56 protein-coding genes and 1 pseudogene (1 of these 57 only partly in view) are annotated in these 48,530 nt (G+C 63.1%); 46 read left to right on the top strand and 11 right to left on the bottom strand.

Annotation, left to right across the window (positions count from 1 at the left end; genetic code table 11):
• From AC3LB0_RS04060 to msrB, 7 genes and pseudogenes are all read left to right on the top strand, one after another.
• A partial coding sequence (locus AC3LB0_RS04060; RefSeq protein ID WP_488649886.1) for a hypothetical protein occupies positions 1–236 on the top strand: 236 nt, incomplete at its 5' end.
• 115 nt (positions 237–351) lie between these two features.
• Positions 352–1,845, top strand: coding sequence for a hypothetical protein (locus AC3LB0_RS04055; protein WP_488649885.1), 1,494 nt, complete (start codon positions 352–354; stop codon positions 1,843–1,845).
• Positions 1,846–1,956: 111 nt separating this feature from the next.
• A complete protein-coding gene (locus AC3LB0_RS04050) occupies positions 1,957–3,237 on the top strand; it encodes an RCC1 domain-containing protein (RefSeq protein ID WP_488649884.1) in 1,281 nt (426 codons plus the stop codon).
• A 74-nt stretch (positions 3,238–3,311) separates the two neighbouring features.
• On the top strand, positions 3,312–4,988 hold the full coding sequence (locus tag AC3LB0_RS04045; protein WP_488649883.1) for a M14 family zinc carboxypeptidase: 1,677 nt from the start codon (positions 3,312–3,314) through the stop codon (positions 4,986–4,988).
• Complete coding sequence (locus AC3LB0_RS04040; protein WP_488649882.1) at positions 4,906–6,405, top strand: aryl-sulfate sulfotransferase; 1,500 nt, start codon at positions 4,906–4,908, stop codon at positions 6,403–6,405. Before AC3LB0_RS04045 ends, AC3LB0_RS04040 begins: the two co-directional genes overlap by 83 nt.
• 24 nt (positions 6,406–6,429) lie before the next feature.
• Positions 6,430–6,939: pseudogene (gene msrA, locus AC3LB0_RS04035) on the top strand (peptide-methionine (S)-S-oxide reductase MsrA); the annotation flags it as partial.
• The gene (gene msrB / locus AC3LB0_RS04030) at positions 6,925–7,371 is read left to right on the top strand and encodes a peptide-methionine (R)-S-oxide reductase MsrB (protein ID WP_488649889.1); all 447 of its coding nucleotides are present in this window, start codon (positions 6,925–6,927) and stop codon (positions 7,369–7,371) included. The pseudogene msrA and the gene msrB, both read left to right, overlap by 15 nt.
• Here msrB and AC3LB0_RS04025 read toward each other — a convergent pair whose 3' ends face one another.
• Positions 7,372–8,178, bottom strand: a complete 807-nt coding sequence (locus AC3LB0_RS04025; RefSeq protein ID WP_488649881.1) for a PPK2 family polyphosphate kinase — start codon at positions 8,176–8,178, stop codon at positions 7,372–7,374.
• A 45-nt stretch (positions 8,179–8,223) separates the two neighbouring features.
• Between AC3LB0_RS04025 and ychF the strand changes: the two genes are divergently transcribed.
• Positions 8,224–9,297: a redox-regulated ATPase YchF gene (gene ychF / locus AC3LB0_RS04020; RefSeq protein ID WP_488649880.1), complete on the top strand. Its 1,074-nt coding sequence runs from the start codon at positions 8,224–8,226 to the stop codon at positions 9,295–9,297.
• Between the two features lie 3 nt (positions 9,298–9,300).
• A complete protein-coding gene (locus AC3LB0_RS04015; protein ID WP_488649879.1) occupies positions 9,301–9,666 on the top strand; it encodes a VOC family protein in 366 nt (121 codons plus the stop codon).
• A 4-nt stretch (positions 9,667–9,670) separates the two neighbouring features.
• Here AC3LB0_RS04015 and AC3LB0_RS04010 read toward each other — a convergent pair whose 3' ends face one another.
• On the bottom strand, positions 9,671–10,522 hold the full coding sequence (locus tag AC3LB0_RS04010) for a polysaccharide deacetylase family protein (protein WP_488649878.1): 852 nt from the start codon (positions 10,520–10,522) through the stop codon (positions 9,671–9,673).
• A 36-nt stretch (positions 10,523–10,558) separates the two neighbouring features.
• On the opposite strand from AC3LB0_RS04010, the gene AC3LB0_RS04005 reads away from it, so the two are divergent.
• The 11 genes from AC3LB0_RS04005 to AC3LB0_RS03955 all read left to right on the top strand — a co-directional run bounded on the left by AC3LB0_RS04005 (position 10,559) and on the right by AC3LB0_RS03955 (position 19,092).
• A complete protein-coding gene (locus AC3LB0_RS04005) occupies positions 10,559–11,518 on the top strand; it encodes a hypothetical protein (RefSeq protein WP_488649877.1) in 960 nt (319 codons plus the stop codon).
• Positions 11,515–12,639: a proline racemase family protein gene (locus AC3LB0_RS04000; RefSeq protein WP_488649876.1), complete on the top strand. Its 1,125-nt coding sequence runs from the start codon at positions 11,515–11,517 to the stop codon at positions 12,637–12,639. The genes AC3LB0_RS04005 and AC3LB0_RS04000 overlap by 4 nt, the downstream gene beginning before the upstream one ends.
• A 3-nt stretch (positions 12,640–12,642) precedes the next feature.
• The gene (locus AC3LB0_RS03995; RefSeq protein WP_488649875.1) at positions 12,643–13,581 is read left to right on the top strand and encodes a diacylglycerol/lipid kinase family protein; all 939 of its coding nucleotides are present in this window, start codon (positions 12,643–12,645) and stop codon (positions 13,579–13,581) included.
• A gap of 85 nt (positions 13,582–13,666) precedes the next feature.
• On the top strand, positions 13,667–15,193 hold the full coding sequence (gene kamA, locus AC3LB0_RS03990; protein WP_488649874.1) for a lysine 2,3-aminomutase: 1,527 nt from the start codon (positions 13,667–13,669) through the stop codon (positions 15,191–15,193).
• 102 nt (positions 15,194–15,295) lie between these two features.
• Entirely contained in the window at positions 15,296–16,342 is a 1,047-nt protein-coding gene (locus AC3LB0_RS03985; RefSeq protein ID WP_488649873.1) for a hypothetical protein, read from the top strand.
• A gap of 87 nt (positions 16,343–16,429) precedes the next feature.
• A complete protein-coding gene (locus AC3LB0_RS03980) occupies positions 16,430–16,843 on the top strand; it encodes a hypothetical protein (protein ID WP_488649872.1) in 414 nt (137 codons plus the stop codon).
• A gap of 6 nt (positions 16,844–16,849) precedes the next feature.
• A complete protein-coding gene (locus tag AC3LB0_RS03975) occupies positions 16,850–17,362 on the top strand; it encodes a hypothetical protein (protein ID WP_488649871.1) in 513 nt (170 codons plus the stop codon).
• A gap of 38 nt (positions 17,363–17,400) precedes the next feature.
• Complete coding sequence (locus AC3LB0_RS03970) at positions 17,401–17,883, top strand: hypothetical protein (protein WP_488649870.1); 483 nt, start codon at positions 17,401–17,403, stop codon at positions 17,881–17,883.
• A 2-nt stretch (positions 17,884–17,885) separates the two neighbouring features.
• Positions 17,886–18,161 carry a DUF433 domain-containing protein gene (locus tag AC3LB0_RS03965; RefSeq protein WP_488649869.1) on the top strand — a complete coding sequence of 92 codons (276 nt, stop codon included), beginning with the start codon at positions 17,886–17,888 and terminating at the stop codon, positions 18,159–18,161.
• Positions 18,158–18,478: a metal-sulfur cluster assembly factor gene (locus AC3LB0_RS03960; protein WP_488649868.1), complete on the top strand. Its 321-nt coding sequence runs from the start codon at positions 18,158–18,160 to the stop codon at positions 18,476–18,478. The genes AC3LB0_RS03965 and AC3LB0_RS03960 overlap by 4 nt, the downstream gene beginning before the upstream one ends.
• On the top strand, positions 18,475–19,092 hold the full coding sequence (locus AC3LB0_RS03955) for a cob(I)yrinic acid a,c-diamide adenosyltransferase (protein ID WP_488649867.1): 618 nt from the start codon (positions 18,475–18,477) through the stop codon (positions 19,090–19,092). Before AC3LB0_RS03960 ends, AC3LB0_RS03955 begins: the two co-directional genes overlap by 4 nt.
• 7 nt (positions 19,093–19,099) lie before the next feature.
• Here the strand turns inward: AC3LB0_RS03955 and AC3LB0_RS03950 are convergent, their stop codons facing one another.
• On the bottom strand, positions 19,100–20,122 hold the full coding sequence (locus AC3LB0_RS03950; RefSeq protein ID WP_488649866.1) for a GNAT family N-acetyltransferase: 1,023 nt from the start codon (positions 20,120–20,122) through the stop codon (positions 19,100–19,102).
• A gap of 60 nt (positions 20,123–20,182) precedes the next feature.
• Between AC3LB0_RS03950 and AC3LB0_RS03945 the strand changes: the two genes are divergently transcribed.
• The 8 genes from AC3LB0_RS03945 to AC3LB0_RS03910 all read left to right on the top strand — a co-directional run bounded on the left by AC3LB0_RS03945 (position 20,183) and on the right by AC3LB0_RS03910 (position 26,812).
• Positions 20,183–20,674, top strand: coding sequence for an RrF2 family transcriptional regulator (locus tag AC3LB0_RS03945; protein WP_488649865.1), 492 nt, complete (start codon positions 20,183–20,185; stop codon positions 20,672–20,674).
• Between the two features lie 18 nt (positions 20,675–20,692).
• Positions 20,693–21,556, top strand: a complete 864-nt coding sequence (gene sufC, locus AC3LB0_RS03940) for a Fe-S cluster assembly ATPase SufC (protein WP_488649864.1) — start codon at positions 20,693–20,695, stop codon at positions 21,554–21,556.
• Between the two features lie 23 nt (positions 21,557–21,579).
• Positions 21,580–22,836: an aminotransferase class V-fold PLP-dependent enzyme gene (locus AC3LB0_RS03935; RefSeq protein ID WP_488649863.1), complete on the top strand. Its 1,257-nt coding sequence runs from the start codon at positions 21,580–21,582 to the stop codon at positions 22,834–22,836.
• A gap of 3 nt (positions 22,837–22,839) precedes the next feature.
• Positions 22,840–23,226 (top strand): iron-sulfur cluster assembly scaffold protein, encoded by a 387-nt coding sequence (locus tag AC3LB0_RS03930; RefSeq protein WP_488649862.1) that lies wholly within the window; start codon positions 22,840–22,842, stop codon positions 23,224–23,226.
• Positions 23,227–23,423: 197 nt separating this feature from the next.
• Positions 23,424–23,927 carry a DUF4395 family protein gene (locus AC3LB0_RS03925; RefSeq protein WP_488649861.1) on the top strand — a complete coding sequence of 168 codons (504 nt, stop codon included), beginning with the start codon at positions 23,424–23,426 and terminating at the stop codon, positions 23,925–23,927.
• Between the two features lie 139 nt (positions 23,928–24,066).
• Complete coding sequence (locus tag AC3LB0_RS03920) at positions 24,067–25,002, top strand: ribokinase (protein ID WP_488649860.1); 936 nt, start codon at positions 24,067–24,069, stop codon at positions 25,000–25,002.
• Positions 25,002–25,790 carry a nucleoside phosphorylase gene (locus tag AC3LB0_RS03915; protein WP_488649859.1) on the top strand — a complete coding sequence of 263 codons (789 nt, stop codon included), beginning with the start codon at positions 25,002–25,004 and terminating at the stop codon, positions 25,788–25,790. Before AC3LB0_RS03920 ends, AC3LB0_RS03915 begins: the two co-directional genes overlap by 1 nt.
• An 11-nt stretch (positions 25,791–25,801) precedes the next feature.
• Positions 25,802–26,812 carry a nucleoside hydrolase gene (locus tag AC3LB0_RS03910; RefSeq protein WP_488649858.1) on the top strand — a complete coding sequence of 337 codons (1,011 nt, stop codon included), beginning with the start codon at positions 25,802–25,804 and terminating at the stop codon, positions 26,810–26,812.
• Here the strand turns inward: AC3LB0_RS03910 and AC3LB0_RS03905 are convergent.
• Positions 26,770–27,948 (bottom strand): MFS transporter, encoded by a 1,179-nt coding sequence (locus tag AC3LB0_RS03905; RefSeq protein WP_488649857.1) that lies wholly within the window; start codon positions 27,946–27,948, stop codon positions 26,770–26,772. The genes AC3LB0_RS03910 and AC3LB0_RS03905 overlap by 43 nt on opposite strands.
• A 53-nt stretch (positions 27,949–28,001) precedes the next feature.
• Positions 28,002–29,009 carry a queuosine salvage family protein gene (locus AC3LB0_RS03900; RefSeq protein ID WP_488649856.1) on the bottom strand — a complete coding sequence of 336 codons (1,008 nt, stop codon included), beginning with the start codon at positions 29,007–29,009 and terminating at the stop codon, positions 28,002–28,004.
• A 247-nt stretch (positions 29,010–29,256) separates the two neighbouring features.
• Here AC3LB0_RS03900 and AC3LB0_RS03895 point away from each other — a divergent pair, with 247 nt between their 5' ends.
• The 10 genes from AC3LB0_RS03895 to AC3LB0_RS03850 all read left to right on the top strand — a co-directional run bounded on the left by AC3LB0_RS03895 (position 29,257) and on the right by AC3LB0_RS03850 (position 37,427).
• On the top strand, positions 29,257–29,949 hold the full coding sequence (locus AC3LB0_RS03895) for a hypothetical protein (RefSeq protein WP_488649855.1): 693 nt from the start codon (positions 29,257–29,259) through the stop codon (positions 29,947–29,949).
• 11 nt (positions 29,950–29,960) lie between these two features.
• Positions 29,961–30,179, top strand: coding sequence for a hypothetical protein (locus AC3LB0_RS03890; protein ID WP_488649854.1), 219 nt, complete (start codon positions 29,961–29,963; stop codon positions 30,177–30,179).
• 119 nt (positions 30,180–30,298) lie between these two features.
• On the top strand, positions 30,299–31,144 hold the full coding sequence (locus AC3LB0_RS03885) for an ATP-binding cassette domain-containing protein (protein WP_488649853.1): 846 nt from the start codon (positions 30,299–30,301) through the stop codon (positions 31,142–31,144).
• Entirely contained in the window at positions 31,141–31,971 is an 831-nt protein-coding gene (locus AC3LB0_RS03880; RefSeq protein WP_488649852.1) for an energy-coupling factor ABC transporter ATP-binding protein, read from the top strand. The genes AC3LB0_RS03885 and AC3LB0_RS03880 overlap by 4 nt, the downstream gene beginning before the upstream one ends.
• Entirely contained in the window at positions 31,971–32,864 is an 894-nt protein-coding gene (locus AC3LB0_RS03875) for an energy-coupling factor transporter transmembrane component T family protein (RefSeq protein ID WP_488649851.1), read from the top strand. The genes AC3LB0_RS03880 and AC3LB0_RS03875 overlap by 1 nt, the downstream gene beginning before the upstream one ends.
• Positions 32,865–32,870: 6 nt before the next feature.
• Positions 32,871–33,656 (top strand): nucleoside phosphorylase, encoded by a 786-nt coding sequence (locus AC3LB0_RS03870; RefSeq protein WP_488649850.1) that lies wholly within the window; start codon positions 32,871–32,873, stop codon positions 33,654–33,656.
• Between the two features lie 4 nt (positions 33,657–33,660).
• Entirely contained in the window at positions 33,661–34,911 is a 1,251-nt protein-coding gene (locus tag AC3LB0_RS03865; protein WP_488649849.1) for a cytochrome P450, read from the top strand.
• A gap of 18 nt (positions 34,912–34,929) precedes the next feature.
• On the top strand, positions 34,930–36,423 hold the full coding sequence (locus AC3LB0_RS03860) for an NADP-dependent isocitrate dehydrogenase (RefSeq protein WP_488649848.1): 1,494 nt from the start codon (positions 34,930–34,932) through the stop codon (positions 36,421–36,423).
• 45 nt (positions 36,424–36,468) lie between these two features.
• The gene (locus AC3LB0_RS03855) at positions 36,469–36,903 is read left to right on the top strand and encodes a DMT family transporter (RefSeq protein WP_488649847.1); all 435 of its coding nucleotides are present in this window, start codon (positions 36,469–36,471) and stop codon (positions 36,901–36,903) included.
• The gene (locus tag AC3LB0_RS03850) at positions 36,900–37,427 is read left to right on the top strand and encodes a hypothetical protein (protein ID WP_488649846.1); all 528 of its coding nucleotides are present in this window, start codon (positions 36,900–36,902) and stop codon (positions 37,425–37,427) included. The genes AC3LB0_RS03855 and AC3LB0_RS03850 overlap by 4 nt, the downstream gene beginning before the upstream one ends.
• Positions 37,428–37,443: 16 nt before the next feature.
• Here the strand turns inward: AC3LB0_RS03850 and AC3LB0_RS03845 are convergent, their stop codons facing one another.
• Positions 37,444–37,887, bottom strand: coding sequence for an SRPBCC domain-containing protein (locus tag AC3LB0_RS03845; protein WP_488649845.1), 444 nt, complete (start codon positions 37,885–37,887; stop codon positions 37,444–37,446).
• A 7-nt stretch (positions 37,888–37,894) separates the two neighbouring features.
• Positions 37,895–38,635, bottom strand: a complete 741-nt coding sequence (locus AC3LB0_RS03840; protein WP_488649844.1) for a hypothetical protein — start codon at positions 38,633–38,635, stop codon at positions 37,895–37,897.
• A gap of 39 nt (positions 38,636–38,674) precedes the next feature.
• On the opposite strand from AC3LB0_RS03840, the gene AC3LB0_RS03835 reads away from it, so the two are divergent.
• The 4 genes from AC3LB0_RS03835 to AC3LB0_RS03820 are packed head-to-tail and all read left to right on the top strand — an operon-like array spanning position 38,675 to position 42,269.
• Positions 38,675–39,928 carry an acetyl-CoA C-acyltransferase gene (locus AC3LB0_RS03835; RefSeq protein ID WP_488649843.1) on the top strand — a complete coding sequence of 418 codons (1,254 nt, stop codon included), beginning with the start codon at positions 38,675–38,677 and terminating at the stop codon, positions 39,926–39,928.
• Positions 39,929–39,977: 49 nt separating this feature from the next.
• Positions 39,978–40,388, top strand: coding sequence for a HesB/IscA family protein (locus AC3LB0_RS03830; RefSeq protein ID WP_488649842.1), 411 nt, complete (start codon positions 39,978–39,980; stop codon positions 40,386–40,388).
• The gene (locus AC3LB0_RS03825) at positions 40,315–41,304 is read left to right on the top strand and encodes an LON peptidase substrate-binding domain-containing protein (protein ID WP_488649841.1); all 990 of its coding nucleotides are present in this window, start codon (positions 40,315–40,317) and stop codon (positions 41,302–41,304) included. The genes AC3LB0_RS03830 and AC3LB0_RS03825 overlap by 74 nt, the downstream gene beginning before the upstream one ends.
• A 29-nt stretch (positions 41,305–41,333) precedes the next feature.
• Positions 41,334–42,269, top strand: coding sequence for a nucleoside hydrolase (locus tag AC3LB0_RS03820; RefSeq protein WP_488649840.1), 936 nt, complete (start codon positions 41,334–41,336; stop codon positions 42,267–42,269).
• Between the two features lie 9 nt (positions 42,270–42,278).
• Here AC3LB0_RS03820 and AC3LB0_RS03815 read toward each other — a convergent pair whose 3' ends face one another.
• Positions 42,279–42,854, bottom strand: a complete 576-nt coding sequence (locus AC3LB0_RS03815) for a GNAT family N-acetyltransferase (protein WP_488649839.1) — start codon at positions 42,852–42,854, stop codon at positions 42,279–42,281.
• Between the two features lie 25 nt (positions 42,855–42,879).
• Between AC3LB0_RS03815 and AC3LB0_RS03810 the strand changes: the two genes are divergently transcribed.
• Genes AC3LB0_RS03810 through AC3LB0_RS03800 form a run of 3 tightly spaced genes read left to right on the top strand, consistent with a single transcriptional unit; the run spans position 42,880 to position 46,296 of the window.
• The gene (locus AC3LB0_RS03810; protein WP_488649838.1) at positions 42,880–44,619 is read left to right on the top strand and encodes an ATP-dependent DNA ligase; all 1,740 of its coding nucleotides are present in this window, start codon (positions 42,880–42,882) and stop codon (positions 44,617–44,619) included.
• Positions 44,616–45,884: an aminotransferase class V-fold PLP-dependent enzyme gene (locus AC3LB0_RS03805; protein WP_488649837.1), complete on the top strand. Its 1,269-nt coding sequence runs from the start codon at positions 44,616–44,618 to the stop codon at positions 45,882–45,884. The genes AC3LB0_RS03810 and AC3LB0_RS03805 overlap by 4 nt, the downstream gene beginning before the upstream one ends.
• Positions 45,877–46,296: a hypothetical protein gene (locus tag AC3LB0_RS03800; RefSeq protein WP_488649836.1), complete on the top strand. Its 420-nt coding sequence runs from the start codon at positions 45,877–45,879 to the stop codon at positions 46,294–46,296. Before AC3LB0_RS03805 ends, AC3LB0_RS03800 begins: the two co-directional genes overlap by 8 nt.
• 7 nt (positions 46,297–46,303) lie before the next feature.
• On the opposite strand, the gene AC3LB0_RS03795 is transcribed toward AC3LB0_RS03800, so the two are convergent.
• The 3 genes from AC3LB0_RS03795 to AC3LB0_RS03785 are packed head-to-tail and all read right to left on the bottom strand — an operon-like array spanning position 46,304 to position 48,029.
• Positions 46,304–46,627: a winged helix-turn-helix domain-containing protein gene (locus AC3LB0_RS03795; protein WP_488649835.1), complete on the bottom strand. Its 324-nt coding sequence runs from the start codon at positions 46,625–46,627 to the stop codon at positions 46,304–46,306.
• 35 nt (positions 46,628–46,662) lie between these two features.
• Positions 46,663–47,604, bottom strand: coding sequence for an EamA family transporter (locus AC3LB0_RS03790; RefSeq protein ID WP_488649834.1), 942 nt, complete (start codon positions 47,602–47,604; stop codon positions 46,663–46,665).
• On the bottom strand, positions 47,601–48,029 hold the full coding sequence (locus AC3LB0_RS03785) for a GNAT family N-acetyltransferase (protein WP_488649833.1): 429 nt from the start codon (positions 48,027–48,029) through the stop codon (positions 47,601–47,603). The genes AC3LB0_RS03790 and AC3LB0_RS03785 overlap by 4 nt, the downstream gene beginning before the upstream one ends.
• 46 nt (positions 48,030–48,075) lie before the next feature.
• Here AC3LB0_RS03785 and AC3LB0_RS03780 point away from each other — a divergent pair, with 46 nt between their 5' ends.
• Positions 48,076–48,530, top strand: partial view of a threonine ammonia-lyase gene (locus tag AC3LB0_RS03780; protein WP_488649832.1) — the beginning only. Its footprint extends 643 nt past the window's final position; only the first 455 of its 1,098 coding nucleotides appear in the window; its start codon is at positions 48,076–48,078; its stop codon lies off the right edge, out of view.

Raw genomic sequence — 48,530 nt, 5'->3', positions numbered from 1 at the left:
AGTACATCAACTGCGACTGCTACGACACGAACATCGTCGCGGTTGGCGGTCGCCTCTACACCACGGTGTACAGCAGCGACACCGGCTATGAGTTCGCCTATCTCGATGAGCCGAGCTACGTGCTGCCAGAGACGAGCCGTGATGGTTCGGTCTGGACCACGACGCTGGTGATCTTGGCCGGCCTGACCGCTGCGGCCAGCATCGGTCTCCGGGTGCGAGGTGCCAGGCGCGCCTAGCGAACTCGGGCGGCGAGAGCCCGGGTTGTTGGGTGGAAGCGGGGGTTGAGGGCTTAGGACTCGTGTAGTATCTCAGGAATTGTTGCCGAGGTGCGACGCAATGAAGGAGCCCGCCATGCCCGCCAAGCGCTCGCTGACCCTTGCCCTCGCCCTGCTGCTCGTTGCGGCGATCCCCGCCCGCGCAACGGGCTTCCCGGCGATTTCGATCGTCGACACGATCCGTTCGGGCTCCGCTTCGTCAGACGCGCTGGTCTACGGGGGGAGTGCAGAGCTCGATGGCTGGCTCTATTTCAGCGCGAACGACGGCACAATTGGCTACGAACTCTGGCGCACCAACGGCACCACCACTGAACTCGTCAGCGACATTAGGGTTGGCGCGGCAAGTTCTTACCCGGACCAGTTGGTGACCTTCAATGGCTATGTTTACTTCAGCGCCGATGTTTCTGGTAATCACGACCAACTCTGGCGTTCCGACGGCACGGCAGCAAACACCCTACTGGTAAAAGATATTGCTCCCGAGTCAGATACATACATTGACGTCATAGTTGTCTCAGGTGACACGCTCTACTTCAGGGCGTACGACGAGGTGTACGGCTCCGAAGTCTGGCGCTCCGACGGCACGTCAGAGAACACCAGGCTCATCAAAGACATCATTTTAACCAACGTGGGTGACACGCCACGCGACCTCACGGCGTTCAATGACGCCCTGTACTTCACCGTAGACGACGGCGTGCATGGCAGGGAACTCTGGCGTACCGATGGCATTGACGGCACAGAGGCGCACACCAAGATCGTCAAAGACATTAAGAGCAACGGCAGCGACTCCTCGAATCCAGGCTACTTGACCCCTGCAGGCAGCTATCTCTACTTCACCGCCGACGATGGCACGCACGGTGCTGAGCTCTGGCGTACGAATGGCACCGAAGCGGGCACGGCGATCGTCATCGACCTCACCCCTGGGGTGGCATCCAACATTTACGGCATTAAAGCGTTCAATGGCTCTATCTACATGAGCGCCGATGACGGCGTTTCCGGCTTTGCACTCTGGCGCAGCGATGGCACGGCTGCGACCACGAGGTTGATCAAGGGAACCGACCCAGTCAATACCAACGGCTATGGGCCTGAATATATGACTGCCGTCGGCAACTGGCTGTATTACAACAATTGGGACAGCGCGCACGGCGCTGAACTCTGGCGCACCGATGGCACCACCGCGAACACAACCCTCGTAAGCGACATCCGCCCAGGAACTGATGAATCGTACCCGGGCTACTTCGTTGCGATTGGCGACACGCTCTATTTCCGAGCCGATTCGGGAGCGGGGAGGAAGCTTTTCCGCGCGACGGCAGACGGCTCGCTCACATTGAGCACCATCCCGGGGAGCAACGTCCAGTACGGCTATACCTACGCCAGTATCGGCGGCCGACTCTTCATTCCGTTCTCGAGCGACGAGACGGGCAGCGAGTTTGCCTACGTTGATGAGCCAACGTTTGGGCTCCCCGAAACGAACCGCGACGGTTCGGGCTGGGGCACGACCCTGGTGATACTTGCGGCGGTTACGGCGGCTGCAGGCGTGGGTTTGAGCCTGCGTAAGGCGACGCGCGCGTAGTTCCTTCGGGAACCGAATGCGGTTCAGGGACTGCTGACAATCGGTAACAAATTCGGTAGGATACGCCTACTGCCGCCACAGTGCGGCGCTATGACTTTGGAGGCCCGCCACATGTCGATCAAGAAGCTCTTTGCCGCAGTTACCGCGCTGGTGATTGCCGGCACGTTGTCGATCAGCCCGGCTAAGGCGGCGACTCCACCCCCTTCAAACATTGGCGGCATGCTCCACAGCGTTTGCGCAATCATGGCGAACGGCACCATCGAGTGCTGGGGGTCTAACAGCAAGGGTCAGCTTGGTAGCGGCATCAACGGAGGTGAAGCAGTACCCGTTAACCACATCGCCGGCACATGGACATACATGTTTCCAGGTGACGGCCTTAACAAGCACATGTGCGCGATCAAGACGAACGGCACCCTCTGGTGCTGGGGGTACGGCGAAGACGGGCAGGTCGGCAACGGCTCCGAAACCAACGTACTAACCCCTGTGCAGGTAGGTACCGACAACACCTGGATTGGCGGAGCCGTTGGCGCAATCTCGACGTGCGCAATCAAGGAAGGCGGCGCGCTCTGGTGCTGGGGCTTCAATGACTACGGTCAGTTCGGCAATAACACGTACACCTACTCAAACGTACCAGTCGCCTCCTCGCTCACGAGCGTTGCGAGCGTCAGCGTGTCGGAGCGGCACACGTGTGCAATCAAGACCGATAACACCCTCTGGTGCTTTGGCGGCGGCCAATATGGGGCGCTCGGCACCGGCGGAACATCCGACGAGCCGCTGCCAGTACAGGTATCTGGCAGCTGGAAGGCGGTGAGCGTTGGACGCAATCCGCAGACCTGCGCAATCAAGGGCGACGACACCCTCTGGTGCTGGGGCACATCCCACACCAACGGCCCCCTCCTTGGCATTGGCACCACGCTCGACACGCTGGTTCCAGTTCAAGTAAGTGGCGGGGGATCCTGGTCAAGCGTGACCACTGGCCCATGGGCTACCTGCGCCGTAAAGTCTCCCGATGCATCGCTCTGGTGCTGGGGAGACGGTTATCAGGGTCACCTAGGCAACAACGACCTCACCTTCACTGACTTTGGTACGCCGCAGCTTGTCGCCGGCTCATACGCATGGCGCAACTCCATCCAAACCCATGACTCGGCGTGTGGAGTGCAGACCAACCTGAGCCTCTGGTGCTGGGGAAGCCAAAGCGACGGGGTAATCGGCGTCGCCGGTGCTCCACAAGAAAACCCAATCCCCCTCGCTCTGAGCCGAACACTGGGCGGCGGACTTCCTGAAACGAATCGTGACGGTCGCAGTTTCAATGGCGTGCTCCTGCTTCTCGCTAGCGCACTAGCAGCTGCTGGCGTTGGCCTCCGCCCACGCAAGGGCTCACTCGCGAAGTAGTTCTGTTCGTTCGTAGATACGCGCCGCCTCCACCTACGGGTGGGGGCGGTGCTGTTTCTAGGTGCATACTGAACGTGACGACCCGCCATATTCGCCTCCTGGTTTCCTTGGTGATTGGTGCGTTGATGGGTGGCACCGCGCCAACGGCACAGGCGAGTGATCTGTGGCCAGGCGACTTCAAGAACTACGCGCAGATCGAGAGCGAGATCCTCGCGGTTGAGTTGGCGCACCCCGAGATCGTTGATGTCTTCTCGATTGGCCAGAGCTACGAGGGGCGCGAGCTCTACGCCGCCAAGATCAGCGACAACGTTGCGCTCGAAGAGGGCGAACCCGAAGTGCTCATCGATGCGCTGCATCACTCCAATGAGCATGTCACCGTGGCGCAAGCGCTCGACCTTCTACACACACTGGCGGACGGCTACGGCGTTGATACGGCGATCACTACACTTGTTGACGAGCGCGTGGTGTGGATCGTGTTTGCGGTGAATCCCGACGGTCTCGAATATGAGTTCACAAGCAACGGACCCTGGAACTGGCGCAAGAGCCGCCAGCCAACACCAGGTTCGCGCTCCATTGGTACTGACTTGAATCGCAACTACAGCGCCTACTGGCACTGCTGCAGCGCGAGTGTGCGCAACTCCGCGTGGCGTGTCTACGCCGGCCCCGCCAAGTTCTCGGCGCCAGAGACCGCCGCCATGCGCGACTTTGTCGCCTCACGCGTCATTGACGGCGTACAGCGCATCACCATCTACCTCAGCCTGCACGCCGCTGGGCGCTATATCGCCTGGCCACGGTTCCCGCCATCGGCCGGCGTGCGCGCCACCACGCTCGACGATCGGATGACGATGAACGCGCTCGTGATCGGCATCTCGCAGATCAATGGCTACGGGTACTTCCAGTACGACCCCACAGGCGGATCTTCGACCGATTGGATGTACGTCACCTACAAGATCCCAAGCCTGCTCATGGAGCTCGGCGAGTACACGGGTGAGGTCTCACGCTTCTACCCAACCGCAACGGCGATGGCGCGTGAGGTGGTCGGAAATCGCCCAGCGCTCTTGTGGCTGATTCAGCAGGCGCAGTGCCCCTCTGATCCTGCAGGGCTCGGTGTGCGGAAGTGCGGTCCGCGCTTCGACGATTTTGAGCGCGCAGCCGGTTGGGTTGTGAATCCCGACGGCACCGACACCGCCACGAGTGGCGCCTTTGAGCGCGGCAACCCCGCTCGCGTGCCCATCGGCACGCGCAGCATGCAGCTCGACGACACGGTCTCCGGATTCCGCGCCATGGTCACCGGCGCCGTAGCTGGCCGAAATGCGAACAGCTATGACCTCGATGGCGTCACCACCGCACGCTCGCCGCAGATCACCCTCGGCGCTGACCCTGGCAATCTCGTCTCCAACGCCTCGTTCTCGTACGGCGCTACGGCGACCTCGGCCGACTGGTTCCGAGTCTGGGTCGAGGCCGAAGATGGCACCCGCACGCTCGTGCACCAGCGCCTCGCCGCCTCACGCTACCGCTATGCCGCATACACCCAAGTTCACGTCTCACTCACCGCCTGGGCGAATCAGGTTGTTCGGGTAGTGATTGGCGCGGGCGATGTTGGCCGCGCAAGCCTCGTTGAGGTGGCGGTTGATGACGTGAGGATCGAACGCCGCTACACTTCTCTCCATGCCCGCCAGGACCACACTCGTTGCCCTCATCGCTTCGCTGGCCCTCGCCTTTTCGGCGCTTGCCGCGCCAGCAACGGCTGAGGCCGCCGCAGGGCTCACCGTGCGCAGCGCAACGGTTTCGAGCGAATTCGTCGGGCAGGTCGTTCTGCGCGGAGTTCCCTCATCGCTCTTGCAGTACATCACCTTCACCATCGTGCCGAAGGTGGGGAGCACCGCCAAGGCGATCAGCGTCACCTACTCCAAGGCATACCTCGTGGCACAGCGCAAGCTCGGGTCGCGCGTAAAAGAGGCCACGATCCCGATCTTTGGCCTCTACGCCGGCTACAACAACACCGTGCGCATTACCGTTAAGCAGATCTATCGCAAGGCGATCACCACCACCGTGCGGCTGCTGACTGCTCCCTATACGGAATACTTCAGCGCAGCAACGCGGGTAGATGTGACGCCTCGCAACAAGTCCGTTTCGCTCGACTACAGCTACATGCTGGTAAAGCATCTCGCCAACGGGCTCGGGCCAATGATCCTCGATATTGATGGCAACGTGCGCTGGACTGGTCGGCCAGGCATGAACCCGCAAGGCGCGTATTTCTGGGGTGGATCAATCTATCTCGACAACAGCGAGGGCTATAGCGGCGGCTCGAAGCTCTTCCGCATGGATATGACCGGTGCGCTGACCGAAGTCGCCGATTATGCGAGCGAAGGGGTGTGGGGTTTCCATCACAATTACGACCTCGGCAAGGTTGGCTTGCTCATTGAGCCGAACATTACTGTTGGCGGCGCGGTGCACGTCGAGTCCACCATCTTCGAGATCAACAAGTCTGGTGCGATTCTTGATCGCTGGAACATTACGCAGATCGTTCGTGATGCGATGATTGCTGGCAACGACGACCCATCGGCATTCGTTCGCGATGGCGACGATTGGCTGCACATCAACGCCTCAACGTATTGGGCAGCGCAGAACACGCTGGTCGTCTCTGGCCGTGAAGACTTTGTGATTGGCATCGGGTACGACGATAAGCAGATCAAGTGGATCCTTGGTGATCTGAGCAAGGCCTGGGCGACCTACTCATCACTGATGGCGTATGCGCTCACCATGGCGCCTGGGAGCATTGCGCCGATCGGTCACCACGCCGTCTCAATCACCCCAGATGGGAATCTCATGCTGTTCGATAATGGTTTGCAGAGCTTCGCTCACACACCAGCAGGAGATAGCCGCACCTACAGCGCGCCGCGGAAGTACTCGATTAACCTCGTGACGAAGACTGCGACGGAGGTGTGGAACTTCAAGCACAACGAATCCATCTACTCTGCGATCTGTTCGAGTGCGTACCAGAAGGGCTCGAGCTACCTGATTGATTACGCTCACGGCAACGATGGATACCTTCACCTTGTTGGCGTGGGAACCCAAGACCGAACCGCGTTTGAATACGCCTGGCCGGGCCAGTGCTGGGATGGATGGAACACCAGCATCATCAGCCTCGAGGGGCTGCGCTACTAGTTTCGGTCGTGGCACACTATGCCCATGATTGAAACTGCCTACTTCGCCACGGGATGCTTCTGGGGTGCTGACCGCCGCTTCTGGCAGATGCCGGGCGTCACCGAAACCGCCGTCGGCTATATGGGCGGCCACGCCGAGGCACCCACCTATGAGCAGGTCTGCACCGGCAGCACCGGCCACACCGAGATGGTGAAGGTCGTCTTCGACAACCAGAAGATCTCGTACCGCCTCCTCCTCGAGGAGTTCCTGACCATGCACGACCCCACGTCGCTCAATCGCCAGGGGGGTGACATCGGCTCGCAGTACCGCAGCGCGGTGTACTACACGAACGACAACCAGCGCGAGGCGATCGAATCCGGCTTCAAGCTCTATGGCGCAGCGCTGGCCGCTGCGGGCAACGGCCCGATCGTGAGCGAGGTCCTCTCTGCCGACAGCATCACCTTCTGGGAGGCCGAGGAGTACCACCAGCGCTACCTCGAGAAGAACCCGAAGGGGTACGACTGCCACAGCCAGACCGGCGTGCCCTTCCCGTCGGGTGCGTGGGCCGAGATCAAGGTGAGCGGCGCCTACCCAATTGAGATCAACGAGGCAGAGCTTCGTGCCCGCCTCGATCAGCTCTCGTTCGAGGTGCTGCGCCGCGCCGCAACCGAGGCGCCGAACGTGGGTGAGTACACCGACACCGAAACGGTGGGCGTGTATAAGTGCAAGGCGTGCGGCAACGAGCTCTTCCGCAGCGAGAACAAGTTCCACTCCGGCTGTGGCTGGCCGTCGTTCTACGCGCCAACTTCTAGTGATGCTGTTGAACTGGTTGAAGACCGCTCACTCGCCCCACGCGTTCGCACCGAGGTGCGCTGCGCTAAGTGCGGCTCGCACATGGGACACGTGTTCGAGGGCGAAGGGTACGACGTGCCGACCGATCAGCGCTGGTGCATCAACTCTGTTTCGCTGGTGCTAGAGGCGAAGTAGCTAGTCGGGGATAACGATCGAGTCGAGTCCGCTCGCTGGCTTCGGGAACTGCATGTTGAGCTCCTTCAGCCTGTCGACGATGATCTGCGAGATTACCAGGTCGCGATACCACTTCTTATCTGCAGGAATCACGTACCACGGGGCATCGTCAGTACTGGTGCGCTCAATCGCCTCTTCATACGCCTCCATGTAGTCGCTCCAGTGTTCGCGCTCGGCAATATCGCCAACCGCAAACTTCCAGAGCTTCTCCTTATCGTCAAGACGTGCCTGTAGCCGCAGTTTCTGCTCGGCCTTAGAGATGTGCAAGAAGAATTTCAGGATTGTGGTCCCCTCATCGGCAAGTGCCTGCTCCATGTCAGCAATGTGTTTGAACCGGCGCTTCCACACTTTCTTCGGCGCGATCTCGTGCACTCGCTCCACCAGCACACTCTCGTAGTGCGAGCGGTTGAAGATGACAATCTCACCGCGCTTCGGTAGTTGCGCGAAGTAGCGCCACAGATAAGTGTGTGAAAGCTCAAGGGTGCTTGGCTGCTTGAAGCTGGCCACGCGTACGCCCATCGGGTTCACGCCATCAAACACGTGTCGAATCACGCCATCTTTGCCACCGGTATCCATCGCCTGGAGGACGACTAGTACGCGGCGCTTCCCTTCGGCGTAGAGGAGCTCTTGCAGCTCTTCGAGTTCTCGATTTAATTCGAGCATGCGGGCCTCGCCAGCCTCGCGCTCCTTCGACCAGTCGGGGGTGCCGGCCGTGTCGATCTTGTGGAGCTTCGGCTCCTTGCCAGGCTTGATGCGATGACTGCTCATATCTGCATCCTACCCCCTCAGAAGGTCGCCCCTATACTGCATCGCATGGCATTGACGATTGGCATTGTGGGGCTCCCAAACGTCGGTAAGTCGACGCTCTTTAACGCCCTTACCAAGAACAACGTACTGGCCGCGAACTACCCCTTCGCCACGATCGAGCCGAACGTGGGGGTGGTGAACCTGCCCGACCCGCGCCTCACCAAGCTCGCCGAGATCTGCAGCTCCGAGAAGATCCTTGCCGCCCCAGTTTCGTTCGTTGACATCGCCGGCATCGTGCGCGGCGCCTCAACGGGGGAGGGGCTCGGCAATAAGTTCCTCTCGCACATCCGCGAGGCCGACGCGATTGCCCAGGTGGTGCGCGCCTTCGCCGACGAGGACATCATTCACGTTGACGGCAAGGTCGACGCCAAGAGCGACATCGGCACCATCAACACCGAGCTGATCTTCGCCGACCTCGAAACCCTCGAGAAGTCACGCTCCCGCTACGAGAAAGAGGTGAAGGGGAAGAAGCTCGACGCCGAGGTGCTCGACGTGGTCGACGCCGCCATCGCCGCGCTCAACCGTGGGGAGCCACTCTCGGCGACCAAGGTTGACCTCACCCTCATTAAGGAGCTCGGCCTCCTCACCGCCAAGCCGATCATCTACGTCTTCAATGTTGACGAAGCGATCCTTGTGAGCGCCGCGCGTCGCGCCGAACTCGCCGCGCTCGTGGCACCGGCCGAGGCGGTCTTCCTCGACGCCAAGGTCGAATCCGAACTCGTGGACCTGACCCCCGCCGAGGCGGCGGAGCTACTCGCCTCCATGGGCCAGACCGAGTCGGGCCTCGACCAGCTCGCCCGCATCGGCTTCAAGAACCTCGGCCTTCAGACCTACCTCACCGCCGGACCAAAGGAGGCACGCGCCTGGACGATTCGCCAAGGCTGGACCGCACCGCAGGCTGCGGGCGTGATCCACACCGACTTCCAGCGCGGCTTCATCAAGGCCGAAATCGTCTCGTTCGACGACCTCGTGAGCAACGGCTCCATGGTCGCCGCCAAGGCTGCCGGCAAGGTGCGCATGGAGGGCAAGGAGTACGTGATGCGCGACGGTGACGTCGTGGAGTTCAGGTTCAACGTTTAGCGCATGAGTACGACCGTTCTCTTTGTTGATGACCTTACGCGCAGCGCAAACTTCTATGCTGCGTTACTCAGCGCCGAAGCGTACGACCAGTCCGAATCATTTGTGCGCGTAAGTTCTGACGCCAGCGAAGTACTGCTGCACAAGATTCCTGACTCCACGTCAGCCGCTACGTATGCGCCGCGCGAAAACGCCGCAATGAAGCCGGTCTATTTTGTTGCTGCTATTGATGCCGCACGGAGTGCAGTTGCACAGCTCGGTGGCCGTGTGTACGACGCTAGCACCGTTGCCACGTATGGCAACGTGAATTACTGCGATGCAGTGGATCCCGAAGGAAATGTCATTCAGCTGGCTGAACGACTGCGCTGGTAACCACTTAGCGGCAGGTGATGCCGTTCGCTTGGGCGAAGGTGTAGGTCATGTTGAGCGGGTCGATCGGTGTGGGCACGCTGGTTGGCACGCGTGCGCCGCCAGCCTTCGCCGGTGCGCTCACTGCTGCGGCGGCCTTCACCCAGTCGATGGTGTTCGATACGCCCGTCTCCATTTCAGGGACGGTGACGAACTGGAAGCCACGACCGGCGTAGTTGGTGATGACCGCGGCGAGCAGCTTCACGGTGCCAGCGGTGAACGGATTCACGTGGCCGAGCACCACAACCTTGTCGCCGGTGGCCTTCGTCGCATTCTTGAATGAGGAGGCGGTGCGACTGTAGGCCTTGCCGTTCTTGCAGATCTGCGCCGTGTCGGCAAAGGTGTTCGTCCACATTGAAAGCGTGAGGCCGAGTGATTGCGCAATGCTGCGCACCCCGGGGTTCCACGCGCCACCTGGCGGGCGCCAGTATTTTACGTAGGGAATGTGGTTCGCCTTCGCGATCGTGATCCAGCCACCAAGTTCTGAGGTCACGCCAACACGACCGTACGCCGCGAGCCGCTTCGTTAGGCTGGCATGGTTGACGGTGTGATCGGCGATCGGAATCCCCGCCTCGCCGATGGCCCTCCAGAGATTCGGGAATTTGCGCAGCGACTTGCCGGTGGGGAAGAAGGTGATCGGGGTCTGCGTGGCGACGGCAACGGCAAGCGCCTGGCGAATGTGTAGCTCGCTGTCACCATCGTCGAAGGTCAGGGCGACCTGTTTCGTTGCGGTCGCCGAGGCGCTCGCGGGTGCAAGGAGGGCCGCGAGGAGCGCCGCAACGATGAAAATCGGGCGAAGAGTGCGCTGACGGGACTTCATAGTTGGAGCCTATCAGAGGGGGATACACTGCCGCTCATGTCTGCTGCGCCGATTCGCTACCTGACGGAGGCCGATGTGCTCGCGCTGCTCCCCTCTATAGAGGCGCAGATCGGGCTGGTTGAGGGGGCACTTCGCGCCGTAGCGACCGGCACCGCGCACCAGCCGCCGAAGGTGCCGCTCAACCTGGGCGCCGGCGCACCATTTGCCCATGCGATGCCTGCCGCCATCGACCTTGCCGCCGGCCGCGTCGCTGGGGCGAAGTGGATCAGCGGAGGCGGGGCCGCAGGGATCGGCGGGGTGGTGCTCGTGGAGCGACCGAAGGCGGGCGGACTCCGCGGCATCGTTGCCGCTGGCGAGCTGACCGCCGCACGCACCGCCGCCGTCTCTGGGGCTGGCCTGCGCATTGCCCCACCGAGCACGGCCGCCGCAACGGAGGGTGCCCCATATAAGGGGGCCATTATTGGCGGCGGGCTCCAGGCGGCCACGCACCGCGCCGTGCTTGCGGCGCTGCACCCGGCCATCACCGTTGCCTTCTATTCGCGCCGCGCGGTTGCCGAGCTTCCACTCCGCGCCGGCGATCGCGTTGCCGAGTCGGTCAACGGAGCGATTCGCGGCGCCGACATCATCGTGACCGCGGCGGCATTTGACACCCCACCACGCCCGATCGACGTGAAGTTGATGGAGCCTGGCGCCACCCTGCTCGTAATCGATTACGCGGCAACGATCAGCGCCGGCGTGATTGCCGCCCTTGGCGCTCTCGGCCCGATTCGCGTGATCACCGACAGTGCTGCACAGTACAACGACACGCGACGCACGCCGAAGCTGAGCGGCTGGCCCGCCGCCGACGCGCAGATCGGCGACACCCGCATCGAGAGCGCTGGGCGGGTGACAACGCTCGTGAACCATCTCGGCATCTCCGCCTGCGACTTGGCATATGCCGAACTACTCCTTGACCTTGCAGACAAGCAGAACGTAGGGACGCTACTCGCCAGATGAGTCGACCTGTGCCGCACCTGCGAGTTGATGCCCCGCCCGCCGCATCGGGCGCCGCCGTTGAGGTGCTCGACTATCACACGGCGGGCGAACCATTCCGCATTGTGGTGAGCGGCTACCCAGAGCTTGCCGGCACGAACATTCTTGAGCGACGCCGCTCTGCTCTGCAGCAGCACGATCATCTGCGCAAGATGCTGATGTGGGAGCCGCGTGGCCATGCCGACATGTACGGCGGCATTCTGGTGCCGCCCGATCACGACGAGGCGCAGGTCGGTGTGCTCTTCATGCACAACGAGGGCTACTCCACGATGTGCGGACACGGCACTATTGCACTCGCGACGGCACTCGTCGAGAGCGGCGCGATCCCCGCGACTGAAACCGCAACGCCGATCGGCATTGACGCACCGTGCGGTCTGGTGCGCGCCGTCGCACATGTGCGCGAGAACGAGATTGCCGCCGCGCGCGCCGCGAACCGAACACCGCGCGTGCACGAGGTGACATTTGAGAACGTGCCCTCGTTCGCCGCGGCGCTCAATGTTGCCATTGACGTTCCTGGCTACGGATCACTCACCGTTGATGTTGGTTACGGCGGCGCCTTCTATGCACTCATTGATGCTTCACAGCTCGGCATTGAGATGCGCGCCGAGAACGCCGCCGCCCTCGCCGCTGCGGGGCGCGCCATCACCAACGCCGGTCGCGCCGCCCTACGCAGTGGTGGAGCGCTTGCAACGGCACTCGGCGTTTCGCATCCTGAAGAGGCCGACCTCTCGTTCTTGTACGGCACGATCATCTCGGGGCCACCCGAAGATCCTTCTCACCACTCACGCAACCTCTGCCTCTTCGCTGAGGGTGAGGTTGATCGCTCGCCAACCGGTTCAGGTGTCTCCGCGCGACTCGCGGTGTTGCATGCACGTGGCGAAGTGCAAACCGGCCAAGAGATCGCAATTGAATCAATTCTCGGCCGTGAGTCGGTATTCCGCGGGCGCGTGGTGCGCACCGAAACGTGGGCGGGCCGCAACGCGGTGATTCCCGAAGTGCGTGGCAGCGCACATATGACGGGGAGCGCGCGCTTTGTTCTCGACGAGAACGATCCGATCGGCCGCGGCTTTCTTGTCGCGCGGTAGATCGTGAGTACACTGCGCACGCTTCTCGTGGTGAATCCTGCAGCGGGCGCAGGTCGCGCTGGACGTGTGCTGTCACGTGTGCTCGAAGAGCTGAAACCGTGGGGTGAGTTTGAGATTGCCGTCACACGCGCGGGTGAGGATCGCCCTGCGCAGCGCATCGTTCGCGAGGCAGTAGCCAATGGTGTGACGCGCATTGCCGTGCTCGGTGGCGATGGCACCGCGAGCCAGGCTCTCAACGGCCTCCGCCAACCTGACGGCAGCATTGCACCGGTGCAGTTGGGGTTGATCCCCGCAGGTACCGGTCGCGACTTTGCGCGCACGATTGGCATCTCGCGCAAGCCGACTGAGGCCGCCCACCACCTGGCGCACGGCGCTACCGCGCGCACTATTGATGTCGGCCAGATTGAGCTCAGCGACGGAAGTGTTCGCCTCTTTTTGAACATCGCTTCGTTCGGCGTCACGGTCCGCATCGCCCACGCCCTCGAGGAGTACCCGCAGATCAAGCGCCATGCTGGCGCGCTTGCTTTCGGACTCGCGACCGTGCGCGCCGGTCTGAAGTACGCGCCCGATCTGGTGGAGGCACGCGTCGACACGCATGCGCCGGAGAGCGGCCCAGTTGCCGCCATGGCAATCGCTAACGGCGCCTGGTTCGGCGGTGGCATGCATGTGGCGCCAACTGCGCGCATTGATGACGGTCGATTTGAAGTCGTTCGCTTCGGTGATATCGCCCGCAGCGACTTCGTGGTCAGCCTGCCGCTCCTTTATAAGGGGACGCACTACGCCCACCCGAAGGTGACCGTCTCCCAGGGGGCCGATGTCTTCGCCGCCCCGGCGGGTGGCCCGGATGCACGCGCCGTCGAGATCGAGGCCGACGGCGAGATCGTGGGGCGCCTCCCCGCACGTTTTACCGTGCTCCCTGCGGCGGTCACGCTCCTTACCTAGCGGGGGCTACCCAGACGGCTATCCAGCGTGCATACTCCCTATCCAGCCCCCCATGGGGCACCCGCCTGGGAGTAGGAGGCACGGCATGGACGCAACGGAGATCCTGAAGAGCAACGCTATCGCGGTCGCCGCCGCCGATGCCGCCTGGGTGAATCCGCGCGATCCAGCCAAGGCCGTTGGTGCTGATGGTCAGCCACTCCGCAGCCGCCGCGCCCCAAAATGGGCCGACGTGCCGAACGAGCAGTGGGACGATTGGCGTTGGCAGCTCAGCAACCGCGTCAACTCGCTTGAAGAGATCGGCGAGATCCTCGAGCTCACCGACGACGAGCGCGAAGGCCTCTCCGCCGACGGGAAGTTCCGCGTCGACATCACCCCGTACTTCATTAGCCTGATCGACCCGAAGGATCCGAACGATCCAATCCGCCGCCAGGTGATTCCGGTCGGCTCAGAGCAGCAGGCCTTCACCGCAATGATGGAAGACTCGCTCGGCGAGGATCGCCACTCCCCAGTACCGGGCCTGGTGCACCGCTACCCCGACCGCGTGCTGATGCTCGTCACCACGCAGTGCGCCTCGTACTGCCGCTACTGCACGCGTTCGCGCATCGTCGGCGACCCAACGCAGAACTTCAACAGCAAGGATCACGAGGCGCAGCTCGACTACCTGCGCCGCACCCCACAGGTGCGCGACGTGCTGATTAGCGGTGGCGACGGGCTCACCCTTGCGCCGAAGCTCTTCGAGAAGATCCTGCGCGGCCTGCGCGACATCCCGCACATCGAGATCATCCGCATCGGTTCGCGCGTGCCAGTCTTCATGCCGCAGCGCGTCGACGACGAGCTCTGCGAGATGCTCGCCAAGTACCACCCACTCTGGATCAACCTGCACTTCAATCACGCGCAGGAGATCACCCCCGAAGTGTCGCGCGCCGTTGACAAGCTCACGCGCGCCGGCATCCCTGTTGGCAACCAGTCGGTGTTGCTCGCTGGCGTAAACGACTGTGTGCACATCATGCGCAAGCTCGTACACAAGCTCGTCGAGAATCGCATTCGCCCGTACTACATCTATCAGTGCGACCTAGTTGAGGGTTCTGGCCACTTCCGCACACCTGTCGGCAAGGGGCTCGAGATCATCGAAGGTCTGCGCGGCCACACCAGCGGTTACGCGGTGCCGACCTACGTGATCGACTCACCAGGTGGTGGCGGCAAGATTCCCGTGATGCCGAACTACCTGATCTCGTATAGCGACCACAAGGTGGTGCTGCGCAACTACGAGGGGTACATCAGCACCTACGAAGAGCCGGAGCACTACACGCGACATGACGCCACCAAGTGCGTTGACTGCCGCAGCTCACGCCCTGAGCCAGGACAAGAGGGAATCTTCGGTCTGCTCGCCGGCCATGAGATGTGGATCGAGCCGAAGGGCCACGCCGAGGTGCATAGCCGCGGCAACACCGAGGCACATCGCCTGCAGGATCCGTCGAAGTGGCAGCCACTCGGCATCGGTGGCGCCGTTGAGGGCACGGCGCGTGAGCCTCTCGAGGTGCTCCCAGCCGGCACCATCGCCCGTCCGAAAGAGGGCGAGCCGAGCGCCGCGGCGCACGGGGAGCTGCTCTAACCCTGTTCAGACGTGCGTGCAAGCACTAGTATGCGTGCGGATGGATTGAGTACTTGGAGCCGCAGGCTCCGGCTTATTTCGACCACATGGAGGTTGATTGGCATGAGAGGTATCTTGTTGCGTCGCGGCGTGATGATAATCGCCGCCTCACTCTCACTGGTGCTGACGGCACGCATCGCCCCAGCATATGCAGTTGATGGCGGTAGCGACTCCACCGACCGATTCTTGCTGGGCACCCACCTCAATGTGGGCATCCAACAGAACGGTGCATTTGGTAGCGTTGGAAACGCCCCTGCGGGTTTCCACACACGATCCAATCAAAACAACCCGGTCGTGTGGTCAGTAGCCGGTGATGACATGCTGGGCTTCACCTATGACAACGGCGATGGCTGGGGAACAGGGGCCGATATCGGCGACTTCTTCAAGCCTGGCGGACCATTTGAAGGGTTCTCGCTGGCAGTAGGCGCCAATTCGGGAGGCAACGACGGAACTGGTAACGTTCAAATCGGCCTCGGCACGTGGAGTGTATGTTCAGGCATCTGTGAAACCTGGACGCTAGATTCCGCCTTCAACGGGCTGGGACTAGTACAGGTGTATTCGATTGTGGATGACGTCGTGCTAAAGATGCACATCACCGTGTCAAATACAACCGGCGCTGCTATTGATGATATTTACTATGGCCGTTGCGTAGACCCTGATAACGTGAAGGCTGCCGGCGGCCCTTACGAAACCGCAAATAACGTCACAAAAACAATTGCTGACGATGGAATAGCCGTCGTACAGGCAACCGCCACGTGGGATTCTGTCGACACGGCGCTAGTGATGTTTAGCACCGACACAAACGCGCGCGCGCATATGGATTGTAATCGTAATACCCCTAACCACAATTGGGATGGAACTCAGGCCAATATTGTGAAGGGCGACCCGGAGGTTGACGACACTAATATTGGCGTAGCGGTGAAAATCGGAACCCTTGCAGCGGGTGCTAGCTATACATTTGATGTGAACTACGGCATGACGCTTGCCGCGGCCGCACCACCGCCTTCGACAAACACTGAATGGTCACCAGCGACCGCGATGCTTGCGCTCGCGGCGGCACTGCTGGCAGTGACCGGTGTGATTCGGGCAAAGAGGGAGCGCAACGCGTAAGCGGGTACTCCTGAGGGAACTCTCTTGAGACGGCCTCCGCCGGTGCGGGGGTCGTCTCTTTTTGGGGGTGGTGCGATACTGCGCAGTATGAGCAAGCCAGACAACGCCACCCTTCCGCTCCCATGGCCTCCGGTGATTGCCGAGGCACGCTCCCCCTTTACGGCGGTGCGCGTAGCGACGCTGATGCTGGCGCGGAGCCGCGGCACTCGTGAGCGCCTCGCCGACATTGCCGATGCGCTCAATGCGGTGCACCTCGATTGGCTCTTTGAGCGCAGGGTTGTGGCCGACGAGCTGCTGCAGCTGCAGGCGAACTGGTTCAGCGACTTCCGCACCACCACCGGGTTCATCGTGGAAGATGGCGACCAGGGCGCCGTAGTGACGCTCGAAGCCTCATCGCGCATGAGCGGCTGGCTGGAGCGCCAGGTGGCCAAGGCACACGAGGCCTGCCGAGCCGAGTTGAGCGCCTTCGCCAAGAGTGACCGCGCTACGGGCGATCGCTAAGCGCGCATGAAGCGCGACGATCTCGTTCGCCAAACGCAAGACCTGATCGACCAGGGCGATCGCATTGCGCGTGCCCCGTCGCGGGCGGCGCTGAACACCTGGCTCGCCGCAAGTGACGCGCTCTTGTCGTCGGCATGGGGGCAGATGGATCGCTACCACCAGGCCTGGCTCGACGTGGGGCGCATCGCGCAGCCCCTGCGCGGCCGGCAGATCAGCGAGGGTGAGGAGGCCGACGAGGTGCGCGCCGTGGTGGCCGCCAAGGGCGCTGTGCTGCGCGCCTCACTCGACGCGGTGGAGCGACTCGGCATGCCCTTCCTTGGCGAAACGAAGGGGCGTGCGCGCGACGAGAAGGAGGGGCTGCCCGACCACCTGTTTGAGGCACCCCATGGCTTAACGGGAGGCACCGGTGCGCTGCAGGCGGCAATCGATGCCGCGCGCAAGGCGGCGAGCGAGCATGAAGACCACGCCCTGAATCGCACACGAACGCCCGTGAAGGGCGAGGGCGACGACATCTGGTAGCGGGCTCCCCTGCGGGGCGCGGTGGTACCCTTACCCGCATGAGTCACCCACTGCACGGCGCCCGTCCCCTTGATCGAACCGCCGGGTTCCCGAGCGTTGTTGCGCCCCTCACCGCCGAGTGGGAGCAGCTCGCCGGCCGTGCCATCGTGGCCGCCGTTGAGCGCAACCCTGAACTCCGCGACCGCGTGGGCGACATCGGCCTGCGCCACCTGATGCGCGATGCCCAGGTGGTGCTCGAGAAGCTCGCCGAGAGCGTCGCCTCTGGCAGCATCACCCCGCTGAAGAGCTTCACCGAGCATGGCACCCCAACCTGGCGCCGCCGCCGCATCTCTATGGATGATGTCACCGATCTCTATGAAGGCCTACGAGTGGCCGTACCAAACGTGCTCGCTGGCGAGGCCGCTGCGTTCGCCGATCGCGCACTCCTCGAAGGGATCGCTGTACTAAAGTGGCACCGTCGCCTTGGTGGCGACACGCGCAAGCGCAACCGCATCCTCGCGGCCATCTACAAGGGGGCGTAGCTATGACCATCAAGTGGGTACACGCCGATCCGCTCGTCATGAATGGCGAGCCATTCTTGTACGGCACGCGCCTCACCGTGCGGCGACTGCTTGAGCTCCGCGCATCGGGGTTTGACGGCGCACAGCTGTTGAAAGAGATGCCCGAGCTGCGCATCGTTGGCATCGCACGCGCCTATGAATTCGCCGTGGCGAACCGCGAACACTATGAAGTGTTCTTTGATAGCGATGGCACGCTGCTGGGCCCAGAGCTCACATCAGAGGAGGCGAGCCTCGTATGACCGAAGAGACTCTCGCCGCAATCACCCCGTTTGATGCGCAGAAGCGTGCCACCGAACTCGCAATCCTCGACGCACTTCGTTCTGTTGTTGATCCCGAGATCGGCATGAATGTCGTCGAACTCGCACTCATTCGCCAGGTACTCGTGGGCCAGACCGAATCCGAAGTGAAGATGATCCTCACCACTCCCTTCTGCCCATACGCAGGCTCGATGCTTGCGCAGGTGAAAGAGGCGGCCGAATCAGTGCTCGAGCATCCGGTGAAGGTCACACTCCTCGCCGAGCGCTGGGATCCGAAGGATGCGGGTCTCGCCTGGTGAGCGACGAGCTGAAGCTGCCAGCAAGCAAGGTCGCGACCGGTAAGGGTGACACTGGCACCACAGGCCTCCTCTTCGGCGGCGATCGCATCTCAAAAGACGATGTGCGCACCGAGGCGTACGGCACCATCGACGAAGCCACCGCCGCACTCGGCATGGCACGCGCCGAACTGATCGGCCTCACCGGCGAGGGAATCGCTGGGCTCGACGAAACCATTCTCTCGATTCAGCGCGACCTCTTTGTGATTGGCGCCGAACTTGCAACGAACCCAGACGCATGGAACCGCCTCGAAGAGGGGCGCACCAAGGTCTCACCAAAGATGTTGGCGCGCATCAACACGCTGCTCGCCGCCACCGAGGCGGCGATTGAGTTTCCGAAAGACTTCGTAATCCCAGGTTCGAGTAAGGCCTCGTCGGCCATTGAGCTCGCGCGCACGATCATTCGTCGTGCAGAGCGCTGGTGCGTCACCCTCGGCCGCGAAGGCCTACTCCCTGGCGAGCACCTGTTGGCGTACCTGAACCGCCTCGCCGATCTCCTGTGGCTGCTCGCGCGCCAGGCGGAGAGGCTGGAAGCCTCTGCGACGCGCTCCGTTTCACAGACGCCCGTTCGCGACTAACGAACCCCTAGGAAAACTCCGCGTCACCAAGGATGTAGCGCACGGCGCCAGAGTGGTGCTTGTATCCAACGCTCTCGTAGAGTTTGTTCGCGCCAGTTAACGACTCGGCATCAACTCCCAGCATTGACCCCTCGTAGCCGTCGGCCTGCGCACGAATCAGATGCCGCTCAAGCAGTAGCCGTGCAAGGCCGCGGTTGCGATGCTCGCGATGCACGCCGAGGTTGTTCACCCAGAGCACGTGGCCAACGGTGTTGCTGTCTTGCGGGAATGCGCCCGTCAGCTGGTAGGCGACCAGTTCGCCGTTCACATCGGTGATCACCTCACTGAGCGCCGGTCGCGCTGATTCGGCGGCCAGGTACTCCTGCCACTCGATGGGTGTCATCGATGAGCTCCCCCAGTGATCGGCAAAACAGTGATTCTTCAGCACCCGAAGCGCCTCTAGATCAACCCGGGCCATCGCCAGCGACTGGTAGCCAGAAGGGATTGGCGCGTTGCTGAGCTTGCTACTGGTGGGTCGATTGGCAAAACGCAGCAGCATCTCCGAGTAGTAGCGAATGGGTCGCATGCCGGCGGCCACATAGAGTCGCTGCGCGCGTTGGTCACCCTCGACACACTGCGTCTGAATGGTTGCACCGGGGAACGGGTCGAGCAGCTCCTCGGCGCGGTCCTGTGACCAAGCGAAGAGGTGGCGACCGAGTTCGATCCCTTGGAACCCCGGGCGTACCCCGCCGAAGAGGTAGGCGCGCGGCTTCTCGGCGTCGGTCGCGCCGACCGCCCAACCCCATCCCGCAATTGCGCCGGTGGGAGCGCGGACGACGATGGCGTTGTTGTGAGCGTCGATGCCAGAGGCAGTGAGGTCTTCGAGCATGTCGCCCTCGCTGTACAGCAGCGGGTAGCCGACCGCGTGGTAGTTCTCGTTGGTGAGGGTGGTCAGCGCTGCAACATCGCGTTCAACGTCGCAGGGGAGCGCCGTGAATCCTGCAGGGAGGGCGTTCGAGAGGGCGATCGCTCGTTCGTCGCTTCGGCTCATGGAGATAGGGTACTATCAATTCCGACGAAACGTGTCAGAAATCCCCCCTCAGGAGGAGCATTGAACGAACTCCAGGATCCCACCCAGCGCGACCTTCACGGCAGCGGCGCCGTCACGTTCAGCATGCGCAGTGAGTACGGGGTGCGCTTCATGGTGGCCCTCACCCGCATGGATCACGGCGAGCCCGTCTCGCTGACCGATATTGCCGATCAGGAAGACCTGCCACGCGCCTACCTGGAGCAGATCATTGGTGGCCTGCGCGACGCGGGCCTCATCGATAGCCAGCGTGGGGCACATGGCGGCTACCGCCTCGCTCGACCGGCGAACGAGGTCCGTATGGGTGAGGTCCTTAGGGCGCTTGAGGGCCCCATCGTGCCGATGGCCTGCCTCGCCGCAGCTGGGAGCCCCTGCAATCGCGCCGACAACTGCACCGTAAGCCAGCTCTGGAGCCGCGTGCGCGACTCGGTCAACGAGGCGCTCGACTCCTTCACCCTCGCCGACTTGGCGAAGCCCAGTTCGCCGGTCGCCCTGAGTAGTTCAACCAAACACTGAGAGAGAGAGGAGCCGCACATGAGTGAGAACGCCTATCTGGTCATCAAGGACCTCGTCGTCGCACCTTCAAGCGATCTGAGCAAGCACATCTTGCAGGGGATCTCGCTCACAGTGAAGCCGGGCGAAGTGCACGCGATCATGGGGCCGAACGGCTCTGGCAAGACGACCCTCAGCTACGCGCTAGTGGGACACCCGAGCTACAAGATCATCTCTGGCAGCGTGCTCTGGAAGGGTGAGAACCTGCTCGACTACAGCGCCGACCAGCGCGCGCGACTCGGCCTCTTCTTGGCCTTCCAGTATCCAACCTCGATTCCAGGTCTCTCCGTTGCGAGCTTCTTGCGCACCGCAATGAATGCGCGTCGCTCCGGCTTGGTACGCGATCCTGAGTTCGATCCGTCGGACCCAGTGAAGGGCGGCATGACGATGGGCGAGTTCCGAAAGCTCGTCAAAGAGAAGCTCACACAACTCAAGATGGACGAGGCGTTCATGACGCGCTACGTGAATGATGGATTCTCGGGCGGTGAGAAGAAGCGCCTCGAGATGTTGCAGATGGCGTTGCTGAAGCCAGAGATGGCAATCCTCGACGAGACCGACTCTGGCCTCGACATCGATGCGCTGCGCATCGTTGCCGAAGGGGTGAACACGATGCTCTCACCAGAGCTCGGCGTGTTGGTGATTACGCACTATCAGCGACTGCTCGATTACTTGAAGCCACAGTTTGTGCACGTGCTCGCTCGCGGTCGCATCGTCGTTTCGGGTGGGCCAGATCTCGCGCACCGACTGGAGCGCGAAGGGTACGCGCCGATCCTTGCCGAGAACGGCATCAACCCAACGGCAGAAGAGGCGGCAACGCCGACTGCTGCACCAGCGCCGTCGGCGTAGCGCGGCGGCGAAAGGTTGAAGCGATGAGCATGTGGCATAACGCTGACGGCACGCTAGACCCCGTAAAGGTTCGCGCCGAGTATCCAATCTTTACGTCACAACCTGGCGGCCGACCGCTGCACTATCTCGACAGCGCTGCAACGGGTCAACGCCCGCAGCGCGTTGTTGACGCTGTCTCAAAGTTCCTCTTCACCGCCAATGCGAACCCGCATCGCGGCGCGTACACCCTCGCCCAGATGGCCACTGATGGGTACGAGGCGGCACGTGCGCGCATCGCTGCGTATGTAAATGTGCCAGCGAGCGAGCTGGTAATGCTCGGCAGCGCCACCGAAGCGCTCAACCTCGTCGCGCTGTCGTGGGGCAAAGCGAACCTGCGTCGCGGTGACGTGGTGCTGGTCACTGAGGCCGAGCACCACGCAAATCTCATTCCGTGGCAGCAGATCACGCGCGAGATGGATGCCGACCTAGAGTTCATCCCCGTCGACGACGTGACCGGCGAGATCCTCTGGGATCGCCTCGATTCGTTGATGAAGCTGAAGCCGAAGATGATCGCCCTCGGACACGTTTCGAATGTGCTCGGCTCCATTGCACCGTTGGCCCAGATCGCCGAGGCTGCGCACGCCGTTGGGGCGCTCCTCTGCGTCGACGGTTGCCAGGCGGTCGCGAACATGCCGGTCTCCATTCCAGCAACCGGCGCCGACTTCTACGCCTTTAGCGCCCACAAGATGGGCGGCCTCTTCGCTGGCGGCGGCCTCTGGGCGCGCGCCGACTTGCTCGCCGAGATGGCGCCGATCGAAACCGGCGGCGACATGATCCACAGCGTGCGCCTGCGCGACGCCGACTTCACGACAGGAACCCAACGATTCGAAGCCGGAACCCCCGATGCGTCGGGCGCCGTGGCCCTCGCCGCCGCCTGCGACCTGCTCGACGAGTTCGGCCGCGACAAGATCCACGCGCACGAGGCGCTCATGATCGAGCGGGTGATCCGCGAGCTTCCCGAGGCGCTCCCCGACGCCCGCATCCTTGGGCCGCGCGATGCCAGCCAGCGCGCCGGCCTGGTTGCCTTCTCCAGCGACCTGATCCATGCCCATGACCTTGCTGAGATCCTCGACCGCCGCGGCGTGGCCATTCGAGCTGGCTTCCACTGTGCGCAGCCGCTCCACGAGCAGCTGGAGCTGAGCTCTTCGGCGCGCGTCAGCGTTGCCCCGTACACCACACACGAAGACCTAGACGCACTCTTTGCGGGCCTTCGCGAGGCTCGCAAGGTATTTGAGGGGTAAGCGATGGGCGGCATGGACGATCTCTATCGCGAGCAGATCCTTGAGCATCATCGCCGCCCGCACAACCAGGCGCCCCTCGCCGCACCGAGCGTCAGCCTTGAGGGGCGCAATCCGAACTGCGGCGACGTCATCAACCTGCAACTGCAACTCGATGACACCGGCGTTATCACCGATGTGGCCTTCAGTGGCCGCGGCTGCGCTATTTCGCAGGCGGGCACCTCGCTCATCACCGACGAGCTGCGTAGCAAGCGCATCGACGAGATCTTGGCGCTCGGCAGCCCCTTCGTAATGGAGCTCCTCGGCGTCGAAGTTGGCCCCACGCGCATTCACTGCGCGCTCCTCGGCCTTGAGACTGCACAAAAGGCTATTGCAAGCCTGAGCAGTAAGTAAGACTCGAGCGACCACGGTACGATGGCAGCCATGAGTGCAGCAGAGTTAATTGCATCGGTCGCAGGTGAGCCGTCGATCTGTCGACGCTCGCATGTTCCTGGCCTGCGACCGCTCGCGCGCTAAGCGCCCGCTCCGGTCGATCAGGCTCCATCGGTGCGCGATGCGCCGCCAATCCAACATAGCCTGAGGTACCACACATGTCACAGATGACCGACTCACGAGGATTTCGTTCTGGCGCAGCGCTGAGCGTCGTGCTCCTTCTTGTTGCCACGTATCTCTATCAGCAACCGGCCACCCAGCAACTCGGTGTTGGGCTGCTCGTGGTGATCTCCCTCGCCATGCTGTTGAGCGCCGCCACCGGTTTGCGCGTCAGCCTGCTCGCACTCCCGTTCCGAATCCTGCGTGAACGCGGTGTGATCTCTGCACCGAAGCCAGCCGACCTCCAGCCTGCTCCTGGCCTGCGCCTCGCGCAGGTGCTGGGCGGCACGATGATTCTTGGTGGCGTGATCGTGCAGGCGCTCTTCGCAGCCGAGGTCGTGTCGGTCGTACTGGTAACGATTGTGGCTGCCCTGCAGTCTTTCCTTGCGATCACTGGCATCTGCGTGGCGTGCAAGTTGTACGGCATCGTGGTCTGGTTTGAGAACCGCCGACTGCCAGCTGGGGTCACGAAGATCCCCAAGCAGAAGATCCGCATGCGCTAGGTTCCGAGCGGCGCGCCCGCTCGGTGCGCCACGCGGGTCACGCCGTGCGCTCGGAGGCAATTAAGGGCATCATCCCCTTCTCGCCGATAGGTGAGCTGGACCGGGCATCACCGCCCGCCATAAAGGAGATGCGTCGAACGTGAGCACAGCACGGATTCTCGTCGTCGGCAGCACCATGATGGACCTGATCTCGTACGCCAAGGTCATCCCCAATGCGGGTGAGACCCTGGTCGGTGATCGCTTTCAGATGGGCTTCGGCGGGAAGGGTGCCAACCAGGCGGTGCAGGCGGCACGCTTCGGCGCCCCTGTTGCCATGGTCAACGCCGTCGGTGACGACGCGTATGGCGCCTCGCATCTGGCGAACTTTGTGCGCGAGGGGATCGACACGCGCTGGATGCGCACCGTTCCTGGCTCCAGCGGCGTCGCGCCGATCTGGGTCGACGCGAACGGGATCAATCGCATCATCATCGTCCCCGGCGCCAACAACGAGACCGACCCCGCCGTCGCTGAGGCGGCCGTTCGCGACTTCAAGCCAACCATCGTCGTCGGCCAGTTCGAGATTCCGCAGGCGACCACGCTCGCCGCCTTCCGCGCGGCACGTGCTGCGGGGATCACCACCCTGCTCAACCCAGCCCCCGCCGCACCCATCGACCCTGAGCTCCTCGCCCTCTCCGACTGGCTCGCCCCCAACGAGATGGAGTTCACCACCCTCTTCGGCGGCTCGGCGATTGGCGACGGTGCCGACGAGCGGATCCTTGCCGCCGCAGCGAAGAGTGGCGTCAACCTGCTGGTCACGCTCGGTGGACACGGCGCCGCCATCGCCCAGCGCGGCCAGCCGATTCAGCGTGTAAGTGCGCCGAAGGTGACCGTGGTCGACACGACCGGAGCGGGCGACTCGTTCCTCGGCGCCTTCTCGTTCGGTCTCGCCAGTGGCCTCACGCTGGTGCGCGCGGTGGAACTTGCCGTAGCCTGCGCCTCACAGAGCGTGCAGAAGCCAGGAACGCAGAGCAGCTACCTATCGAAGGAAGAGGCGGCGAAACTCGCCGCACCATATCTAGCGGGAGGGGCACACTGATGGCAGCAAGAGAGGACGACGGCCGCAAGCACCATATCGGCATCAAGCAGGGCGAGGTCGGCCGCTACGTGCTGCTCCCGGGTGACCCCGATCGCGTTGAGGTCATCGCCAGCCGCTTCGACAACCCGAAGTTCCTGATGCGCCGCCGCGAATACACCACCTGGACGGGTGAGCTCGACGGCGTCCCTGTCGCCTGCACCTCCACCGGAATCGGCTGCCCCTCCACGGCGATCGCCGTTGAGGAGCTCGCCGACATTGGCGTCGACACCTTCATTCGCGTCGGCACCTCGGGCTCCATGCAGCATCACATCAAGCCGGGCTCGGTTGGGATCATTAGTGGCGCAATTCGCGACGAAGGCACCAGCCGCCACTACCTACCGATGGAGTTCCCATCGGTCGCCGATCTCGACATCACCCTCGCCTTACGCGAGGCGGCGAAGGAGAGCGGCTTCCCTTGGTACGTTGGCATCGCCCAGTCGAAGGATTCGTTCTACGGCCAGCACAACCCAGAGCGCATGCCGATCGCCGAAGATCTGCAGCGCCGCTGGAAGGCGTGGATGGCGGGCGGCGCGATCTGCTCGGAGATGGAGGCGGCAACACTCTTCATCGTTGCGGCAACACTGCGCGTGCGCGCAGGCGGCGCAATGTTGATTCTCGGCAACCCAGATCAGCGCCCAATGACAGAGGCAGAGCTTGCCGACTCATCGATTGATCGCGTGATTGATACGTCGATCGCGGGCCTGCGTAAGCTCATTGCGGCGGATCGCGCCGCCGGCCGCATCAAGTAGCGCTCGCGCGCATGCCGCAACAGAAGCTCATCCTCGATGTCGACACGGGCATCGATGATGCGATGGCGCTCCTCTACGCACTCGCATCACCCGATGCCGACCTGCTCGTTGCAACCTGTGCACCAGGGAACGTCAACCTTGAAGCTGTCGTGCGCAACACACGCGGTGTGCTCGACGTTGCGGGCGCGTCACACATTGACGTGATCGCCGGCGCCCGCACGCCGCTCGTGAAAGCGCTGGTCACCACACCAGAGACGCACGGGCCAACCGGTCTCGGCTACGCCGTGCTTCCCGCGCCGTCGCGTGCACTCAGTACACCCTCACCCGATGGCATGAACGCCGCCGCCGCGCGCATCGTTGCGGAGGTGCGTCGCCATCCTGGCGCCGTGACGATCATCGGCTGCGCGCCGGCCACCAACATTGCCGCCGCCTTCCGACTTGACTCCGAGCTACCTGCACTCCTGCACGACGTTGTATTGATGACTGGTGCGGTATCAACGCCAGGGAACACCGGTGCGCGCAGTGAGTGGAACGCCTGGTGCGACCCCGAGGCGCTCGACGAGGTCATTCGTGCCTGTGCTGCAGCGGGCCGACCGGCGCTGATCCTGCCACTTGATGCCACCGAGTCGGCGCTCATTCGACCACCGCACTGGGCGGCACTCGTTGCCGCAGCCGGCCGTGCTGGTGCACAGCGCGGCGACACCACACTCAATCCGGTCTTACGCCTGATTGACGAGGCGCTGCGCTTCTACGACGAGTTCCACCTGCAATACGACAAGATCGAGGGGTCGCATATTCACGACGCCTTCACCGTGGCGGTGGCGCTCGATGCAGCGCTCGCGACCATCGTCAGTGCGCCGAGCGCCGTTGAGACACGCGAGGGGATTACGCAGGGCGACCTTCTCGTGGATGTGCGGGGCCGCACCAACACCCCGGCGAACAGCCGCGTCGCCATTGCCGGCGACGGCGAGGCCTTCCTTCAGCGCTTTGCGGAGCGGGTCGGGCGCCTCTCGGCGCGCTGAGCTCCAAGCAGGATCGGGAGCACCATCAGGAGCACCAGCGGGATCAAGATCAGACGCGCCTCGGAGGCTCCGAAGGCATCGATCGCAATGCCGCCCGCTGCAGAGCCGGCTGAAATTCCAAAGACCACACCTCCGCCGATGAGGGCGAACGCGCCGCTTCGTGCCGCCCCGCCAGCGCGCTCTGTGATCACCGCGTTCTGCTGAATAAACATCGGGGCGATGCCGAATCCGGCAATTGTGGTGACGATCAGATACGGAAGGTAGCCGCTAACAAGGGCGGTCGGAATAGTCGCGAGCGCGAAAATGATTGCCGCAACAGCGAAGCGCCGCTCCGCCGACCAGCGCCAATCAGCTTTAGAGCCGATCAGGATCGCGCCCACCAGACTCGCCCCAGAGTTGAGGCCGAGCGCAAGAGCGATACCGGCGGCGGCGCCGACCGCTGCGCAGTATGCGAGGAGGAGCACTTGGCTTGCGCCGAGAATCGCACCAATCGCCGCTGCACTAAGCATGAGCAGCCCGTTTGCGTGTATCTCACCGCGCATTCCTGCCGCATCACGCTCATGCAGCGCTGGCTCCCACGATCGCTGGGAGATCACCATGAGCGTCCCGATCACGAAGAAAAGCGCCGCCGCTGCAACGGGCCCCCAAACAAATCCTTGCACGATGAGAAGTGAGGCGAGTGGCGGCCCGATTAAAAAGTTTGCCTCATCATTCACCGACTCTAGCGCCATCGCGCGAATGCGAAGCGGCGCAGTGTGCACAACAGAGGTCCAGCGAGCGCGAATGATGGAGCCCATTCCTGGAGTGGCTGCGCCAAAGAGCGCCGAGGCGGCAATAAGAAGCAGTGCGTTTGGGGATAAGATCGCGACCGCCGAGATCAGCACAGCGCCAGCCACCATCACGGCAGAGGCGCGTAAGAGCATCGGTCGGTGTCCACGCTCATCTGCAGCGCGACCAATCAAGGTTGCACCAACAGCGTTCGCGATGGAGAAGGCACCCGCAGCTGCGCCACCAACAGCATACGATCCAAACGGACCGCTTCCAATCGCAATCAGGCCAATCGGCACCATTGAGACTGGTGACCGCGCTATGAGTCCGCCAATGGTTGTGACTACAGCACCAGGTCGCGACAACACATCGGCAAAGGGAAGCGTGCGCGACTGAGCGCTACTGCGAGATTGAACCACGGCTAGTACATGATCGTTCGCGTGAGGTGGTGCGGATAGTGCGTCGCGTGATAGGTCTTCCAGAGCCGGTAGTCGACCTCCGGAATCAGCAGCTGCTTGTCTGCTGGTCGTCGCGCGTTCACCTCGTCGGTGAGGAGCGCTGTTGCATAGATGCTGTGCGCGCGAATCTCAATCTCTTCAAGTGAATCGCGCGGGATCAGCTCGCCAGCCATGATCCGCTTCTCAAGTGACGCCTCGTATTCAAAGATCCCCATGGTGCGCATTGCGACCGGCACGATGTAGTCGGCAAACGCCGTGCACATCTCTGGATCCTTCAGCACCGTGCGGCCGAGTGGGGCGAGTCCGCGGTGGAGCCCCCAGAGCCCGAGCTGCGACAGTTTCTGAATCTGGATCTTGTGCCCCTTCCAGTCGCTCACATCATCAAAGCGCGGGAACTCGGTAACGAGTCGTTCGAGCAGGCCGTCGCCACCCGCGTAGAGGGCGGGCGCACAGGAGGCAACCCAGCGGTGCCACTTGCCGTCGTACCTCTCGGTGAGGGCGGCGCCAACCGTATTGAGTGCCACGACTCGCTCATCGAGCATCGGCATCTCGTTGTCGCCACGGAAGAGCTCCTCAAGGTCGCGGCGGGTTACCCCGGCTGCCCACTGGCCGGTGAGGATCGGCTGCCCCGCCAGGATCGCCTTATGCAGGCAGGCGAACATCGCCTCGCTGTCGGAGTAGCGGACCCCGTTATAGGTGACCTCAAACTTCTTGGAGGTGGCGAAGTCGGTGAAGGCGAAGTTCAGGATGGTGATGAGCATCGTGAGGTCGATGTTCTTGTCGGGGTCGGGGCCAATGTCGAAGGGGCCCTTCGCCGCTGGGGCGGTGGAACGGAAGTCGGGGAACTCCTCGGCGGCCATCCACGTGGCCACCCGCTGGACCTCCCCCTCATTCGTTGTAACAAACCCAGAACCCTGAACAACGGGGGTTAGGGAGCTCAGAATCGGGTTCGACCACCACTTCCCACGCATGGATGCCTCCTCATATGGCCCGACCGGCCCGTGATCCCGTAGGGGGAGACCATACCCCGAAGCCACCTCACACCGGCCCTAGGGGCTGGTGCGCCTGACGCATCAGGGGCTTGACAGAAGGTTAAGGGAGCATAACCTGCGCCCAACGGCGGGTTGCCGTTTGGTTGTAAGGCCAAGGGTGGCGTTGTCACCCAAGGCGAAACAGGTCGGCTCTCTCAGTGGGGACCGACGAAAGGGAGGAACAGAGATGTCAGGAGCAGCAGCGGCACGCGCCGCCCAGCGAATCCCGCTCTCGTATGTTGCGGTCCTTGTGCCAGTAATGGCGGCCCTCAACATTGTTGGCGGATTCATCATTGGAATCGTGAAGGTGCCGATCTTCCTCGACATGATCGGGACCATGGTCGTAGCCGTCGCGCTCGGACCATGGTGGGGCGCCCTCACCGGAATCATCACGAATACCGCTGGTTCGTTGGTTAACGGACCCGTCGGCATTCCATTCGCCCTCTGCAACGTCGTTGGCGCCCTCGTTTGGGGCTACGGCATTCGCAGCTTCGGTCTCGGCAAGTCGCTCCCCGGCCTAATCGTCGTCGGTGCAATTTGCGGAATTGCCGTTCAGGCGATGGCCGCTCCAATCATTACGTTCGTCTTCGGCGGTGCCACCGGGCACTCGTCGGATGCGCTCGTCGCAGCCATTAGCGCTGCCGGCTTGGGCACCCTTCAGGCTTCGTTCCTCGGCGGCCTTCCAGGCTCGTTCGCGGACAAGCTCATCGCAACGTTCGTTGGCTTGGCAATTCTTCAGGCGCTTCCGTCCGGCCTCACCGCTGGCGTTGGCCTCCCGAAGACTGACCAGACAGGCGTGCTCAAGTACGTCTTCATCGGTCTTGCCGTTGGTATCGCCTTCTTGCTGATCGCAATTCAGCAAGCCGGCGCTGCAGCTTAAGGAGGATCACCATGGCTAAGGATTCAGGTGGCGCAACCGTCGGGCCTCGAGAGGCCGCAGCGGTTGGCGTTCTCGCAATGGGCGTGTTCATTCTCGTGCTTCCGTTCGCAGTCGGAAGCATCAAGATTGACGCTCCCGATCAGGCATTTCCAACGCTGGCAGCAATGAATGTGCTGGCGGGTCTCTTCACGCTCGGCGCGGGCGTAGCAGTCATTCGCGCGAAGGACTGAGTTAACGCACCGTCGCGCATCGATGCGTGACAGCCGCCCGGTCGCACCGCATAGTGCGATCGGGCGGTTCTCTTGACTACCAGCCCACTACGATGGGCAGAGCAGAGAGGGAGGATCCATTGCCTGGAGATGTCGTCGTAAAGATTGAGAACCTGAGCTTCACCTATTCAAGCGGCGAACGACCGGCGCTCAGCAACATCAATCTAGAGATTACGCGCGGCGAGTATCTCGGCATCATGGGCCTGAACGGCGCCGGAAAAACCACCCTCGGCCTCTCCATTAACGGCATTGTGCCCCAGAGCACGATGGGCATCTATGAGGGGCAGGTCACTGTTGAAGGACTCGATACCTCAACCACACCAGTCCGTGAAATGGCGCGCACCGTTGGCATCGTCTTCGATAATCCTGAATTTCAGATGAGCCAAGTCAGCGCAGCCGAAGAGGTTGCGCTTGGGCTTGAAAACCTCGGTGTGCCGAACGAGGAGATGCCACCACGAGTAAGCGCTGCGCTCACTACGGTCGGTCTTGCCGGCTTTGAGGAGCGCTCGCCGATGGGACTCTCGGGTGGACAGCAGCAGCGCCTCGCAATTGCTTCGGTGCTTGCGATGCAACCCAAGATCCTCTTTATGGACGAGCCAACCTCAAACCTTGACCCAATCGGGAAAGAGGAGGTTTTTGAACTCGCACGTAAGTTGAACCGTGAAGAGGGTCTTACCGTCATCGTTGCGGAGCACGAATCTGAAGTCTTAGCCGCCTATGCCGATCGTATCGTGGTGCTCCATGAAGGGAAAATCCTCATGATCGGCACGCCAACCGAAGTGTTCTCTCGTGGTGATGAGCTTGCCAAGATCGGCATTCGCGTGCCGCAGGCGACCGACCTGGCAATCGCCCTCTCAAAGTCTGGCGCAAAGAATCTGCCGGTCACGACCGGCGAGGCAATTAAATGGTTGGAGGCCCGCGGATGAGCAGCCCAATGATCAAGGTGACTGACGCGCGCTACGTTTATGCAAACGGTGCTGTGCTTGCACTTGATGGCGTCAGCCTGGAGATTCCCGAGGGGCAGTCGGTCGGCATCGTGGGCCAGAATGGCTCTGGAAAGACCACGCTAACCAAGCTGCTCAACGGGCTACTTAAGCCGGTCTCGGGGAGCATTGTGGTTGACGGTAAGGACACGGCGAAAAATACCGTGCAGCAGATGTCCTCGATCGTCGGTTATGTCTTCCAGAACCCGAATCACCAGCTCTTCGCTACGAACGTCCGCGCCGAGCTAGCCTTCGGCCCAACAAATCTGGGGCTGCCGCCGGATGAGGTGGCGCGTCGAGTGGATGAGGCGCTCGTCTTCTTCGACATTAAGCAGTACGCCGAGATGCACCCCTACCGCCTGAGCTTCCCGCTGCGCAAGTTGGTTGGGATCGCCTCGGTCTTCACGATGGGCCCGAAGGTATTCGTGCTCGACGAGCCCACCACCGGCCAAGACCATCAGACCACCAAGGTGATCAATGACCTGATTCGCCGGTTGACGAAGCAGGGTTCAACCGTAGTCTGCGTCTCACACGATATGCCGCTCCTGGCTGATGTGAGTGAGCGCATGATCGTGATGTGGAACGCCAAGGTGATCGCCGACGGCACTGCGCGCGAGGTATTCGGGGATACCGAAGTCATGACCCGCACCCACATTGTGCCGCCACAGATCACGCAGATCTCGTTGCAACTCAAGAGTCGCAAGGGGAAGCCTGTCGCGCTGAGTGTTGATGAGCTCGCCAAAGAGCTCGGCAAGAGGGGAGCCGCCTGATGTACGGACCGAGTGTCTCAGTTAGCCATGTTCGTGGAACTTCGTGGATGCACCGCCTTGACCCAGTAGCAAAATTCGCATGGTTGATCCCAGCGGGCATCTTCTGCTTCACGACCTACCAGCCCCTGCCGCTCTTCGGGCTGCTACTTTTCGGCTTGGCGGTTGCGGTGAGTTCGAAGACCATCAAGCCACTACTCCGCGTAATGGTACTGTTCACGCCGATCACCGCCTCCATCATCGTGATTCAAGGCTTATCGCCGGTACTCTGTGGCTCAACGTGCACGCAAGAACTGTTCTTTGGTCCGCTTAAGATCTACGGCGAAGGACTCTCGCATGCGATCTCGCTCATGCTGCGCGTCGCCTCATTCCAAGTTCTCGCTTTTGCGCTTATTCTTTCAACGCACCCATCAGACCTTTTTGCCTCGCTTGCACGCATGCGTGTTCCCTACCTTATTAACTTCATGATCTCAATGACACTGCAGCTCGTACCAGTTTTGCAGCGTGAGGTCCAGCTGGTGCTTGCGGCACAACGTTCGCGCGGCATGAAGGGAACAGGCTTCGGATCAATTATTCCTTCGTTCGTACCGGTTGCGGCCGGTGCGGTTGAGCGAGTCCAGCAACTTGCGATCAGCCTTGAGTCGCGTGCCTTCGGCTCGAAGGGTGTCAAAACATCCTATCGCCGTGTGCCTAGTGGGCCGTTCGATCTATTTGTCGCCCTTCTCGGGATCGTGGTCATGATGGGCTTAACAATCTATGGCGTGCAGAACTGGGGGCAGTCGGCGTCAACGCCGCTCGTGTTCGCGCCAATCGTTGCCATGTTGATGTTTACGTTTGGCATCATCGTCTTTTTCGGTGTTTTCGTCGTGGCCATCCGCGCGATGGTTAGCTCGTAGCGCCACATGGCAATCTTTGAGCCAGACGGCACCGTTCACCACCTTGGCCTAAAAAAAGGCGACGTTGGGCGCTATGTGCTGCTGCCGGGAGACCCAGGGCGCGTTGAGGTAATTGCCCGCCGATTTGATAACCCGCGGTTTGTGGCACAGAAGCGTGAGTACACCACCTGGGTCGGCGAGCTTGATGGCGTGCCCGTTGCCTGTACCTCAACTGGTATTGGCTGCCCATCAACGGCGATCGCCGCCGAAGAGCTGCACGCCATTGGCGCCGACACCTTCATTCGCGTGGGGACCTCGGGCGGCATGCAGCCCGATATGCAGACCGGCGACCTGGCGGTGATCAGTGGCGCCATTCGCGATGAGGGGACGAGCAGTCACTACCTGCCGATGGAGTTCCCCGCGGTCGCCGATCTTGATGTGGTGTTGGCGATGCGTGATGCGGCGCGCGAGCGCAAGGTGCGTCACCGCGTTGGTGTGGCGCAGTCGAAAGATTCCTTCTACGGAGAGGTCGAGCCAGGGCGCATGCCGGTGGCCGACGATCTCGCGCGCCGCTGGAAGGCCTGGGTTGGCGGCGGCGCGATCAGCTCCGAGATGGAGTCCGCAACCCTCTTCATCGTTGCGGCAACCCTGCGCGCACGCGCGGGCGGCATCATGGTCTGCGCAGGGAGCCCCTCCATGACGCACGAAGAGTCGCAGGCCTCGATGAAGAACTTCTCCATTGATCCGGTGATCGACACGGCTGTACACGGCCTGCGCCTCCTGATCGCCCGAGACCGCGCCGCTGGGGCGTAACCCCATGGCCGATTCGGGGCTCCTCTTCGACCCAACCGACCCAGCCACCGCGCTCGATCCCTTCCCCTCCTATGCCCGGCTGCGGGAGCACGGCCCTGTCTGGCACTCGCCGCAGAGCGGGATCCACTTCATTACCCACCACGCCGACGTGCATGCCGCCTGGCGTGACAAGCGCCTCGGCTCCAACTTCTCGCAGCGCTACACCCCCGAAGAGTTCATTCGCGACAAGGCTGACCTGCAGCCGTGGCGCGACGACCGCTACCCCGACTTCAAGGCCTTCGAGCGCTGGGACATGATCGCCCTCGAGCCGCCCGACCACACCAAGTTGCGTCGCCTGGTCACGACCGCCTTCACCCCACGCTCCACCGAGGCGCAGCGCGAGCCGGCGAGCCGCCTCATCAGTGAGCGCATTGCCGCCGCACGGGAGCGGGGCAGCCTCGATCTGGTGCAGGATCTCGCCGAGCCACTCTCGCTCACGATCATCTGTGAGCTGATCGGCGTCCCCGAGCCCGACCGCATGCGCATCCTGGCCCTCTCCCACGACGTGGTCTCAATGTATGAGCCGGCGCCGTCTGACGCGGTGAAGGACCATGCCAACCTCGCCGTGCGTGAATTTTCCGCCTACGTTGCCGACCTCATTCGGGCTCGCCGACGTCAACCGGCCGACGACCTGCTCTCCGGCCTCATCGATGCAACCGTTGATGGCGAACACCTGAGCGACGAGCAGGTGATCTCCACCGTGATGGTGCTCCTGATGGCCGGCCACGAGGCGTCGGTGAATGCCGCCTCTAATGGTGTCGCGGCCTTCGCGGCGAATCCAGATCAGTGGCAGCTGTTGCGTGCCGGAACGGTGCCGATGAAGAGTGCGATCGAAGAGATCTTGCGCTGGGATCCGCCGTTGCAATTCTTTCAGCGCTGGGTCCTCGACGAGGGTTTTGAGGTGCGTGGCGTGCAGATCCCACGCGGCTCAAAGGTGGGCCTCATGATCGGCTCCTCGAACCGCGACCCCGAGAAGTACGAGAACCCCGACACTTTCAGCATCGCGCGTGGCGAGACATCACACCTCTCGTTCGGTGGCGGGATCCACTTCTGCATCGGCGCGCCGCTGGCCCGCCTGGAACTCGAGCTCCTCTTCGGCGCGTTGGCGGAGGCGCTCCCCGAGATCACGCTCCTTCCGGGCGCAGTGCGCCGCCCCGGCTTCCAATTCCGCGGCTATGTGAACCTGCCGATCGCCGCCCCCAGCTCCGCACGCTAACCCCGCTATCCTGATCGCATGACCACCCCACGACGCCACGCCATCACCCTCATCCCTGGCGACGGGGTCGGCCCCGAGGTCGCCCTCGCCACGAAGCGCGTCCTCGATGCCGCCGCCGCAACGGCGGGCGTGGTCTTCGACTGGGAGGAGACCGAGGCTGGTGCCGAGGTCTTCAAGAAGGGCGACACTTCTGGCGTGCCGAAGGCAACGCGTGACAGCATCGAGCGCACGCGCGTCGCACTGAAGGGGCCACTCGAGACGCCGGTCGGCTTCGGCGAAAAGAGTGCCAACGTCACGCTGCGCAAACTCTTTGAAACGTACGCCAACGTTCGCCCTGCGCGTGAACTCCCCGGCGTGCCAACGCGCTACAAGGGTGAAGGGATCAACATGGTCATCGTGCGCGAGAACGTTGAAGACCTCTACGCCGGCATCGAACATCTGCAGACGCATGACGTGGCGCAGGCGGTCAAGCTGATCAGCCGCACGGGATCCGAGAAGATCATTCGCTTCGCCTATGAGCTTGCATTGCGCGAAGGTCGACATAAGGTCACCACTGCGAGCAAGGCGAACATTCTGAAGTTCACCGAAGGACTCTTCAAGCAGATCGGTGGTGATCTCAGCAAAGAGTATCCGTCACTAGAGGCGAATCATTTGATCATTGACAACGTTGCGCACCAGATGGTGAAAGACCCAGCGCAGTTTGATGTGGTGGTGGCCACAAACCTGCACGGCGACATCATCAGCGACCTCGCCTCTGGGCTTGTTGGCGGACTCGGCTTCGCGTCGAGTGCCAACTACGGAGACGGCGTGGCAATCTTCGAGGCGGTGCACGGCTCTGCGCCGAAGTACGCCGGCAAGAATGTGATCAACCCAACCGCGCTGATCCTCTCTTCGACGATGATGTTGCGCCACCTGGGCGAAACCGATCTTGCTGATGTTGTCGAGGACGCTGTTCTTGCAACGCTCGAGGCCGGCAAGGCGCTGCCACAAGACGTGGTGCGCCAGCAGGGCGGCGATGTTGAAGCGGCGACGAGCACCAGCGGTTTCGCCGATGCGGTGATCGAGAGCCTAGGTTCACGCCCAACGACTGTTCCTGCCGCCGCGAGTCGCCCACGTCCCATTGATGTGAAGCCGCATGCGCGCTGGACCAGTGGCGAGGCGCGCGAACGTGAAGTCGGCGTGGCGCGTGTGGTCGGCCTCGACCTCTTCTTGCAGTCGCTGATGTCGCCAGCGGAACTTGGCGCCAAGCTCTCCGCCCTCGCCGGGCAGGAGCTCACCTTGAAGATGATCGAGAGCAAGGGGACGGTCGTGTGGCCGAATGCTGCCCCGGCATTCGATCCGACCGGACTCTTCCGTGCGCGCTACCTGGCACGCGCCGATGGCTCCGACCTACCTGACGAGATGCTCCTCGCCCTCGCTGCTCGCGTGGCGGGCGTTGCACCGTGGGTGCACCTTGAGAAGCTCCGTGTGTGGGGTAGCGAAGAGGGATTCACCCGCGCCCAAGGCGAGTAGCCAGTGACCGCTCGTAGCTCGGGTCAAACCAATAAAGGGGGACGCATGCAGTTTCTAGCCTTGGCCTTCTTCATCTTTGCCGCTGGTGTCGGCTCATCGGTGCAGTCGATCGTGAATGCCGAACTCGGGCGCCGCACCGATCCGGTGAGCGCCGCCGTTGTCTCGTTCATCGGCGGCCTTGCGGTGCTGCTCGTTGTGGCGCTGTTGAGCGGCAAGCTGCAGCTTGTTGAGGCCACAAGGGTGCCACCACTCCTGCTGACCGGAGGCCTCTTCGGCGCGCTGATCGTGACCGGATTTGCCACCACCGTGCCGGTGCTCGGCGTGACCGAGGCGACCCTGATCTACATCCTCGGCTCTCTCGGCGCCGCACTCGCGATTGATGGGTTCGGCCTCCTTGGCGCCGCAGCCATCCCTGTGACCGCCACGCGCATCCTCGGCATCGCTCTGGCGGTTGTCGGCTTCCTGCTCGCTCGACGATGAGCAACGAGCGCCAACGCATCATTCGCCCCGATCAGATCGACGGCGCTGAGGCGCTGCCACACGCACTCCCAGGCGCGCACGAGGAGGCGCCGGACGCAGGTGATTTGATGCGCGGCGTGCTCGTTGATGAGCGCTACGAGCCAGGGATGATCAAGCTCGATCGCCAGCCTGTGCCAATCGCCGACGACGGTCTCCCCGCATACGTTCCAGAGACTGACCCAACGCCACTGCGCGGCGGCTACATTTATCTCAGCGTTGTTGCACTCATCTGCGGCACGATTGTGATTAGCGCACTGAACCTTGGCGCAAAGTGGAGCGATGGCATCGTCAAGGTGCCGCTCCTGATTGGCTCAATCCCACTCTTTGTCACCATGGCTGAGGCGGCGCTGCGCATCGCGCGCTCCGTTGTTGCCTGGTGGCCGATCAGCCGCGGGCGTGCACTCTTTCGCGCCGGGTGGGTGCTGATGATCGCCGCCTTGGCGTTAATCGTGCTCGCCGCAATCTGGGTGGCGCTGAACGCCTAGCGCCGACGCGACGCGCTTAGCTTGCGAGGCCCGCGATCAGGTGGTCAATCGAACTGCGCAAGAACTCTTCTACACGCTGCCCCGCCATTACGGCGAGCATCGGATCAAGCTCCGTTGAGGTTCGCCACGAGGCGTTGCTGCTCGTTGCGCTCGCCTCGGTGAGATCAATGAGGGCAACGACAATCGCATGACCGCCAATGTCGGGGCGCACTTTTAGTCGTAGATGCAGTCGGGTCACGCCGCCGCTGAGTACCTCAACAGTGCGACGAACAGAGATGGCGGCCTCAATCGGAATGCCGGCAACCTGTGTCGCGAGACGGCCCTCTATGTGCTCTGCATCGATGCGATGCAGACCATCGCATCCAGGAATTAGTTTTGCAATGAGTTCTGGGCTGTCGCTCGCGGCGACGAGGTGCGCTACCGACTTTTCGAGCAACGCCTGGCCAACGATCTCACTCATCGGCGGCTCAGTAGAGCGTCACAACGTCAGGTGGAATTTCAAGATCAAAGGCACTGGCAGGAATAGAGGCATCCGCCTCAAACGCGGTGCAGAGCGCACTGCGCACCAGATGCGTACCGCGGAACTCTTCTACACCAAGCAAGAGGCCGGTGAGTCGATCGAAGGTGACGCGGAAGCGGAAGTCGGCGCGATCGCCTTCAAGAGCAACGGCGCGTGGGGCTGCCGCCTCAATGGTGAGTGCGACACGTCCAACGAGGCGTGTCTCGTGCACGGCACCGAGCACCGCACCTGCGAGGACGCTGCTGCAGAACGAACCAGGGCGAACGAAGCTGGTCGCCCAACCTTTGCCGGGGAGCGGACCCATGTTGGTCGGCACGCGCGAGCTTTGCGGTAGGCCACTGTCGTCGAGGCCTGTTGGCGCCGCGCGATGCGGTCGGCGCGTGGTGGTTTTCGTGACTGCGTTGTAGCTGCGTACGTTGGCGCCGTCGGTGACCCACACGTCGTAGCCGCCCTGCGGATGCACCGTGGTGACGCGGGCTAGGGGCCGATCAATGAGGAGTTCAACCGATCCGAGGCTCTCGCCCGCGGCTGTCACCGCGCGCTCCTCAATACGGAGGCGCAGGGTGCTGAAGCGGCGCTCTGCCCCACCGGCGAAGTCGAAGAGCTCGGCCGCCGTGGGGAGCCCAGGGGTGAGGCTGGTCGCGATCGGGGGGAGGGCGGGGGCGATGGGTACGAGGGTCTCGCTCATGGCCCCATCCTAGCCGAGGGGCGGGCGTAGACTGAGCGCATGAGCAGTAGCGCACCACTCTCCCAGAGCAGCACCCCGGGCCGCCCCCTAAAGGAGGCCTGGATCGTTGAGGCGCTGCGCACCCCCTTCGGTCGCTACGGCGGCGCGCTCGCTGGCGTTCGCCCCGACGACCTTGCCGCTACCGTCCTCGAGGCGCTCGTTGCCCGCAGCGGCATCAACGCCGCCGACATCGATGATGTGATCTTGGGCTGCGCCAACCAGGCCGGCGAAGACAATCGTAACGTGGCGCGCATGGCGCTCCTTGTTGCCGGCTACCCCGTTGAGGTGCCAGGGCAAACGGTGAATCGACTCTGTGGCTCCGGCTTGCAGGCGCTCGCCGCAGCGGCGAACGCCATTGCCGTTGGCGATGCTGAGGTGGTGGTGGCAGGCGGCGTAGAGAGCATGAGCCGTGCACCGCTCGTCACCCTGAAGCCTGAGAGTGGCCTTGAGCGCGGCAATCGTGAGCTCGTCGACACCACCATCGGTTGGCGCTTTGTGAATCCGCGACTCCATGCCAAGTATCCAGCGATCTCACTTGGCGAAACGGCGGAGCGCGTCGCCGACCAGTGGCACGTCACCCGTGAGGCGCAAGACGAACTCGCCCTCGCATCACAGCAGCGCGCCGCAGCCGCCGCCGCGAGCGGCATCTTTGCAGAAGAGATCGTGCCCGTCTCCATCCCACAGCGCTCCGGCGCGCCGATCGTTGTTGATCGCGATGAGCATCCGCGACCCGATAGCAGTGCCGCCGCACTCGCAAAGCTGAAGCCCGCCTTCGCCGCCGATGGCACCGTGACCGCAGGCAACGCCTCTGGCATCAATGATGGCGCTGCCGCACTCCTCGTTGTGGAGTCGGAGCGCGCGCGAGTCCTCGGCTTGAAGCCGTACGCCCGCATCGTTGCAACGGCGGTTGCCGGCGTGGATCCGTCGGTGATGGGCGCGGGGCCGATCCCAGCGATTCGCAAACTGCTAGAGCGCACCGGGCTCACCGTCGCCGACATCGACCGCGTGGAGCTCAATGAGGCGTTCGCCAGCCAGGCGGTCGCCTGTATCACCGAGCTTGGGCTCGACCCGGCGAAGACCAATGTGCACGGCGGCGCCATCGCCCTCGGGCACCCCCTCGGCGCCTCTGGAGCACGAATGGCCACGACCCTGGTCCGCGAGCTCCGCCGCAGCGGTGGTCGCTACGGGATCGCCGCCATGTGCGTGGGGGTAGGCCAGGGGATCGCCATGCTGGTTGAGCGCGTAGAGGCGTAGGCGCGCTAGAATCTAGGTCGGAGTAGCGGCAGATGCCGAAGGAGGAGCGATGTTGAACCAGGAGCCACAGGTCGCCAACGAGGCGCCAGCCGGAGCACCCGTTCTCGCCCTCACCGACACCGCCGCCGCCAAGGTTGTTGAGCTCGCCAAGGGCGAGACGAATCCCCTGATCGGCCTGCGCGTCTATATCGTTTCGGGCGGCTGCAGCGGCTATCGCTACGGCATGATGCTCGACGATGTTGAGAATCCAGGCGACAGCGTCTTCGTGGCGAACGGCGTGCGCGTCTACGTTGACGAGAAGGCCGTGCCGCTAATTCAAGGCTCAACCGTTGACTACGTTGACGCGATGATGGGCGCCGGCTTCGTCGTGGAGAATCCGAACTCTGTTGGCGGCTGCGGCTGCGGCTCCAGCTTCCGCACGGCGGATTCGGCGGGACAGGCCTCGGCCTGCAGCCACTGACCTGGAGCAGAACGGCGACGCGCCGAAACTGATCCCGCTCTTCCCGCTACAACTCGTTCTCTTCCCCGGCGTTGCCCTACCGCTGCATATCTTTGAACCGCGTTATCGCCTGATGGTGAAGCGCTGCCTTGAGCTCAACCAGCCGTTCGGGGTGATTCGTTCCGGAAACGACGGCCTCTCTGAGATCGGCACCCTCGCTGAGATTCGCGAGGCGACGCGCTACATCGATGGGCGCTGGGACATCGTGGGGCTCGGCACGCAGCGCTTCCGCGTTACGAACTTTGATCGCAGTGCCCCATACCTACAGGCCGAGGTCGAACTCCTCGACGAGGCGGTGGGCGAATCGGCTGAGCGCGTGCGCGCCACTGCGGAGCGTGTCTCCGATCTCTTCATCGACTATCTCGAGCTGCTGCGCGGCGTTGATGAGCACGACCATGACGACGACGGCGACGAAGAGGAGGAGGAGGGCGAATACATCGAGGACGGCGAGGTAACCCCTGAAGCCATTGACGACGCGCTGGAAGAGGAGCAGGGTACGGCGCTCAGCCAAGAGGTGGTCGCCGAGATTGAGCGTCTCCTTGTGGCGTCGAACGCCGCCGCTGGGCCGGCCAAGATCACCGAGTACAGCGCGGGCGACGATGAGTCTCCCGACGAGGAGGGCGATCCTGATGGCGAACTGCTTGCCACGGCCATCGACCGCCTCTCGGGGAGCGACGATCCGGTTGGCCTCTCGCACGTGGTTGGCGGTGTTGTGCAGCTGAGCCTTGAGCAGCGCCAGGCGCTCCTCGAAGCCCCTGATGCGCTGGCGCGCCTCACCCTGCTCGCCGCACATCTTGATCGCGAGAATCTGCTCCTCGCCGAGGGGATTCGACCGTGGCAGGCCGACCCCGCCGCGCTTTCAGAACGCCGCAACTAGCGCGCACTCACAGCAGATACGATGGGCGCATGAGCCCAATCCGCCGCATGTGGATCGACACCGATACCGCCTCTGACGACGTCGTGGCGATCGTCATGGCACTAAAGCATCCGAACACCGAAGTCGTTGGCATGTCGGTTGTGATCGGCAACGTTCCAGTGGAGCTCGGCGTGCAAAACGCCCTCTACACGGCTGAACTGTGCGGCAAGAGCATTCCCGTACATGCCGGTGCTGAGATGCCGCTCGTGCGGGCGTTTGCCACTGCGCAGCATGTGCACGGCGCCGACGGCATGGGTGACATCGGACTACCGCTGAAGGGCCGCAAAGCAACAAGTCGGGACGGAGTCCACGCAATGATCGACGCATTCCGCAAAGAGCCAGGCGAGCTCGAGCTCGTTGCACTTGGGCCGCTCACGAATCTCGCCCTCGCCATTCGCATTGAGCCAAAGTTCGCTAGCTGGGTGAAGCGCTGCGTGATCATGGGTGGCACGGGCGTACTCCCTGGCAACATCACGCCGCTCGCCGAATTCAACTGGTGGGTCGATCCCGAATCGGTCCACATCGTGTTCGAGTCCGGCATGAAGGTGGAGATGGTCGGCTGGGATGTCTCTGTGGCCGACGCCGTCATTGAAGATGATCTCGCCGCAGAGCTGCGCTCGCTCGGACCACTCGGCCAGTACAGCATCGACATTCAGCGTGTGCTGCGAAAGTTCTGCGAAGAGTCGTCAAAGCTGAAGGGCTTCGACTGGCCAGATCCAATTGCGATGGCTGTGGCGCTCGAGCCTGATATCGCGAGTAGCGAAGCGCATCTTCGTGTTGAGGTGTCGCTCGGCCTTGGGCACGAGCGCGGACAAACCATCGTTGATCACCTGGGCAACACGAAGCGCGAGCCGAACTGCCGGGTGGTCTACCGTGTTGATCGCGAGCGATTTATCGAGATGACCCGAAAGGCGTTCCGCGCCTAGCCTCTCGCGCTACGACGCGTCGGTTGCGAGGAGTCCCATCTGAATTTCGTCCCAGCGCCGTCCATCGCGCGTGATCGCATTGCGCATGCGCCCCTCTTCGGTGAAGCCCGCCTTGGTGTAGCAGCGCAGCGCCGCCTCGTTGAAGGCGAAGAGGGTGAGGCTGATGCGATGGAGGCCGAGGGCTTCAAAGGCGAACTTGGTAACGAGTCGCGTCGCCTCGCTGCCGAGGCCGCGGCCACGAGCGGCAGGCTCGCCGATCATCAAGTGGAAGCTTGCAGCGCCGTTCTCAATATCGAGATTCGCCAGCGTGCAGCTACCAATGAGATGCTCTGCCGTGCCAACACGTTCATAGAGGGCGAAGGCGAGCATCTGGGCGGTGCTGAAGCGGTCGCGGACCATGCGCTCCACCTCATCGCCGGTGAGTGGCTCGTTGCGGTGACGGGCGAGGCGCACCAGCTCCGGATCGGCATACCAGCGCTTGAGCGCTGGGAGGGTATCGGTGGTGTGTGGGCGCAGCGCGACGTGCTCGCCCACGAGGATTGCCTCATGTCCGCCGATTGATCTATGGGGCTGCGATCCGATCACGCGGTCACGGTATACGATCGCCTCGATGCTTAGTTGGATGCAGTTGGCACGCAAGATTGAGGGCGCCTCGCGCACCTCGGAGAAGGCACGTCTCTTTGCGGAGGCGCTCCGTGTCGCCGACGAGGTTGACCTTGAGGTGATCTGCCGACTCCTTGGGAGCCGCGGCACCCCCCAGGCAGGTGCCGTCTCATGGCCGGCACTCGCCAAGGCGGTCGAGGAGGTCGCGGGCGCACCGGCCGGCTCGCTCGCCAAGATCCTCGACGAGACCGGCGACATCGGCCTCGCCGTTGAGGAGCTCCTCGAGAGTGAGCGTCCCATTGCTGGAGAGGCTGCTGCCAGCGAGGAGCGCCACGCGCAGGTGCGCAGCAGCGCCATCGCCAGCGCCACAGGGGTCTTGCCCGTGGCTGGGGCCAGCTCAGCGCCGACCCTCCGCTCGCTCCCCGATGCCTTCGCCGCAATTCGTGGCGCCAGTGGCCAGCGCCGTCACGACCTGCTGATGCAGCTCTTCTACGGCACCTCACCCATCGCGGCGAAGTACATCGTGCGCATGCTCTCTGGTGACGTGCAGATTGGCCTGCGCGACGGCCTCCTCGAAGGCGCGATCGCCGCAGCCTTCGGTGCGGATGTAAGCGCTGTTCGTTGGGCGATGACCCTTGAGGGGGATGCCGGCCGCGTGGCGCTTCTGGCGAAGCGCGGTGCCCTCGCCGAGGCGAAGCTCCGCTACTTTCATCCGATCCCAGCCATGCTCGCCGCCCCAGCCGCCAGCGCCGCCGATGCGATGGAGCGACTGAGCGAGATCGCCGCCGGAGCTATTGCCGTGGAAGACAAGTACGACGGCATTCGTGCGCAACTGCATATCGCCGATGGCCAGGTTGCACTCTACGGGCGAGACGCCAACGAGATCACCGTGGCGCTCCCCGAGATCGCCGCCGCCGCAGCGCAACTATCGGGGTCGCTGGTGCTCGATGGCGAGATCATCGCCTTTGAAGAGGGACACCCTCTTCCAGTGAGTGCGGTGCAATCACGACTGAGCGGTGCAGAGACCACGCTGCACGAGCGTGAGCGCACTGCCGTGCAGTTCATCGCCTTCGACCTCATCGCCCAGAACGATCAACTCCTGATCGGCACGCCACTCCACGAGCGATACGCCGCACTCTCTACGATTGGCATCACGGAGCAATGTGGCGGCGTCATTCATGTTGCACCACAGCGACTGGTCGGTGGCATTGAAGAGATTGAGGCGGAGTTCATTGCCGCGCGCATGCGTGGCTCCGAAGGGGTCGTACTGAAGTCCACCACCGCCGCATACGCCCCAGGTCGTCGCGGATCAGCATGGCTTAAGTTGACGAATCCGATTGATAGCGTTGATTGTGTGGTGGTTGGCGTGGAGTACGGCGTTGGTCGTCGCCGAACGCTCTTGTCGGAGTTGACCTTCGCCGTGCGCGACGACCTCTCGGGGCGGCTCACAACCCTTGGCCGCGCCTCAGCACAGTTCGGCGAACACGAGATGACCGAGATGGGGCGCTGGTTTGAGGAGCACACCGTTGCGCAGCTCGGCAACTATCGCAGCGTTGAGCCGCGCACCGTTGTAGAGGTTTCATTCGATGAGCTGCGCCGCAGTCATCGCAGCGGGTCGGGCTATACCCTCCGCGGCCCACGCATCGTGCGCTTCCGCACCGACCTCGGCCCCGATCAGATCGCCTCGCTCTCGGCGATCGAAGCACGCTGCCGCGCCTCTAACGGATCAGCAGGAGAGACGGAATGAGCGAGCACGAGAAGGTCGCCGAGCTGCGCAAGGCGATGCCCTCAACAGAGGCGAGTATCTACCTCAACGCTGGGAGCAACGGACCGGTGCCATCTGAGGTTGACGCGGCGATGCGCGCAGTGCACGACCAAGAGCTGCAGACCGGGCGCGCCACAGAGCACGCCATGGATGACGTTGAGGAGCGCGCCAATGAGTTGCGAGGCGTCTTCGCCAGTGTGCTCGCCACCGATCTTGAGCTTGTAGCCATTGGTCACAGCACCACCGAGTTGGTACTCCGACCCATTCTTGGCATGGAGTGGCGCGCTGGCGATCGCATCATCACGTTTGACGAAGAGTACCCAGCGATTCGTGGCAGTCTCGCCGCACTTGCATCGCGCACCGGCGTCGTCATTCAAACCCTCTCACTCTGCGACTCCGCTAGCGAGCCACTCAGCGATGACGAGATCGTGGCGAACGTGCTCCCGCTTCTTGGTGCGCCGACGAAGCTGCTCCTCCTCTCGCGCGTCTCATGGATCAGCGGCCGAGTGCTGCCCGTCGCGCCACTCCTCGCAGCGGCCCGCGCTGCGGGGATCACTACGGCCCTCGACAGTGCCCAAGGGGTTGGCGCTCTGCGCGATGATGTCGACGCGCTGAACCCCGACCTACTCGCCTTCCCGTCGCAGAAGTGGCTCCTCGGCGTCGAGGGGCTCGCTGGGGTTCGCCTCTCACCACAGGCACTTGCCGCCGAAACCTTCCGACCCGTCATCGGGGGCTATATGGCGTTCGATGGGCAGCCACTGAACGGGGTAGGGACCTTCCGCTCAGATGCACGCCGCTTCCAGGTCTCAGGATTCAGCCGCCCATCACTCGCGGGGGCTGCCCGAGCGGCTGGCTGGCTCTCCATGCAGGTCGGCCTGCCGTGGGCCACAGATCGTGCCCAGCGCCTCGCCGCCGAGTTCCACGCCGCCGTGCGGGGCCTGCCAGGGGTGCAGATGCTCGCCCCCGCTGGGGGGCACGCCACGATCGTCTCGCTCCGCGTGGCTGGCTGGAAGCCCGAACAGCTCGTGGAGGAGCTCACCCGACGCGCCTTCGCCATCACCCGCCGCGTGCCAAGCCTCCCAGCCATCGACGGCCGCCCAGGCTCTGCCGCCGCACTTCGCACCTCGTGGGGTTTCTGGAACACCGAGGCCGAGGTGGCGCGCATCGCCGAGCTGATCGCTCTCTTCGCCGCGCACACCCCCGAGACGCTGCCGAAGCGGCCGACCATCGAAATCCTGCATGGCTAAGTCACGCCGCCCACGCGGCTTCATCGGCCGTCGCATCTATCAGCTGCTCCATGCACCGAAGCCGGTATTTCGCGCCGTCTTCTCGAACGTCTCCATCGCGGCACTATTGACGCTCGGGTATCTCCTCTACGACCTGCAGGTAGAACGTGCGCTGCGGAGCGGCGCCGATTTGAGCAGCGTCATCGGCGGGCGTGATCTGCGCACCGAAGCGGCGGCACTCTTGGTGCTCGGCACGGTGATCTTTGGCAGCCTCATCACCTATCTGATCGTTCCGCAACCGCGCGCAGACGGAAACGGCACGGAGCGATCTGGGTGGTCAGCAGTGCTCGGCCTCTTCGCGAGCTTTCCCGTGGCGTACATCGCGCTCGTGATTGAGAGCCAGTTCCTCAAGCCGCTCTTCGCGCAGCTGTAGCGGAGCGTTACGCCTGGCGTGTGCCGATCAGGCGGTAGCCGATGCCGCGAACGCTCACCAAGATCTGTGGACGACGCTGATTGTTCTCAAACTTCTTGCGGAGGCGATTGACGGCAACGCGCAGCGCCTCGTCGCCGCCGGCCCAGTTCTCGCCCCACACGTGGTCACGAATCTCTTGATGCGAGACCGCATCACCGAGTCGCTCGATCAGGAGCGAGAGGAGTCGCAGCTCTGTGCCGGTGAGGGTGATCGTCTGCTCAGCGAGTCGCAACGCGCCACTAGCGCGGTCGATCGCGATGGGCGTCGGCTCTACAGGCGATGTATCAGTCATGGGAGAGCGATAGTAGCGGTTCTGTAACAGTTCGTCTACGCCACGCCGCCGAGGGCGATCGCAATGGTTGCAACGCCCGCAAGGGCAATCCCCAAAGCTTGGCGCGCGGTCACGCGTTCGCCCAGTAGCAGCGCCGCAAAGATCACCGTGGTGATTGGCGCGATCGAGGTGAAGACCGCCGCCACCGCCACACCGCTCTCCTCTTTCGAGAGGAAGAAGAAGAGATTCCCCGCCGTTTCGCATGTGCCCGCCACGGTGAGGAGCAGCAGGAGGCGCAGTCGTGGCAGCAGGCTCGTGGGAATCGCGCCATCGCGAATCGGCTCATCGCCAGGTGGCCGACGGCCGACCAGGCGAGCCACAATGAAGACCAGCGCCAACGCGGAGACGCTGGCAATGCGCAGGATGGTGATGAGCCACACCGTTGCGTCTGATTCAACACCGGCGAAGATCAGGCTGAAACTTGCGAAGCAGATGCCAGCCGCCACTCCGTAGAACGCACCGCCGCGAGCCGCCGCGCCACTCGATGCATCGGCGTGCGCACCCGCCTCGCCAGCGACGGCATGCTCAACAGCGCTCGTCGAGACGATGATGATCGCAACGATGGCCGCCAAGAATCCAACGAGTCTAAGGAGTGATGGAATCTCACCCTGCAAGATGCTGACTCCAACGGGAATCAGTGCAGAGAGCGTGCCGGCGATGCTGGCAACAATAGAGATGCGGCCGTGTGCAAACCCGTGATAGAGCAAGAGCACACCGGTGCCGCCCACAATTCCGGCGATCGCCGTGGTGGGCAGGACAGCGCCAGTTGGCGGCGCGCCGCCAATGGCGAGAGCAACGGGGATGAGGAGCGCAAGCGTTGCCGTCTGGCTTGCGGCGACGACAAGGAAGGTTGGGAGGCGACGGCTGGCGAGCCCGCCCAGGAAGTCACCACCACCCCAGGAGAAGGCGGCGATCACGCCGAAGAGGGCGCCGATCATGGAGCAACCCAGCGCATGCGCTGATGTGGGCCGACCTGGGGGAACTCGAAGCGCTCCCCCTCGGCGATAAAGCCGAGGCGCTCGTAGAGGGTGATCGCCGCCACCCGCGCGTTGCACCAGAGGTCGCGCGGGGCACTCGTGTCGGACCACCAGGCGGCGATGGCGGCGCGCATTAGCGCCTCACCGATCCCCTGGTTGCGCCAGTGGGGGGCGGTTGCCGCGCCGCGGAGTTGGGTGCTGGGGCCCTCAACGGCATAAAGCGAGACGCAGGAGGTGAGCTCACCGCCGCTCCAGGCGCCCCAGTGCGCACCAGCGCCAGCCTCATCACCTGGGTAGTAGGCGCTCTCCAGCGGCCGCCCCGCGCGCAGCACGGTGTGGCGCAGGTTCAGGATCTCCTCGAAGGTTGCAGGTCGAATTTTCAGCATGCGTACAGGCTACCTGCTCCCCCCGCGCATGTACTACCGTTCCCACATGCCCGACCTACCCGCTCGCGAACAGCGCCCCGCCTATCCGCCACTGCCGACCACCGACCCCCTGACGGGCGAGCGGTTCAGCATGGATCTGAAGGCAGTGAAGGATGCGGTCCAGCGCACCGCAGGGAAGCTGCACATCACGCCAATCCTCGCCTCAGTCGGTGCTGCCGACGCAATTCGCCGTAGCGGCGGCCCACTCCTTGGCGACGGACGCGTGCGATTTAAGTCCGAGCATCTGCAGCGCAGCGGCTCATACAAGGTTCGCGGCATGCTGAATCGTGTCGCGCGACTTGTTGAATTCTTTGGCATTGAGGATGTGAAGCGCCGCGGGATCATCACCTTTAGCGCGGGGAACGCCGCCGCCGCATACGCCTGGGCGGGTCGCGCCTACGGCATCCCTGTCGAGGTCGTCATGCCGGCAAAGGCGGTGCCCGCAAAGATCGCCGCCTGCAA

It is taken from the genome of Candidatus Limnocylindrus sp., assembly GCF_040397235.1.
Lineage (GTDB): Bacteria > Chloroflexota > Limnocylindria > Limnocylindrales > Limnocylindraceae > Limnocylindrus.
The sequence above is the reverse complement of the archived record's forward strand: the minus strand, read 5'-3'. Positions and strand labels throughout refer to the sequence as shown.

Coding starts and splice junctions, on each gene's coding strand:
- AC3LB0_RS04055 (WP_488649885.1), top strand. CDS start 352: ATGCCCGCCAAGCGCTCGCTGACCCTTGCCCTCGCCCTGCTGCTCGTT.
- AC3LB0_RS04050 (WP_488649884.1), top strand. CDS start 1,957: ATGTCGATCAAGAAGCTCTTTGCCGCAGTTACCGCGCTGGTGATTGCC.
- AC3LB0_RS04040 (WP_488649882.1), top strand. CDS start 4,906: ATGCCCGCCAGGACCACACTCGTTGCCCTCATCGCTTCGCTGGCCCTC.
- AC3LB0_RS04025 (WP_488649881.1), bottom strand. CDS start 8,178: ATGAGCAGTCATCGCATCAAGCCTGGCAAGGAGCCGAAGCTCCACAAG.
- ychF (WP_488649880.1), top strand. CDS start 8,224: ATGGCATTGACGATTGGCATTGTGGGGCTCCCAAACGTCGGTAAGTCG.
- AC3LB0_RS04015 (WP_488649879.1), top strand. CDS start 9,301: ATGAGTACGACCGTTCTCTTTGTTGATGACCTTACGCGCAGCGCAAAC.
- AC3LB0_RS04010 (WP_488649878.1), bottom strand. CDS start 10,522: ATGAAGTCCCGTCAGCGCACTCTTCGCCCGATTTTCATCGTTGCGGCG.
- AC3LB0_RS04005 (WP_488649877.1), top strand. CDS start 10,559: ATGTCTGCTGCGCCGATTCGCTACCTGACGGAGGCCGATGTGCTCGCG.
- AC3LB0_RS04000 (WP_488649876.1), top strand. CDS start 11,515: ATGAGTCGACCTGTGCCGCACCTGCGAGTTGATGCCCCGCCCGCCGCA.
- kamA (WP_488649874.1), top strand. CDS start 13,667: ATGGACGCAACGGAGATCCTGAAGAGCAACGCTATCGCGGTCGCCGCC.
- AC3LB0_RS03985 (WP_488649873.1), top strand. CDS start 15,296: ATGAGAGGTATCTTGTTGCGTCGCGGCGTGATGATAATCGCCGCCTCA.
- AC3LB0_RS03980 (WP_488649872.1), top strand. CDS start 16,430: ATGAGCAAGCCAGACAACGCCACCCTTCCGCTCCCATGGCCTCCGGTG.
- AC3LB0_RS03975 (WP_488649871.1), top strand. CDS start 16,850: ATGAAGCGCGACGATCTCGTTCGCCAAACGCAAGACCTGATCGACCAG.
- AC3LB0_RS03970 (WP_488649870.1), top strand. CDS start 17,401: ATGAGTCACCCACTGCACGGCGCCCGTCCCCTTGATCGAACCGCCGGG.
- AC3LB0_RS03965 (WP_488649869.1), top strand. CDS start 17,886: ATGACCATCAAGTGGGTACACGCCGATCCGCTCGTCATGAATGGCGAG.
- AC3LB0_RS03960 (WP_488649868.1), top strand. CDS start 18,158: ATGACCGAAGAGACTCTCGCCGCAATCACCCCGTTTGATGCGCAGAAG.
- AC3LB0_RS03950 (WP_488649866.1), bottom strand. CDS start 20,122: ATGAGCCGAAGCGACGAACGAGCGATCGCCCTCTCGAACGCCCTCCCT.
- sufC (WP_488649864.1), top strand. CDS start 20,693: ATGAGTGAGAACGCCTATCTGGTCATCAAGGACCTCGTCGTCGCACCT.
- AC3LB0_RS03935 (WP_488649863.1), top strand. CDS start 21,580: ATGAGCATGTGGCATAACGCTGACGGCACGCTAGACCCCGTAAAGGTT.
- AC3LB0_RS03930 (WP_488649862.1), top strand. CDS start 22,840: ATGGGCGGCATGGACGATCTCTATCGCGAGCAGATCCTTGAGCATCAT.
- AC3LB0_RS03925 (WP_488649861.1), top strand. CDS start 23,424: ATGTCACAGATGACCGACTCACGAGGATTTCGTTCTGGCGCAGCGCTG.
- AC3LB0_RS03915 (WP_488649859.1), top strand. CDS start 25,002: ATGGCAGCAAGAGAGGACGACGGCCGCAAGCACCATATCGGCATCAAG.
- AC3LB0_RS03910 (WP_488649858.1), top strand. CDS start 25,802: ATGCCGCAACAGAAGCTCATCCTCGATGTCGACACGGGCATCGATGAT.
- AC3LB0_RS03900 (WP_488649856.1), bottom strand. CDS start 29,009: ATGCGTGGGAAGTGGTGGTCGAACCCGATTCTGAGCTCCCTAACCCCC.
- AC3LB0_RS03895 (WP_488649855.1), top strand. CDS start 29,257: ATGTCAGGAGCAGCAGCGGCACGCGCCGCCCAGCGAATCCCGCTCTCG.
- AC3LB0_RS03890 (WP_488649854.1), top strand. CDS start 29,961: ATGGCTAAGGATTCAGGTGGCGCAACCGTCGGGCCTCGAGAGGCCGCA.
- AC3LB0_RS03880 (WP_488649852.1), top strand. CDS start 31,141: ATGAGCAGCCCAATGATCAAGGTGACTGACGCGCGCTACGTTTATGCA.
- AC3LB0_RS03875 (WP_488649851.1), top strand. CDS start 31,971: ATGTACGGACCGAGTGTCTCAGTTAGCCATGTTCGTGGAACTTCGTGG.
- AC3LB0_RS03870 (WP_488649850.1), top strand. CDS start 32,871: ATGGCAATCTTTGAGCCAGACGGCACCGTTCACCACCTTGGCCTAAAA.
- AC3LB0_RS03865 (WP_488649849.1), top strand. CDS start 33,661: ATGGCCGATTCGGGGCTCCTCTTCGACCCAACCGACCCAGCCACCGCG.
- AC3LB0_RS03860 (WP_488649848.1), top strand. CDS start 34,930: ATGACCACCCCACGACGCCACGCCATCACCCTCATCCCTGGCGACGGG.
- AC3LB0_RS03855 (WP_488649847.1), top strand. CDS start 36,469: ATGCAGTTTCTAGCCTTGGCCTTCTTCATCTTTGCCGCTGGTGTCGGC.
- AC3LB0_RS03850 (WP_488649846.1), top strand. CDS start 36,900: ATGAGCAACGAGCGCCAACGCATCATTCGCCCCGATCAGATCGACGGC.
- AC3LB0_RS03845 (WP_488649845.1), bottom strand. CDS start 37,887: ATGAGTGAGATCGTTGGCCAGGCGTTGCTCGAAAAGTCGGTAGCGCAC.
- AC3LB0_RS03840 (WP_488649844.1), bottom strand. CDS start 38,635: ATGAGCGAGACCCTCGTACCCATCGCCCCCGCCCTCCCCCCGATCGCG.
- AC3LB0_RS03835 (WP_488649843.1), top strand. CDS start 38,675: ATGAGCAGTAGCGCACCACTCTCCCAGAGCAGCACCCCGGGCCGCCCC.
- AC3LB0_RS03830 (WP_488649842.1), top strand. CDS start 39,978: ATGTTGAACCAGGAGCCACAGGTCGCCAACGAGGCGCCAGCCGGAGCA.
- AC3LB0_RS03820 (WP_488649840.1), top strand. CDS start 41,334: ATGAGCCCAATCCGCCGCATGTGGATCGACACCGATACCGCCTCTGAC.
- AC3LB0_RS03810 (WP_488649838.1), top strand. CDS start 42,880: ATGCTTAGTTGGATGCAGTTGGCACGCAAGATTGAGGGCGCCTCGCGC.
- AC3LB0_RS03805 (WP_488649837.1), top strand. CDS start 44,616: ATGAGCGAGCACGAGAAGGTCGCCGAGCTGCGCAAGGCGATGCCCTCA.
- AC3LB0_RS03800 (WP_488649836.1), top strand. CDS start 45,877: ATGGCTAAGTCACGCCGCCCACGCGGCTTCATCGGCCGTCGCATCTAT.
- AC3LB0_RS03795 (WP_488649835.1), bottom strand. CDS start 46,627: ATGACTGATACATCGCCTGTAGAGCCGACGCCCATCGCGATCGACCGC.
- AC3LB0_RS03790 (WP_488649834.1), bottom strand. CDS start 47,604: ATGATCGGCGCCCTCTTCGGCGTGATCGCCGCCTTCTCCTGGGGTGGT.
- AC3LB0_RS03785 (WP_488649833.1), bottom strand. CDS start 48,029: ATGCTGAAAATTCGACCTGCAACCTTCGAGGAGATCCTGAACCTGCGC.